General features: G+C 72.0%; 56 protein-coding genes and 1 tRNA gene (1 of these 57 running past the window's edge). 29 read left to right on the plus strand and 28 right to left on the minus strand.

Features of this window, described 5'->3' with window-relative positions:
- From Mco01_RS30825 to Mco01_RS30840, 4 genes are all read right to left on the minus strand, one after another.
- Positions 1-195 carry the 5' end (the start) of a protein kinase family protein gene (locus Mco01_RS30825; protein WP_239104032.1) on the minus strand. 1,287 nt of this gene lie to the left of the window's left edge, so the window shows 195 of its 1,482 coding nt (coding positions 1-195); it begins with the start codon at positions 193-195; the stop codon falls past the left edge of the window.
- 381 nt (positions 196-576) lie between these two features.
- The gene (gene murJ / locus Mco01_RS30830) at positions 577-2,175 is read right to left on the minus strand and encodes a murein biosynthesis integral membrane protein MurJ (protein ID WP_204060367.1); all 1,599 of its coding nucleotides are present in this window, start codon (positions 2,173-2,175) and stop codon (positions 577-579) included.
- Between the two features lie 74 nt (positions 2,176-2,249).
- Complete coding sequence (locus Mco01_RS30835; protein WP_204060368.1) at positions 2,250-4,493, minus strand: hypothetical protein; 2,244 nt, start codon at positions 4,491-4,493, stop codon at positions 2,250-2,252.
- Between the two features lie 46 nt (positions 4,494-4,539).
- The gene (locus tag Mco01_RS30840) at positions 4,540-5,076 is read right to left on the minus strand and encodes an aminoacyl-tRNA deacylase (protein ID WP_051458221.1); all 537 of its coding nucleotides are present in this window, start codon (positions 5,074-5,076) and stop codon (positions 4,540-4,542) included.
- A 132-nt stretch (positions 5,077-5,208) separates the two neighbouring features.
- On the opposite strand from Mco01_RS30840, the gene Mco01_RS30845 reads away from it, so the two are divergent.
- Complete coding sequence (locus Mco01_RS30845; protein ID WP_204060369.1) at positions 5,209-6,645, plus strand: CCA tRNA nucleotidyltransferase; 1,437 nt, start codon at positions 5,209-5,211, stop codon at positions 6,643-6,645.
- A 133-nt stretch (positions 6,646-6,778) separates the two neighbouring features.
- On the plus strand, positions 6,779-8,137 hold the full coding sequence (locus Mco01_RS30850) for an aspartate aminotransferase family protein (protein WP_239104021.1): 1,359 nt from the start codon (positions 6,779-6,781) through the stop codon (positions 8,135-8,137).
- Positions 8,138-8,228: 91 nt separating this feature from the next.
- On the opposite strand, the gene Mco01_RS30855 is transcribed toward Mco01_RS30850, so the two are convergent.
- The gene (locus Mco01_RS30855) at positions 8,229-9,527 is read right to left on the minus strand and encodes an MFS transporter (RefSeq protein WP_204060370.1); all 1,299 of its coding nucleotides are present in this window, start codon (positions 9,525-9,527) and stop codon (positions 8,229-8,231) included.
- A gap of 111 nt (positions 9,528-9,638) precedes the next feature.
- On the opposite strand from Mco01_RS30855, the gene idi reads away from it, so the two are divergent.
- On the plus strand, positions 9,639-10,241 hold the full coding sequence (gene idi / locus Mco01_RS30860; RefSeq protein WP_204060371.1) for an isopentenyl-diphosphate Delta-isomerase: 603 nt from the start codon (positions 9,639-9,641) through the stop codon (positions 10,239-10,241).
- Positions 10,242-10,376: 135 nt separating this feature from the next.
- On the opposite strand, the gene Mco01_RS30865 is transcribed toward idi, so the two are convergent.
- The gene (locus tag Mco01_RS30865) at positions 10,377-11,456 is read right to left on the minus strand and encodes an inositol-3-phosphate synthase (RefSeq protein ID WP_204060372.1); all 1,080 of its coding nucleotides are present in this window, start codon (positions 11,454-11,456) and stop codon (positions 10,377-10,379) included.
- Positions 11,457-11,469: 13 nt separating this feature from the next.
- Positions 11,470-12,132, minus strand: a complete 663-nt coding sequence (locus tag Mco01_RS30870; RefSeq protein ID WP_051458220.1) for a PadR family transcriptional regulator — start codon at positions 12,130-12,132, stop codon at positions 11,470-11,472.
- A 126-nt stretch (positions 12,133-12,258) separates the two neighbouring features.
- Between Mco01_RS30870 and Mco01_RS30875 the strand changes: the two genes are divergently transcribed.
- The 4 genes from Mco01_RS30875 to Mco01_RS30890 all read left to right on the plus strand — a co-directional run bounded on the left by Mco01_RS30875 (position 12,259) and on the right by Mco01_RS30890 (position 18,615).
- Entirely contained in the window at positions 12,259-12,642 is a 384-nt protein-coding gene (locus Mco01_RS30875) for a DUF5318 family protein (protein WP_204060373.1), read from the plus strand.
- Between the two features lie 337 nt (positions 12,643-12,979).
- Positions 12,980-15,733, plus strand: coding sequence for a transglycosylase domain-containing protein (locus Mco01_RS30880; protein ID WP_204060374.1), 2,754 nt, complete (start codon positions 12,980-12,982; stop codon positions 15,731-15,733).
- Between the two features lie 167 nt (positions 15,734-15,900).
- Positions 15,901-17,220 carry a glycosyltransferase family 87 protein gene (locus tag Mco01_RS30885; RefSeq protein ID WP_204060375.1) on the plus strand — a complete coding sequence of 440 codons (1,320 nt, stop codon included), beginning with the start codon at positions 15,901-15,903 and terminating at the stop codon, positions 17,218-17,220.
- A gap of 162 nt (positions 17,221-17,382) precedes the next feature.
- Positions 17,383-18,615: a glycosyltransferase family 87 protein gene (locus tag Mco01_RS30890; protein WP_204060376.1), complete on the plus strand. Its 1,233-nt coding sequence runs from the start codon at positions 17,383-17,385 to the stop codon at positions 18,613-18,615.
- 42 nt (positions 18,616-18,657) lie between these two features.
- Here the strand turns inward: Mco01_RS30890 and Mco01_RS30895 are convergent, their stop codons facing one another.
- Entirely contained in the window at positions 18,658-19,458 is an 801-nt protein-coding gene (locus Mco01_RS30895) for a deoxyribonuclease IV (protein WP_036324740.1), read from the minus strand.
- A 168-nt stretch (positions 19,459-19,626) separates the two neighbouring features.
- Here Mco01_RS30895 and Mco01_RS30900 point away from each other — a divergent pair, with 168 nt between their 5' ends.
- Complete coding sequence (locus tag Mco01_RS30900; RefSeq protein WP_204060377.1) at positions 19,627-19,803, plus strand: hypothetical protein; 177 nt, start codon at positions 19,627-19,629, stop codon at positions 19,801-19,803.
- 89 nt (positions 19,804-19,892) lie between these two features.
- On the opposite strand, the gene Mco01_RS30905 is transcribed toward Mco01_RS30900, so the two are convergent.
- The gene (locus Mco01_RS30905; RefSeq protein ID WP_051458217.1) at positions 19,893-20,210 is read right to left on the minus strand and encodes a hypothetical protein; all 318 of its coding nucleotides are present in this window, start codon (positions 20,208-20,210) and stop codon (positions 19,893-19,895) included.
- Positions 20,211-20,399: 189 nt separating this feature from the next.
- Here Mco01_RS30905 and rpsF point away from each other — a divergent pair, with 189 nt between their 5' ends.
- The 7 genes from rpsF (at position 20,400) to Mco01_RS30940 (ending at position 24,905) form a co-directional block, all read left to right on the plus strand.
- Entirely contained in the window at positions 20,400-20,690 is a 291-nt protein-coding gene (gene rpsF / locus Mco01_RS30910) for a 30S ribosomal protein S6 (protein ID WP_036324739.1), read from the plus strand.
- Positions 20,691-20,782: 92 nt separating this feature from the next.
- A complete protein-coding gene (locus Mco01_RS30915; protein WP_204060378.1) occupies positions 20,783-21,316 on the plus strand; it encodes a single-stranded DNA-binding protein in 534 nt (177 codons plus the stop codon).
- Positions 21,317-21,398: 82 nt separating this feature from the next.
- Positions 21,399-21,635 (plus strand): 30S ribosomal protein S18, encoded by a 237-nt coding sequence (rpsR, locus tag Mco01_RS30920; RefSeq protein WP_036324737.1) that lies wholly within the window; start codon positions 21,399-21,401, stop codon positions 21,633-21,635.
- Between the two features lie 17 nt (positions 21,636-21,652).
- Positions 21,653-22,099 carry a 50S ribosomal protein L9 gene (rplI, locus tag Mco01_RS30925; RefSeq protein ID WP_204060379.1) on the plus strand — a complete coding sequence of 149 codons (447 nt, stop codon included), beginning with the start codon at positions 21,653-21,655 and terminating at the stop codon, positions 22,097-22,099.
- A gap of 147 nt (positions 22,100-22,246) precedes the next feature.
- Complete coding sequence (locus Mco01_RS30930; protein ID WP_239104022.1) at positions 22,247-23,152, plus strand: ABC transporter substrate-binding protein; 906 nt, start codon at positions 22,247-22,249, stop codon at positions 23,150-23,152.
- Complete coding sequence (locus Mco01_RS30935; protein ID WP_239104023.1) at positions 23,149-24,165, plus strand: amino acid ABC transporter permease; 1,017 nt, start codon at positions 23,149-23,151, stop codon at positions 24,163-24,165. The genes Mco01_RS30930 and Mco01_RS30935 overlap by 4 nt, the downstream gene beginning before the upstream one ends.
- Positions 24,162-24,905, plus strand: a complete 744-nt coding sequence (locus tag Mco01_RS30940; protein ID WP_204060380.1) for an amino acid ABC transporter ATP-binding protein — start codon at positions 24,162-24,164, stop codon at positions 24,903-24,905. The genes Mco01_RS30935 and Mco01_RS30940 overlap by 4 nt, the downstream gene beginning before the upstream one ends.
- A gap of 90 nt (positions 24,906-24,995) precedes the next feature.
- On the opposite strand, the gene Mco01_RS30945 is transcribed toward Mco01_RS30940, so the two are convergent.
- On the minus strand, positions 24,996-26,321 hold the full coding sequence (locus Mco01_RS30945; RefSeq protein ID WP_204060381.1) for an MATE family efflux transporter: 1,326 nt from the start codon (positions 26,319-26,321) through the stop codon (positions 24,996-24,998).
- A 290-nt stretch (positions 26,322-26,611) separates the two neighbouring features.
- On the opposite strand from Mco01_RS30945, the gene dnaB reads away from it, so the two are divergent.
- Both dnaB and Mco01_RS30955 read left to right on the plus strand, forming a co-directional pair.
- Entirely contained in the window at positions 26,612-27,979 is a 1,368-nt protein-coding gene (gene dnaB / locus Mco01_RS30950; RefSeq protein WP_239104024.1) for a replicative DNA helicase, read from the plus strand.
- A 58-nt stretch (positions 27,980-28,037) separates the two neighbouring features.
- Positions 28,038-29,171 carry a hypothetical protein gene (locus Mco01_RS30955; RefSeq protein WP_204060382.1) on the plus strand — a complete coding sequence of 378 codons (1,134 nt, stop codon included), beginning with the start codon at positions 28,038-28,040 and terminating at the stop codon, positions 29,169-29,171.
- Between the two features lie 5 nt (positions 29,172-29,176).
- On the opposite strand, the gene Mco01_RS30960 is transcribed toward Mco01_RS30955, so the two are convergent.
- The 3 genes from Mco01_RS30960 to Mco01_RS30970 form a co-directional block, all read right to left on the minus strand.
- Entirely contained in the window at positions 29,177-29,500 is a 324-nt protein-coding gene (locus Mco01_RS30960) for a YciI family protein (RefSeq protein WP_204060383.1), read from the minus strand.
- Positions 29,501-29,566: 66 nt separating this feature from the next.
- The gene (locus tag Mco01_RS30965) at positions 29,567-33,118 is read right to left on the minus strand and encodes a WD40 repeat domain-containing serine/threonine protein kinase (protein WP_204060384.1); all 3,552 of its coding nucleotides are present in this window, start codon (positions 33,116-33,118) and stop codon (positions 29,567-29,569) included.
- Positions 33,119-33,227: 109 nt separating this feature from the next.
- Positions 33,228-33,857, minus strand: coding sequence for a PadR family transcriptional regulator (locus Mco01_RS30970; protein WP_204060385.1), 630 nt, complete (start codon positions 33,855-33,857; stop codon positions 33,228-33,230).
- 99 nt (positions 33,858-33,956) lie between these two features.
- Here Mco01_RS30970 and Mco01_RS30975 point away from each other — a divergent pair, with 99 nt between their 5' ends.
- Together Mco01_RS30975 and Mco01_RS30980 are read left to right on the plus strand one after the other, a co-directional pair.
- Positions 33,957-34,514, plus strand: coding sequence for a hypothetical protein (locus Mco01_RS30975; RefSeq protein ID WP_239104025.1), 558 nt, complete (start codon positions 33,957-33,959; stop codon positions 34,512-34,514).
- A 13-nt stretch (positions 34,515-34,527) separates the two neighbouring features.
- Complete coding sequence (locus Mco01_RS30980; protein ID WP_204060386.1) at positions 34,528-35,826, plus strand: carotenoid oxygenase family protein; 1,299 nt, start codon at positions 34,528-34,530, stop codon at positions 35,824-35,826.
- A 9-nt stretch (positions 35,827-35,835) separates the two neighbouring features.
- Here the strand turns inward: Mco01_RS30980 and Mco01_RS30985 are convergent, their stop codons facing one another.
- Positions 35,836-36,570, minus strand: a complete 735-nt coding sequence (locus Mco01_RS30985; protein WP_204060387.1) for a metallophosphoesterase — start codon at positions 36,568-36,570, stop codon at positions 35,836-35,838.
- 192 nt (positions 36,571-36,762) lie between these two features.
- On the opposite strand from Mco01_RS30985, the gene Mco01_RS30990 reads away from it, so the two are divergent.
- Positions 36,763-37,197 carry an ester cyclase gene (locus tag Mco01_RS30990; RefSeq protein WP_239104026.1) on the plus strand — a complete coding sequence of 145 codons (435 nt, stop codon included), beginning with the start codon at positions 36,763-36,765 and terminating at the stop codon, positions 37,195-37,197.
- Positions 37,198-37,213: 16 nt separating this feature from the next.
- Here the strand turns inward: Mco01_RS30990 and Mco01_RS30995 are convergent, their stop codons facing one another.
- The 4 genes from Mco01_RS30995 to Mco01_RS31010 all read right to left on the minus strand — a co-directional run bounded on the left by Mco01_RS30995 (position 37,214) and on the right by Mco01_RS31010 (position 40,297).
- Positions 37,214-37,672, minus strand: coding sequence for an SRPBCC family protein (locus tag Mco01_RS30995; RefSeq protein ID WP_204060388.1), 459 nt, complete (start codon positions 37,670-37,672; stop codon positions 37,214-37,216).
- A 79-nt stretch (positions 37,673-37,751) separates the two neighbouring features.
- Entirely contained in the window at positions 37,752-38,543 is a 792-nt protein-coding gene (locus Mco01_RS31000) for a helix-turn-helix domain-containing protein (RefSeq protein WP_204060389.1), read from the minus strand.
- 73 nt (positions 38,544-38,616) lie between these two features.
- A complete protein-coding gene (locus Mco01_RS31005) occupies positions 38,617-39,387 on the minus strand; it encodes an ABC transporter permease (RefSeq protein ID WP_204060390.1) in 771 nt (256 codons plus the stop codon).
- 43 nt (positions 39,388-39,430) lie between these two features.
- Positions 39,431-40,297, minus strand: coding sequence for an ABC transporter ATP-binding protein (locus Mco01_RS31010; protein ID WP_204060391.1), 867 nt, complete (start codon positions 40,295-40,297; stop codon positions 39,431-39,433).
- A gap of 133 nt (positions 40,298-40,430) precedes the next feature.
- Between Mco01_RS31010 and Mco01_RS31015 the strand changes: the two genes are divergently transcribed.
- From Mco01_RS31015 to dnaN, 3 genes are all read left to right on the plus strand, one after another.
- Entirely contained in the window at positions 40,431-41,921 is a 1,491-nt protein-coding gene (locus tag Mco01_RS31015; RefSeq protein ID WP_204060392.1) for a sensor histidine kinase, read from the plus strand.
- Positions 41,912-42,559 (plus strand): LuxR C-terminal-related transcriptional regulator, encoded by a 648-nt coding sequence (locus Mco01_RS31020; RefSeq protein WP_204060393.1) that lies wholly within the window; start codon positions 41,912-41,914, stop codon positions 42,557-42,559. Before Mco01_RS31015 ends, Mco01_RS31020 begins: the two co-directional genes overlap by 10 nt.
- A gap of 95 nt (positions 42,560-42,654) precedes the next feature.
- Positions 42,655-43,746 (plus strand): DNA polymerase III subunit beta, encoded by a 1,092-nt coding sequence (gene dnaN, locus Mco01_RS31025; RefSeq protein ID WP_204060394.1) that lies wholly within the window; start codon positions 42,655-42,657, stop codon positions 43,744-43,746.
- 80 nt (positions 43,747-43,826) lie between these two features.
- Here dnaN and Mco01_RS31030 read toward each other — a convergent pair whose 3' ends face one another.
- The 6 genes from Mco01_RS31030 to upp all read right to left on the minus strand — a co-directional run bounded on the left by Mco01_RS31030 (position 43,827) and on the right by upp (position 47,824).
- Positions 43,827-44,513, minus strand: coding sequence for a FadR/GntR family transcriptional regulator (locus Mco01_RS31030; protein ID WP_036324724.1), 687 nt, complete (start codon positions 44,511-44,513; stop codon positions 43,827-43,829).
- A gap of 99 nt (positions 44,514-44,612) precedes the next feature.
- Positions 44,613-45,941, minus strand: a complete 1,329-nt coding sequence (locus Mco01_RS31035) for a helix-turn-helix domain-containing protein (protein ID WP_204060395.1) — start codon at positions 45,939-45,941, stop codon at positions 44,613-44,615.
- Between the two features lie 132 nt (positions 45,942-46,073).
- Positions 46,074-46,604 (minus strand): PH domain-containing protein, encoded by a 531-nt coding sequence (locus Mco01_RS31040; RefSeq protein WP_204060396.1) that lies wholly within the window; start codon positions 46,602-46,604, stop codon positions 46,074-46,076.
- The gene (locus tag Mco01_RS31045; RefSeq protein WP_157099485.1) at positions 46,601-46,777 is read right to left on the minus strand and encodes a hypothetical protein; all 177 of its coding nucleotides are present in this window, start codon (positions 46,775-46,777) and stop codon (positions 46,601-46,603) included. Before Mco01_RS31045 ends, Mco01_RS31040 begins: the two co-directional genes overlap by 4 nt.
- Before the next feature lie 77 nt (positions 46,778-46,854).
- Positions 46,855-47,073, minus strand: coding sequence for a hypothetical protein (locus tag Mco01_RS31050; RefSeq protein WP_036324721.1), 219 nt, complete (start codon positions 47,071-47,073; stop codon positions 46,855-46,857).
- Positions 47,074-47,185: 112 nt separating this feature from the next.
- Positions 47,186-47,824, minus strand: a complete 639-nt coding sequence (upp, locus tag Mco01_RS31055; RefSeq protein WP_204060397.1) for a uracil phosphoribosyltransferase — start codon at positions 47,822-47,824, stop codon at positions 47,186-47,188.
- Between the two features lie 139 nt (positions 47,825-47,963).
- Here upp and Mco01_RS31060 point away from each other — a divergent pair, with 139 nt between their 5' ends.
- From Mco01_RS31060 to Mco01_RS31075, 4 genes are all read left to right on the plus strand, one after another.
- Complete coding sequence (locus Mco01_RS31060) at positions 47,964-48,452, plus strand: tRNA adenosine deaminase-associated protein (RefSeq protein ID WP_036326306.1); 489 nt, start codon at positions 47,964-47,966, stop codon at positions 48,450-48,452.
- 15 nt (positions 48,453-48,467) lie between these two features.
- Positions 48,468-48,950, plus strand: a complete 483-nt coding sequence (locus tag Mco01_RS31065; RefSeq protein ID WP_204060398.1) for a tRNA adenosine deaminase-associated protein — start codon at positions 48,468-48,470, stop codon at positions 48,948-48,950.
- A gap of 9 nt (positions 48,951-48,959) precedes the next feature.
- Positions 48,960-49,436, plus strand: a complete 477-nt coding sequence (tadA, locus tag Mco01_RS31070; RefSeq protein WP_204060399.1) for a tRNA adenosine(34) deaminase TadA — start codon at positions 48,960-48,962, stop codon at positions 49,434-49,436.
- Positions 49,437-49,529: 93 nt separating this feature from the next.
- Positions 49,530-49,614 (plus strand) — tRNA-Ser (locus tag Mco01_RS31075).
- Positions 49,615-49,843: 229 nt separating this feature from the next.
- Here the strand turns inward: Mco01_RS31075 and Mco01_RS31080 are convergent.
- The 3 genes from Mco01_RS31080 to ypfJ all read right to left on the minus strand — a co-directional run bounded on the left by Mco01_RS31080 (position 49,844) and on the right by ypfJ (position 51,521).
- Positions 49,844-50,062, minus strand: coding sequence for a hypothetical protein (locus tag Mco01_RS31080; RefSeq protein ID WP_084369718.1), 219 nt, complete (start codon positions 50,060-50,062; stop codon positions 49,844-49,846).
- Positions 50,063-50,299: 237 nt separating this feature from the next.
- A complete protein-coding gene (locus Mco01_RS31085; protein ID WP_036324717.1) occupies positions 50,300-50,596 on the minus strand; it encodes a type II toxin-antitoxin system VapB family antitoxin in 297 nt (98 codons plus the stop codon).
- 58 nt (positions 50,597-50,654) lie between these two features.
- A complete protein-coding gene (gene ypfJ, locus Mco01_RS31090) occupies positions 50,655-51,521 on the minus strand; it encodes a KPN_02809 family neutral zinc metallopeptidase (RefSeq protein ID WP_204060400.1) in 867 nt (288 codons plus the stop codon).
- A gap of 231 nt (positions 51,522-51,752) precedes the next feature.
- On the opposite strand from ypfJ, the gene Mco01_RS31095 reads away from it, so the two are divergent.
- Together Mco01_RS31095 and Mco01_RS31100 are read left to right on the plus strand one after the other, a co-directional pair.
- Complete coding sequence (locus Mco01_RS31095; protein ID WP_204060417.1) at positions 51,753-53,258, plus strand: dolichyl-phosphate-mannose--protein mannosyltransferase; 1,506 nt, start codon at positions 51,753-51,755, stop codon at positions 53,256-53,258.
- 145 nt (positions 53,259-53,403) lie between these two features.
- Positions 53,404-53,754, plus strand: a complete 351-nt coding sequence (locus Mco01_RS31100) for a hypothetical protein (protein WP_204060401.1) — start codon at positions 53,404-53,406, stop codon at positions 53,752-53,754.
- A 57-nt stretch (positions 53,755-53,811) separates the two neighbouring features.
- Here the strand turns inward: Mco01_RS31100 and Mco01_RS31105 are convergent, their stop codons facing one another.
- A complete protein-coding gene (locus Mco01_RS31105; protein ID WP_204060402.1) occupies positions 53,812-55,140 on the minus strand; it encodes a YcaO-like family protein in 1,329 nt (442 codons plus the stop codon).
- Positions 55,141-55,327: the final 187 nt, after the last annotated feature.

The raw sequence follows: 55,327 nt of genomic DNA on the forward strand, positions 1-55,327 counted from the left end.
CAGGCGGCTGGCGAGCCGCGCGGCCGTCACCACCTCCTTGACCCGGGAGAACTCCGGGTCGAAGGTGTGGACCGCGACCGGCCTGGCCAGAATCTCGTCGATGGCCTTCCACAGCGTGGCGCCGGCCGACTCGTTGACCCGGTCCTCCAGGCGGAACCGGTCCGCCAGCCGGGTGCCGGGCTCGACCGTGGACATGCTCACGAAGCCGCCTCGATCCGCGGCCTGTCGGCATGCCTCAGCCGATGCCGGGTGGTTCCGCCCACGCCTTCCCGCTTCCGCTCGCCGGTCCCAACTCCAGGTCGTGTCTCAGATCGTCCGCAGCGATCGCCGTCCGGCGTCCGCCGCGCCGCCCCGTCCGGGGCCCTCGCACGCGCCGTGCGCCGCCGTCATTCCTCCTTCGTCGCGCGTCGCGGTCCGCGACGCCGTCAAGTGGGCCGATGCTCGCCTCGGCAAGATCTGGACATTCCCTAGGCGCACCATGCTAGTGCCGTGCCGCTTGTGCCCGCCTTCCCGTTCGAAGACGTCCGAATCGGACTTTCGGGTTACCTTCGACTTGCCGGTCCCTCGTGAGGACTCTTACCGTCCTACCCGGCTTGCGACGAGTCCAATGATGGAGCTCACCTCGGGCACCCGCATCCGGTGGGCGGCCAGCATGTAGAGCAGCATCCCGGCACCGCCGCCCGCGGCCAGGACCACGGCGGAGCTCACCGCCGTGATGTCGGTGACCTCCCTGGCCAGCCAGAGGACGGCGAGCGCCGCGGCCGCCCCGGGGATGGCCGCCAGGTACATCCGCGTCACCCCCGACATGACCTCCCGTCCGCCCAGGCCGCCGATCTTCCGGCTCGCCAGCACCCAGGCCACCCCGCTGCCCACCACATACGTGATCATGAAGGCGAACGCCAGCCCGATGACGATGTACTGCGAGGGCAGCGCGAAGTACGCCACCAGGCTCAGCGTGGCGTTGATGACCACGTTCAGTCCCGCGACGGTGGCGGGGGTGCGGGTGTCGCCGAAGCTGTAGAAGACCCGCAGCAGGAGCTGGAAGATCGAGAACGGCACCAGGGCGAGGCCGAAGACCTGCAGCACGTTGCCGATGTAGAGGGCGCTGGCCGCGGTCATGTTGCCCCACGAGAAGATCAGCGTGGTGACCGCGGGCCCGAGGACCAGCAGCAGCAACCCAGCCGGCACGATCACCGAGGAGACGAGCCGCACCCCCGAGGCGAACTCGGACCGCGCCGCGTCGTACTCCCGGTCGGCGACGTAGCGGCTCATCCGCGGCAGCATCGCTGTGATCACCGACACCGCGATGATCCCGTACGGCAGCTGGAAGAGCTGGAACGCGTACGCGTAGGCGCTGTTGCCCGCTCCTGGGGCCCGCTCGCCCGCGCCGGTCGCGAGCTTGGTGGTGACCCAGAACCCGAGCTGGGTGACCCCGACGTAGACGAACGTCCAGACAGCCGTCCTGGCCGCCTCGCCGAGGCCTGTGCCGCGCAGCCCGAACCGCGGCCGGAACCGGAACCCGGCCCGGTGCAGCGCGATGACCAGCACGATCGACTGGACCACGATGCCGGCCGTGGTCCCGATGCCGAGCAGAGCGAGGTCGCCGTCGGTCACCTTGTCCACGTCGGACGCCCCCACGACCAGGTAGACGCCCGCGACCCCGATCACCACGAGGTTGTTCAGGACGGGCGCCCACATGGGGGCGGCGAACCGGTCCCGCGTGTTGAGGATGGCCCCCGCCATCGCCCCGACGCCGAAGAACGCGATCTGCGGCAGGATGAACCTGGCCAGCGTCGTCGCCACGTCGATCTTGTGGTCCGTCCAGTTGGACGCGGTGTACAGCTCCATGATCGGCCGGGCGAGCAGCACCCCGAGCGCCGCGATCGCGGCCAGCACGATGATCGCCAGCGTCATCAGCCGCTGCTCGAAGGCCTGCCCGCCGTCAGGGTCGCGCTTCTGCGCCTTGATCACCATCGGCACGATGACGCTGCTGAGGACGCCGCCGATCAGCAGGTCGAAGAGGATGTACGGGATCTGGTAGGCGGCGTTGTAGGCGTCGCCGAGCGCCAGCGTGCCGATCGCCGCGGCCACGGCCGCCGTGCGGACGAAGCCGGTGAGCCGCGAGACCATGGTTCCGGCCGCCATGATCGCGCTGGCCCGGAGCATCCTGCTCATCGTGTTCCTTCAGCTCGCGGCGACCGGGCTCGGGGCGAGCACCGCCGGACGCCTCCTCGGGGGTGGGACCCAACCTATGCCTGAGTCGACCCCTCCTGCTCGACCGGCGTGCGGCCGGCGTCCGGCGGGACAGGCGGGGAGAAGGGGAACGACTTCCTCGACCGGCGGCGCAGGATGCGCATCACCACGGCGGCCAGCATGATCGCCAGGGCCGCGCCCACGATGACCAGGGCGATCCCCGTGTACCCCGTCGCGCGCACCACCACATGCACCGGGTCGCCGTACGGCTTGTCGTCCGAGGTGAGCAGCTGGATGTCGATGCGCGCCTCGCCGCCCCGCGCGGGCACGACCACGGGCACGTTGACGAGCTGGCTGCGGGCCCTGAGCACGCGGATCGCGTCGCCGGTCTCGAAGACGCCGTCCGGCGCGTCGATCGACAGGCGCGACCGGTTCTCCGAGGTGACCCTGACCTTGATGAGGACGTCCTTGTCCAGGTTGTTGGCGATGCTCACCGGCACCTGGCCGTTGGCGCCCGCGATGGCCCGCGGCGAGTCGATCACCGAGACGCCGGCGATGCGGGCGTCGACGGCGGCCTCCACCCGCTTCGCGAAGGCCGTGGCCCGCTTGCCGTCCCCGCGCCAGGCGGACGAGCTCAGCCGCAGGATCGCCTCGTGGAACAGTTCGGTGCGCTCCGCGGTGACGGTCGACGCCGCCTCGGCCTCCTGGTCGAGCTTCCGTACCGCCGCGAGATAGGAGCGGCTCAGCTCGGCCTGGTGGTCGCGCTCGCTGTAGGCGAGGTCGCCCCGCGGGGTGGGGTGCCGGCTCGGCTTCACCGACCCGAGCGTGGTCATCCGCAGCCAGGGCGCGCCGGACACCGCCTCCAGCAGCGACGTCACGAAGTCGGGGTCGGGGTTCCACAGGTGGCCGGTCGGCGCCGCGATCACCGTCCTCGAGGGGACCGGAACGGACCCGTCGCCCGTCTGCCCGGTCTGCCCGGCAGGCTCGAAGGCGATCATCGCGGTCTCGGCCACGAACCGCTGCCGGGCCAGCATGGCGGCGCCGGGGACGGAGGTGTCGCCGCTCAGGATGCGGCCGAGCCCGGGGTCGGCGAGCAGCGCCGTGACCGGGGTGTCGGCGACCGTCTCAAGGCGCGCGGCGGCGTCGGGCGTGGCGGACGGCGTCGTCCCGCCGGGCACGACCTGGCCTCCCGCGCCCTGACTGCCGGCGCCCCCTGGGGCGCGCGGCGGGAGCGCGTCCTGCGACAGCAGCAGGGAGGTCACCCCGGCCATCGCCAGCTCGTCGGCCGCGTCCCTGTCGACGATCCCGCCGGTCGGCCACACGGTCGATCCCTGGACGTCCTCGCCCAGCAGGTCGGTGGCCAGGGACGAGCCGCGCTGGATGGCGGCCACGGCCGGCTCCTCCAGCCCGTTGTGTACGAGCGCCGTCAGATCGGGGTCGGCGTACGGCAGGGCCGCCACGGGCTTACCGGTCAGCGCCGTGCGCAGCCCGGCGAGCCACTGCCCGGCGGTCGCGTCGGCCGTCTTGCGGCTGTCGTCGTCGCCGGTCCTTACCGTGTACGGCCCGGAGGCCGTCTGCCGGACGTCCTGGAGCACCCCGGGGTCGACGAACCACGTCACGCTCTTGCCGGCCTCCTGTGCCACCTTGAGCAGCGCGGCGAGGCGGCCCGAGGAGACGGAGGCCCGCAGGTCGTCGTCCATGAACGTGGCGTCGTCGGCCCGGTGCGGCCGGTCGGCGATCGGCAGCGCGACCGCCAGCTTGACCTTGGGGACGTCCTGCCCGTCGGGCACGTACGGCAGGAAGGTGCGCTCGATGGAGATCCGCTGGCCGGTGGCCGCGTCGACGACCTCGACGGCGATCGGATAGACCCCGAGCCGGGACATGCCCAGGTCCCCCGGCGTGATCGTGAACTCGAACCGCAGTCTCCCGGACTGGTCGAGCTGGGTGGCCTGGACCTTGGTGCTGTACTGCGGGGTGAAGTAGCCCTGACCGCTGAGGAAGACGTCCATGTCCGAACGGAGGCGAAGCGGCTGGGCCGAGTAGTCGACGCGCACGCGGACCGCGGAGTTGGGGGTGCCGGTGACCGTGCCCCCGATCGTGACGGGGGCGGCGGGGTCGCGGACCACCTCGGGGGTGACCTGCTCGACGAGGAGGGGGTCGGCGGGGGCCGCCTGCCTGCCAGGAAGGGCACGCGGGGCGCTTTCGGCCCGGCCGGAGGAGCCCGCGACAGCCGTACCGGCCATGCCCGTGGGGACGAGCAGGACGGTGAGCAGGGTCAGCAGGGCGGCCTTACGGATCATGTGCCGGCCGGCGGTGAGGTACGGCGCACGCCCAGAATGCTATGGCCTACGCCGTCCGCATTGGACTCGCCAGACTCGCCAGACCCCTGCGATGCGGCGTCGTCAGGTCCACCGGCTTGGCCGTGAGCAGGTCGAACAGGTGCAGGGCACGCACCCGCAGGGCGGTCCTGCGCTCGCCCGTCGCCGTGTGGACGATGTCGTCGGGGCCGAGCCGCTCGGTCAGGCGCTGATCCAGGAGAACGGTGAGCGTGTCGGGCAGGAGCAGCGGGCAGACCAGGCCGTGCGCGTAGTCGGTGACGGAGTTGACCACGAAGGCCGAGGCCGGCCGCACGCGGTGGGCCCGCAGAAGCGCGCCGATCGCGCCCATCCTGGGCGGGGTGTCCACCGTGCTCACCACCGCCACCGGCTCCCGCCCTCCCCGCACGGACACCTCGAACAACGACACGCACACGCATGTCTCCGGCTCCACCCCGAGGACGTCCGGCATCTCGTCGGAGCACGTCAAGGGGCGCGGAAGACGTACGATCTCATGGTGGATCTGGTGGGCGAGGAGCCAGCGGTGAATGGCGAGAGCGTCTTTCATCTCGTGTGCTCCTTGCGTCGTCCAGCGCCCCCGAACCGACCGTGGCCTGGTGATCGCTAGGTGTCTTCTCCCCAGGTGACACCGGTGCCATCGGGGGAGAAACTGTTCCGTGACCGAAGGACCTACCCAGCCTTGTCCGTTTCAAATCTGAGCGACGCCCAGCAGCGGGCGGTCGACGAGCTGTTCCGCCGGATCGCCCCGGTGGCCGACGAGCTCGGCGACCTCTTCGCGTCCCGCGGCCACCAGCTCGCCCTCGTGGGCGGCTCGGTGCGCGACGTCTTCCTCGGCCGCGTCGGAAACGATCTCGACCTCACCACGGACGCCCGTCCCGAGCGCGTCCTGGAGATCGTCAAGGACTGGGCGGACGCCGTCTGGACCATCGGCATCGACTTCGGCACGGTCGGCGTGCGCAAGGGCGGCCGGCTGCTGGAGATCACGACCTACCGCAGCGAGTCGTACGATCCGGCCTCGCGCAAGCCGGAGGTGGTGTACGGCGACACGCTCGAGGGCGACCTGGCCCGCCGCGACTTCGCCGTCAACGCGATGGCCGTGCGCCTGCCCGACCACGAGTTCGTCGACCCGTACGGCGGGCTGGCCGACCTCGGCGCCAAGGTCCTGCGGACCCCGGAGAGCCCCGAGCGGTCGTTCGACGACGACCCGCTGCGCATGCTCCGGGCGGCCCGGTTCGCCTCGCAGCTCGGGTTCACGGTCGACCCCGGGGCGGTCGCGGCGATGACGGCCATGGCCGGCCGGATCGAGATCGTCTCGGCCGAGCGGATCCGCGACGAGCTCGACAAGCTCATCCTCGGCGCGCTTCCGCGCACCGGGCTGACGATGCTGGTCGACACCGGGCTGGCCGGCCACGTCCTGCCCGAGCTGCCCAAGCTCCGGCTGGAGATCGACGAGCACCACCGGCACAAGGACGTGTACGAGCACACGCTGATCGTGCTGGAGCAGGCGATCGACCTGGAGACGGCCGGTCCCGACCGCGTCCTGCGCTGGGCCGCGCTGCTCCACGACATCGGCAAGCCGAAGACCCGCCGCAACGAGCCCGGCGGCCGGGTGTCCTTCCACCACCACGAGGTGGTCGGGGCGCAGCTGGCCAAGAAGCGGCTGACGGAGCTGCGGTTCCCCAAGGACGTCGTGGCCGACGTGGCCCAGCTCGTCGAGCTGCACCTGCGCTTCCACGGCTACGGCTCGGGCGAGTGGACCGACAGCGCCGTCCGCCGGTACGTCCGCGACGCCGGCCACCTCCTGGAGCGGCTGCACAAGCTCACGCGGGCCGACTGCACCACGCGCAACCGGCGCAAGGCCGCGGCGCTCGGCCGGACCTACGACCAGCTGGAGGAGCGGATCTCCCGGCTGGCCGAGGAGGAGGAGCTGGCCAAGATGCGGCCCGAGCTCGACGGCAACGAGATCCAGGAGATCCTCGGCATCCCGCCGGGCCCCATGGTCGGCCGGGCCTACAAGCACATGCTCGACCTGCGCATGGACGAGGGCCTGATCGGCAAGGAGGCGGCCCGCGAGGCGCTCCTCGTCTGGGCCCGCGACAACGACGTCCTCACCTGACGCCGACGTTCGCTGGAGATCGTCCGGCCAGGACGCCGCTGGTTGTCCACAGGGACGTCGGGACGCCGGGCGTTGTCCACAGGGCGGCGAGGCCGGGCGGGCGGGCGGTGGGCGCTTCGGTAGGTTGGGCGCCGTGGACGCTGAGGAGATCCTGCGGCTTGACCGCGAGCACGTGTGGCATCCGTACACCGCCGTCCCGTCCGGCGTCCCGGTTCACGCGGTCGCCCGCGCCGAGGGCGTACGGCTGACGCTCGCCGACGGCCGGGTGCTGGTGGACGGCATGTCCTCCTGGTGGGCGGCGATCCACGGCTACAACCACCCCAGGCTCAACAAGGCCGTCCACGAGCAGGTGGACGCGATGGCCCATGTGATGTTCGGCGGCCTCACCCACGAGCCCGCCGTACGGCTCGCGGCCCGCCTGGCGGAGCTGACCGGGCTCCCGCGGGTGTTCCTCGCCGACTCGGGCTCGGTGGCCGTCGAGGTAGCGATCAAGATGGCGATCCAGCACGCGGCGGCGACCGGAGGGGAGGGCCGCTCGCGCCTGCTCACGGTCCGCGGCGGCTACCACGGCGACACGTTCGGGGCGATGTCCGTCTGCGACCCCGTGAGCGGCATGCACCACCTGTTCTCCGGGGTGCTGCCCGCGCACGTCTTCGCGCCCCTCCCGCCCGGCGGGTACGGCCACCGCCCGGGCGCCGCCGAGGGCGGCGCGGGGGGCGCTGCGAAGGGCGGCGCGGGGGGCGCCGGGGACGGCGGAGGGGAGGCCCTGGGGGCCGGCGGCCCCGACCCGGACTACCTCGACGAGCTGTCCCGCCTTGTGGCCGCCCACGCCCACGAGCTGGCCGCGATCATCGTGGAGCCGGTCGTCCAGGGCGCCGGGGGCATGCGCTTCCACCACCCCGCCTACCTCCGCAGGCTGCGCGAGCTCGCCGACGAGCACGGCGTCCTGCTGATCGCCGACGAGATCGCCACCGGCTTCGGCCGTACGGGGGAGCTGTTCGGCTGCGACCACGCCGGGATCCGGCCCGACATCATGTGCGTCGGCAAGGCGCTGACGGGCGGATACATGACGCTGGCCGCCACCCTGTGCACCGAGCGGGTGGCCGACGCCATCGGCGTGCTGATGCACGGGCCGACCTACATGGGCAACCCGCTCGCCACCGCCGTCGCGAACGCCTCGCTCGACCTGCTGGCCGAACGGCCCTGGCGTGAGGAGGTCAAGCGGATCGAGGCAGGGCTGCTCGACGGCCTGGCGCCGGCCGTGGGGCTGCCGGGGGTCCGCGACGTCCGTGTGCTCGGCGCCATCGGGGTGATCGAGACCGTCGATCCCGTCGACGTCGCCAGGGCGCAGGACGTGGTGATGGCCCACGGGGTCTGGCTGCGGCCCTTCGGGCGGCTCCTCTACACCATGCCGCCCTACGCGGCCGGCCCGGAGGACGTCGCCCTGATCACCCGGGCCATGACCGCGGCCGCGGCGTCGCTGCGGCCCTGACCTCCCGACGTTCGCCGCGGGCCATTCGCCGCCGTCGCCCACGGGCCGGCGTCGGCCGCCCGGTGCCACACGATCGGCGGTCGTACGGTGGCTATTCGGCGGCGACGGCGGGGGCGCGGGGGGCGGTGGTGGGGACCACGAGGCGGTAGGCGAGCGCGCCCAGCAGGTAGCCGGCCGCGATCACGGCGAGCGCCAGGTAGGACTTGCCGTTCGGCGGGAGCAGGGCCGCGGCCAGCACGGCGCCGAGGACGGTCATCCCGTTGAAGAGCATGTCGTAAAGGGAGAACACCCGCCCGAGGTAGGCGTCGTCCACGTCGCGCTGCACCACGGTGTCGGTGCAGATCTTCACGCTCTGCCCGGCCGCGCCCAGCACGAAGCCGGCGGCCATGAACCCCCACTCGTGGAAGGTCGCGCAGAGCAGGAACTCCAGGATCCCGCAGGTGGCGAGCATGGCCGGGATCCAGGTCTCGATCCGGAACCTCTCGGTCGCCCACGGCGTGATGAGCGCGGCGACGAAGTAGCCGGCGCCCGACGTCGCGAGCACCAGGGCGATGCCGCGCAGCGCGACCTCAGGGTCGCTGGTGAAGTAGTAGCGGTACAGCATGACCACGGCTGCCACGGACATGCCGTACAGCAGCCGGTGGACGGCCATCCCGCCGAGCGCGGCGGCCGCCCCGCGGCGGTGGACGACGTGCCGGCCGCCGTCGACGAGCCCGCTGATCACGTGCCGGACGGCCTCCCGGGCCTGCGGACGGCCGGGGTCGTAGGCAGGCCCCAGCAGCGCCCGCTCCATGGTCCGCGCGATGAGCGCGCTCAGCCCGAACATGACCCCCGAGAAGACCAGCAGCATCGCCGTGCCGCCGGAGCCCGAGCCGAAGGCCAGGCGGAGCAGGAAGCCCGCGCCCGCGCCGACGAACGTGGCCACCGTGCCGGAGGTCGGCGTCACCGCATTGGCCATCATGAGCCGGTCGGACGGCACGACGTGGGGGAGCGAGGCCCCCAGCGCGGACAGGAAGAACCGGTTGACCGCGAGCACGCCCAGCGCGGCGGCGTAGAACACGCCCGTGGGCGCGTCGGCCGCGACGAGGCCGGCCGCCAGCAGCAGCAGCACGCCCCTTACCATCGGGGCGATCACGAGGATCTGGCGCCGCGACCACCGGTCGATGAAGACCCCCACGAAGGGGCCCAGCACGCTGTACGGCAGGAGGAGCACGGCGAGGCCCGCCGCGATCTGGGTCGCGTTCGCCTGCCGTTCGGGGCTGAAGAACGCGTAACCGCCGACGGCGAACTGGAATATTCCGTCAGAGAACTGCGACAGGAGGCGGGTGCCGAACAGGCGCCGGAAGTTCCGGCCCTCGAGGACCACGCGCAGATCAGAGACGAAGGACACGGCGACAGCCTACGCGGGTAGATCAGGAGGCGGCATCCGGATCAACCCTGACGAATCCCCGAGCATGCGGCGAACGCGGTGCGGCGGCGACTCATCTCGTACTCTCGGAGAGTGAACTTCCAGGAACATGTCGTGCTGGTCGACGGCGAGGGAAACTCGATCGGCACCGCTCCCAAGTCCACGGTCCACGGCTCCGACACCCCTCTCCATTTGGCCTTCTCAAGCTACGTCTTCGACGAGCAGGGCCGGGTGCTGCTGTCGCAGCGAGCCGCCGCCAAGCTCACCTGGCCCGGCGAGTGGACGAACAGCTGCTGCGGGCACCCACTGCCCGGCGAGCCGCTCCCCACGGCCGTCGCCCGCCGCCTGTCCTACGAGCTGGGGCTTCGGGTCGACTCGGTCGACCTGATCCTGCCCCGCTTCTCCTACCGGGCCGTGATGGACACCGGAACGGTCGAGCACGAGCTGTGCCCGGTCTACCGTGCCGTCGTGCGCGGGGAGGCGGCGCCCAACGCCGCCGAGGTCGACGCGGTGCGCTGGATGCCCTGGGACCGCTTCGCCGAGCAGGTGATGAGCGGTGAGCTGGCCATCTCCCCCTGGGCCAGGGAGCAGGTGCCCCTGCTCGTCGCGCTCGGGCCCGATCCGCTGGCCTGGCCGGCGGCCGACCCCGCGGCCCTGCCGCCCGCGGCGCGCCTGGAGCCGGTCGACCGCCGCTGACCCCCGCCCGGACTCGCCGAGGCGCCCCGGCATGACGAACGCCCGGCCCAGCTGGGTTCCGTGAGAACGCGACGACGCCCCGGCGCCCCTCGGAAGGGGGGCCGGGGCGTCAGGCCGATACCGGCGGGAGCGGCGTCAGCGCTCGACCTCGCCGCGGATGAACTTCTCCACGGCCTCGCGGGCGGTGTCGTCGGAGTACTGCTCCGGTGGGCTCTTCATGAAGTACGACGACGGCGACAGCAGCGGCCCGCCGATGCCCCGGTCGAGGGCGATCTTGGCCGCGCGGACGGCGTCGATGATGATGCCGGCGGAGTTGGGCGAGTCCCAGACCTCCAGCTTGTACTCCAGGTTGAGCGGCGTGTCGCCGAAGGACCTGCCCTCCAGGCGGACGTACGCCCACTTGCGGTCGTCGAGCCACGGCACGTGGTCGGACGGGCCGATGTGCACGTCGGCCTTGGCCATCTCGTGCGGGATCTGCGACGTGACCGACTGGGTCTTGGAGATCTTCTTGGACTGGAGGCGGGTGCGCTCCAGCATGTTCATGAAGTCCATGTTGCCGCCGAAGTTGAGCTGGTACGTGCGCAGCAGCTCGACCCCGCGGTCCTCGAAGAGCTTGGCCAGCACCCGGTGCGTGATGGTCGCGCCGACCTGGGACTTGATGTCGTCACCGACGATCGGCACGCCGGCCTCGGTGAACTTGGCGGCCCACTCGGGGTCCGAGGCGATGAACACCGGCAGGGCGTTGACGAAGGCGACCTTGGCGTCGATCGCGCACTGCGCGTAGAAGCGGTCGGCCTCCTCCGAACCCACCGGCAGGTACGACACCAGCACGTCGACCTGGGCGTCCTTGAGCACCTGGACGACGTCCACCGGCTGCTCGTCGGACTCCTCGATGATCTCCCGGTAGTAGGCGCCGAGGCCGTCGAAGGTGGGGCCGCGCTGCACGGTGACGCCGAGCGGCGGCACGTCGCAGATCTTGATGGTGTTGTTCTCGGACGCCACGATGGCCTCCGACAGGTCGCGGCCGACCTTCTTGGCGTCCACGTCGAACGCCGCGACGAACTCGACGTCGCCGACGTGGTAGTCACCGAACCGCACGTGCATCAGGCCCGGCACCCGGCTGTCCGGGTCCGCGTCCTTGTAGTAGTGGACGCCCTGCACCAAAGACGCGGCGCAGTTGCCCACCCCGACGATGGCTACGCGCACCGAACCCATAGCACTCGCTCCTTTACTTATCCGCCTCGGGCGTCTGCGCCCTCTGAGGTTCTTCCTGAACGGCCCGCTCGGGTGTGTCCCGTCCGGTTTGCGCGGGATCGGCGGCCCGGACCGCCTCGGCGGGAGCCGCGCCGCTCCGCCTCTCCGAGTCGATCAGCTCGTTGAGCCAGCGGACCTCACGCTCGACGGACTCCAGGCCGTGGCGTTGGAGCTCGAGGGTGTAGCTGTCCAGCCGCTCCCTGGTGCGGGCGAGGGCCGTGCGGACGCGCTCGAGACGCTCCTCGAGGCGACTGCGGCGGCCCTCCAGGATGCGCAGGCGCACCTCCGCCTCCGTGTGGCGGAAGAAGGCGAAGCGGACGCCGAAGCTCTCGTCCTCCCAGGAGGAGGGACCGGCCTGGCTGAGCAGCTCCTGCAGCCGCTCCTTGCCCTCCGCGGTGAGCTTGTAGACGATCTTCGATCGTCGGCCGAGAACCGTCTCCTCCGGAGGCTCCTCCTCGACGATGAAGCCGTCGTTGAGCAGGCCCCGCAGGCACGGGTAGAGGGAGCCGTAGGAGAAGGCGCGGAACATGCCGAGCAGGGTGTTGAGCCGTTTGCGCAGCTCGTACCCGTGAAGCGGCGTCTCGTTCAGCGATCCCAGGACGGCGAGCTCCAGCACGCCTCCACGAGAGCCCGTCACTGGAACCACCCCCTGTGCCCGGCCGATGTATCGACTCGATACATCCGCAGGATACGTCGCGCCGCTACATCACGCAACGTGTCAATGGTTGGGCAAGATTTGGCAAAGGGTCGTAATCTGGCCCACATGTGGTCACAGCGGTCGGTCGTGGACTACGGCCTCGCGAGGCGGGCGGCTATCCAGTCGATCCGCGCCGGCCGCATGAGGGCACGGGACGTCTGCGACGCGCATCCCTACCTGCTGCGGGCGGCCCGGTTCCTCGGCGAGCCGACGACTCGCATGTGCCCCATCTGCGAGCACCGGAACGTGACCAACGTCACATACGTGTACGGGGACGAGCTGGGACGTGTGGCCGGGCAGGTCAAAGGCACCGCGGACCTCCTGAAGATGGCCCGTGAATACGGCGAATTCAGGGTCTACGTGGTAGAGGTCTGCCAAGGTTGTTCCTGGAACCACCTGGCGGTCTCGTTCGTCCTCGGAACAGCCGACCCCCCGGGCTCCTCACTGTAGGGCGGCTACCTCCAGGAGGCCCCACCCCGCCGGCCCGCCGGCCGGACGCCGACGATTTCCCCGAAACACCTGACGAGGACGCGTGACTTACAGCAGCTACGGACCGGAGCCGACCGGCCGTCCCGAGGATCCCTCGGGTTCCGGTGGATCAGCCCGCCCTGGGCGGCGTCGTCGCACGCCCCGGGAATCGGACGACGACCTGACCGGAGGGCAGCAGCCCCCGCCCGGATGGGGCCACGCCCCCGCCCAGCACCCCCGCCCGCCGCAGCAGGGACCGGTACGGCAGCCGGCGCCCGACCCGCGCCGCCGCGAGGCCGCATTCGAGGACACGGCGGCCATGAACGCGGTGCCCCCGCCCCCGCAGGGTCCCGAGCGCAGGCCCGAGCCGCCGCGCGGCCGTGAGCCCGGCGGTCGCGACCCGCGCTACGCGGGCGGTCCCGGCGTGCCCTCCGGCCCGCCCGGCCCCGGCGGCCCCGGTGGCCCTGGCGGTCCCGGCGGCAGAGGCACGGGCCGCGGTCCCGGCGGTGACGAGCGCACGCAGGCCATGAGTGCCCCCACGGGCGGCTTCCGGCGCGGCCAGGACGACCAGGGCACGGAGATGATGCCGAGCGGCGGCCGCCGCCGCGCCCCAGGACGGCGTGCCCGCGGCGGTCCAGGCGGGCCGGACGGGCCGGGTGGGCCGGACGGGCCGGGTGGGCCGGGTGGGCCGGGTGGGCCTGGCGGTCCCGGCGGCCGCGGGCCGCGCGACCCGCGCGACTTCGACGACGAGCCCGAGCCGGACGGCAGGGGCTGGAAGCGCTTCCTGCCCAACTGGAAGATCGTCCTCGCGAGCGCCGTCGTGCTGGCGGCCGGTCTCTTCGGCATGATCGCCGTGGCGTACATCAACACGCCGCTGCCCACCGAGAAGGAGGCGCAGGAGACGGCGATCGCGCAGGGCAGCACGTTCTACTACCACGACGGCCAGGTCATCGCCCGCCTCGGCACCAAGCGCGTCGCCGTCACCATCGACCAGGTGCCCCAGCACGTCCGCGACGCCGTGGTCGCGGCCGAGAACCGCAGCTTCTACCAGGACTCGGGCATCGACCTCAGCGGCCTCACCCGGTCGGTGTGGATGACGGCGACCGGCCAGCAGACGCAGGGCGGCTCCACCATCACCCAGCAGATGGCCCGCAACTACTTCCAGGGCCTCAGCACCGAGCAGACGATCAAGCGGAAGGTCAAGGAGATCTTCATCGCCGTCAAGCTCGACAAGGAGTGGAGCAAGGACAAGGTCCTCGAGTACTACCTGAACACGGTGCCGTTCGGGCGCAACACCTACGGCATCGAGGCCGCCGCCCGGGAGTTCTTCAACAAGCCGGCGAAGAAGCTGACCGTGGCCGAGGGCGCCTACCTCGCGGGCCGCATCCAGCAGCCCGGCAACTTCGACAAGGCCGAGCTCGCGGGCGACTACAAGCCCACCCAGGAGCGCTTCGCCTACGTCGTCTCCGGCATGTCGCAGATGGTCGACGAGAACGGCAAGCCCAAGTATCCGAACATCACCACCACCGCCAAGTTCCCCAAGCCGCGGGAGGCGCGGCCCTCCCAGGAGTTCGGCGGCCTGAAGGGGTACATGATCACTCAGGCGCTCTACGAGCTGCGGACGACGCGCAACCTCAGCCGGGAGGACGTCGAGTCGGGCGGCTACAAGATCGTCACAACCTTCGACAAGAAGCTCATGCAGGCCGCGCAGAGGGCGGTCAAGGCGACCACCACCTCGATGTCGAAGGAGTTCCACGCCGGCCTGGCCGCCGTGGACCCTGCCACCGGGCGCGTCCTCGCGTTCTACGGCGGCGACAACTACATCAACGACCCGTGGAACGAGCCCTTCGACTCACGCAAGCAGGCGGCCTCGGCGTTCAAGCCGTACGTCCTGGCGGCGTGGCTCGACGCGGGCTTCAGCCTCAACAGCTGGGTCCCGGGCAGCGAGACCGTCCCGAAGGAGCTCCCGGGCACCACCAAGATCACAAATGGTGAGCGCGTCCCCTCGTCGATCGACGTGACCTACGCGACCGCCCACTCGATCAACACGGCGTTCGCGTCCATGGCCTTCGCGCTGCCCGGCAAGCTGGACGACGTCCGGTCCATCGCCGAGGCCGCGGGCATCAGCAAGAAGGCCATCGACGAGGACGAAAACGGTGTGGGCGGCGCACACGGCCACGGCTACCAGCTCGCCATCGGCAGCGTCGGCGTGACCCCGGTCGAGCAGGCCGCCGGCTACTCCATCTTCGCCAACGAGGGCAAGCACGTGGACTACCACGTGATCCAGGAGGTCCGGCAGGGCAAGACCGTCGTCTTCCCGGAGAAGCGGGACGTCCGTCAGGTGATCTCGCCGGAGTCGGCCGCGGACGCCGTCACCGCGATGGAGCAGGTCCTCAAGGTCGGTACGGCGGCGGGCAAGGGCATCGGGCGTCCGGCCGCCGGTAAGACCGGTACCAACAACGACGAGAAGGAAGCCTGGTTCGTCGGCTTCACTCCGCAGCTGTCGGCCGCGGTGGGCATGTACCGGGAGCAGTGCCGCACGGACAGCGGCAAGATCGTGCAGCCGGAGTACTCGAACTGCCCGATCACGCCAGGCGGCAAGCCGAGCAAGAAGTACGGTCCCAACAACCCGTACACCCATCCGAAGGAGGTGTCCCTGGGCTTCCAGGGCGCCGACGCGCCGACCACGATCTGGCGGACCTTCATGATGGAGGCGCTGCAGGGCAAGCCGGTCAAGGACTTCCCGGCGAAGGCCGGCATCGGCAGCCCGGAGAACATCGTGCCGAGCCCGACGCCGACCCCCTCGCCCACGCCGACGGACATCTTCCCGACCGACTTCCCGACGGACTTCCCGCCCGGACCCGGCGGGAACGGGCCCGGCGGCGGCAACGGTCCCGGCGGCTGCGTCCCCGGCGACCTGTCCTGCAACAACGACGACGGCGGGCTGCAGCTCAACCCCGGCTCGAACCCCGCCGGACCCAACCAGGGCGGCGGCACGGGCGGGACCGGCGCGCCGGCCTCGACCCCGGTCACCTCGCCCTCGGGCGCCGGCAACCGGAGATCCGGCCAGTAGGACACACGGAGGTGCAGAGGGGGCCCGGACCACGTCCGGGCCCCCTCCGTCCGCGGCGTTGAGACGGCGGCGAGACGGCCGCCGGAGGGCTCGGCGCGGTTCCGGTATCGCGGGTTTCCGCATAGCGAAGTCGCCAACGAGCCGTCTCGAATGATGCAATACCCACCATGACGACCCGGACCTCGAACGCCTCCGGCCCGCTGCCAACGGTCGGCGGGCGGGCCGTGCCGTACCTACCGCTCGGGCTTCTCGCGGGGCTGGGCGCCGTCCTCGCGTACCTGTGGAAGTACCCCTGCAGGTTCGGGGGCGTCTGGAACGGCGGAGTCGGGCAGTTCACCCACTTCTGCTACACGGACATCTATCCCCTCTACTGGGCAGAGCACCTCAACGAGGGCAAGATCCCGTACGTCGACTACCCCGTCGAGTACCCGGTCGGGATCGGCGGAATCATGGAGTTCGCGCGGCGCCTCGCCGGGGGCGACGGGGTCGCGTTCTACGACATCACCGTGGCCCTCATGGGGATCTCCCTGGTCGTGGGCGTGCTGCTGACGGCCGCCCTGGCGGGCCGCACCCGCCCCTGGGACGCCCTCTGGTACGCGGTCGGCCCGGCCGTCATCCTGTGCGCGTACATCAACTGGGACCTCGCGGCGGGGGCGCTGGCCCTGGGCGGCCTGCTGGCGTGGTCGCGGGAGCGGCAGTATCTGGCGGGCGTGCTGCTGGCCCTGGCCGTGGCCACGAAGTTCTACCCGCTGATGTTCTTCGGGGCGTTGTTCCTGCTCACCGTGCGCACCGGGAAGTGGGTGCCGTTCCTCAAGACGGCCGCCGCGGCCGCGGTCGCCTGGCTCGCGGTCAACGTGCCGATCATGGCGGTGAACTACGAGGGCTGGAAGCGCTTCTACGCCTTCAGCAGCGAGCGCGGGGCCGACTGGGGAGGGCTCTGGTTCTTCTTCCAGCGCAGGCAGATGGGGTTCCTCGCGGACGCCGAGCACCTGAACACGATGGCCATGGCCGCACTCGCCGTGCTGCTGGCCGGGGTGGCCGTGCTCGCCCTCGCGGCGCCGCGCCGGCCCCGCCTGATGCAGCTGTGCTTCCTCGCCCTGGCCGCCTTCATGATCACCAACAAGGTGTGGTCGCCGCAGTACGTGCTGTGGCTCGTGCCGTTCGCGGTGCTGGCCCGGCCGCGCTGGGGGGCGCTGGCGGCCTGGCAGGCGGCCGAGTGCTGGTACTTCTTCTCCATCTGGCTCTACCTCGTCGGCCAGACCCCGGGCCAGGAGGCCCTCGGCATCGGTGACCTGGCCTACTTCCTGTCGGTGTGGACGCGGGCGATCACCATCGTGGTCCTGATGGCCCTCGTGGTCCGCGACGTGCTGCGGCCCGAGCATGACGTGGTCCGCCAGGCGGGGATCGACGACCAGTCGGGCGGGGTGTTCGACGGCGCGGAGGACAGGTTCGCCCTGCGGTCCCGGACCGCGGCGACCGCCGCATGATCCCCGCCTGAGGCCGGCCGCGGGCGCGCCGCGGGGCGCCCGGCACGTGAAACTTTCATCGGATCTTCCGCTCGTGTGGTGGCGGTGACCGCCGGGTCACACCGTAGCCTTGGGAGACAAGTGAGCCGGCGAACGCCGCGGGACACGGGGGTGGGGGCGCAGGTGCGACACAGGCCGCCATGGCTGGTGCTGCTGGTCTGGGCGCTCACCCGGGCCGCGCTGTTCCTCGCGGCGACGCAGGTCGTCCCCGTGGGGCACAACGGCTCGTTCGAGAACGACGTCGAGCTCTACCGGGAGTGGTCCGGCGTGCTGCTCCGCGGGGAGTTCCCCGCGGGCGACGACAAGTGGCAGTACCCGCCGTTCGCGGCGCTGCCCATGCTCGCGCCCCACCTGCTGCCCTTCGGCTACCGGAACGGCTTCTACCTGCTGGCCGTCGTCTGCGACCTGGCCATCCTCATGCTGCTGTGGCGCTTCTCCCTCCGGGAGGGGGCGGGCCGCACCGGCCTGTGGGCCTGGACCGTGGGCGCGGCGTTGCTCGGGCCGCTGCTGATCTCGCGCTACGACCTCATGGTCACGCTGGTCGCCGTCCTCGCGCTCACCGCGTCCGCCGACCCGGCCGTACGGGGGTCGCTGATCGGGATCGGGCTGATCGTCAAGGTCTGGCCGGTCGCGCTGCTGACCGGGCTGCGCCGCTGGCGCGAGCTGCTGACGGCCGGCGGTTCGGCGGCGGCGGTCGCGGCCGTGGGCTGCGTCGTGGCGGCCCTCGCGATGCCGCACGCCCTCGACTTCCTCACCGCCCAGCAGGACCGCGGCCTGCAGATCGAGTCGCTGGCCGCCACGCCGTTCGCGTTCGCCAGGGCCGTGGGGTGGTGGGACGGCTTCACCACCTACCAGCACGGCGCGATGGAGGCGGTGGGCGCGGGCGTCGGCACGGCGGAGACCGTGAGCCTCGTCGCGACCCCGGCCGCGCTGGCGTTGATGGCCGTCTGGTGGTTGCGCGCCGCCCCGAGCGCCCTGTCCTACTACGACGCGGCGCTCACCACCGTGCTCCTCCTCGTGCTGACCAGCCGGGTGCTGTCGCCGCAATACCTCATCTGGGTGCTCGGCGTCGCCGCCGTCGCCCTGTCCGTACGGCGGGACCGGCCGGGTCCGGGGCAGCGGCCGGCCGCGTGGCTCGTGCTGGTCTCCTGCCTCCTGACCGGGGTCATGTACCCGTGGATGGAGGAGGACTACAGCTGGAAGGGCGCCCTGCCGGGCACCCTCGTGCTGGTCGCCCGCAACCTGGTCCTGCTCGCCGCCACGGTCGTGTCGTTCGTGCGGCTGTGGCGCGACACCCGGCGAAGCGCGCATGCCCAGGACGAGGCGGCGGAGCAGGAGCCCCTACCCGTCCGGTGACCTCGCCAATCCAGAGATTCGTCCACAGCCTGTGGACAAGTGCTACAGGTGCTTGCGCAGGAACGCGATGTCGTCGGCCTGGCCCTCGGCCGGCGTCTCGACCACGATCGGCGCCCCGCCCGCGGCCCGGCAGACCTCGACGATGACCTCGGGGTCGATCTGCCCGCTGCCGATGTTGGCGTGCCGGTCGGCTCCCGAGTCGAACGCGTCGCGCGAGTCGTTGCAGTGGACCAGGTCGATCCGGCCGGTGATCGCCTTCACCCGCTCGACGACGCCGACAAGTTCCTCACCTCCTGCGTGGAAGTGGCAGGTGTCGAGGCAGAACCCGATCACGGACGGGTCGGGGGCGCCGGCGGTGACCGCGTCCCACAGGCGCGCGATGCGGTCGAGCTTGCGGGCCATGGCGTTGCCGCCGCCCGCCGTGTTCTCGATCAGGACGGGGATCGGGCACTCGGTGCGCTCGAAGACCTTCCGCCAGTTGTCGAAGCCGATCTGCGGGTCGTCGCCGGCGTTGACGTGGCCGCCGTGCACGATCAGGCCCTTGGCGCCGATGGACGCGGCCGCCTTGAGATGGCCGTCGAGGAGCTTGCGGCTCGGGATGCGGATCCGGTTGTTCGCGGTCGCCACGTTGATGACGTACGGCGCGTGGACGTAGACGTCGACGTCGGAGGCGCGCAGGGCGTCGGCGGACGCCGGGACGACCGGGTTCTTCCAACCCTGGGGGTCGCCCAGGAAGAACTGCACGACGTCGGCGTCGCGGGCCGCCGCGTGGGCCAGCGGGTCGTCCTGGTCGACGTGGGCTCCGATGCGCCGGGGGCGCTCCTCGCCGTGGTGCGTGTCCATCCCGGTTCCTCCATCACTCGCGTGTCGCGGCGTCACCGCAGGAAGGCCGCCGAACGCGGAAGGGCGAACTCTAGGCCCTGTCCAAGAGCGTTTCAAGAGGGCGCGCCAGGGCAGTCGCACGTCGAACGCGCCCTGCTCCCCGCGCGCCGATGATACAAGGAGACGAGCATGAGATATCGCGTCGGCAGCTTCCTCTTACTCATCTACATCCTCATTGGCCTCTACGTGGCCTGGGTCCACCACTACCTCACCCCCACCCTGCTCAAGCAGATCGCCCAGGCGCTGCTCGCCATCTTCCTGTGGTTCCTCGTCCTCCTCGGCGTCGATCTGCACATCGGAGGATGACCCCGGCCGCCGGCGCCCTCCCGCGCGGGACGGGGCTTCCTCGCGAAGCCGCGCGGGGCCGGTTCCACCGTCTGGGCTTGGTTCCACCGTCAGGGCTTGGGGACGAACCCTCCATGGGCGATCCCCAGCGCCACCCCCACGAACGACCCCACCACCCCCACGATGATCAGCGAACGCTGGGCGGTGGTCGACGAGACGTACTGGGCGTACAGGCCGCCCCAGAAGCCGATCGCCCCCGTCCACGCCGCGACCACGTGAGCCCTCACGACGAACCCGGTGACGAACGCCACGAGACCGAGCGCCAGCGTGGCGATCGTCATGGCGTTCTCCAGCGGATGCGGCCTTCCGTCCGTGTTCAGGGTGAGACGGAAGGACAGGCTCCGCCCCGTGCCGATGACGTGTCGCATAGACCGCGCACCCCCTCTCAGCTTCAGTTTCACTCTCCGGGCGGCGCACGGCCAAGGGGCTGATAGCCTTGTTCGGCTGCGTCTGATATGGGTCCCGGCGGTGGTGACCGCCTCCGGCGCCCGCGCAGTGTCCTCCTGTCACGGCAGAGCGTCGTGACCGCAAGAGTCCAGAGGAGGTTGGATACACCTATGCGTCGCTACGAGATGATGGTCATCCTCGACCCGTCCCTCGACGAGCGCACCGTGCAGCCCTCGCTCGACCAGTTCCTCACCGTCGTCCGCAACGACGGCGGCACCGTGGAGAAGGTCGACGTCTGGGGCCGCCGCCGGCTGTCGTACGACATCGCCAAGAAGTCCGAGGGCATCTACGCCGTGGTCGACCTGACCGCCGAGCCCGCCACGATCAAGGAGCTGGACCGTCAGCTCAACCTGAACGAGGGCGTGCTCCGCACCAAGGTCCTCCGCCCCGAGCTTCACTGAGCAGTACCGGAAGCCCGGCTTTTTGTCGGGCTCTGGCCGTACTCTGAGCCCTACACGGCTCAGCTGACGGGATAGGAAGGCGAAAGCGACCGATGGCAGCAGGCGACACCACGATCACCATCGTCGGCAACCTTGTCGACGACCCGGAGCTGCGCTTCACCCCGACGGGGCAGGCCGTGGCCCGGTTCCGCATCGCATCCACTCCGCGGTTCCTGGACAAGCAGACCAACGAGTGGAAGGACGGCGAGGGCCTGTTCCTCACCTGCAACGTGTGGCGTCAGGCGGCGGAGAACGTCGCCGAGAGCCTGCAGCGCGGGATGCGGGTCATCGTCCAGGGACGGCTGCGCCAACGGTCGTACGAGACCAAGGAAGGCGAGAAGCGCACGGTCTACGAGGTCGAGGTCGACGAGGTCGGGCCCTCGCTGCGCAACGCGACGGCGAAGGTCAACAAGACCGCCCGCCAGGGCGGCGGCTTCGGCGGCGCACCGGCCAACGACCCGTGGGCGACCGCGGCCCCCGCTCCCCAGGGCGGCGGCTTCGGCGGCGGCCAGCAGGGCGGCGGCTTCGGCGGCGGCCAGCAGGGCGGCGGCTTCGGCGGCGACTTCAGCGACGAGCCGCCCTTCTAAGGCGCCTCCTCCCCGTCTCATCACCACAGGAAAACCGAGCGACCATTCCCGCATCACGCGGGGCTCTGAAAGGAGCACCACGATGGCGAAGCCGGCAGTTCGCAAGCCCAAGAAGAAGGTTTGCCTCTTCTGCCACGACAAGATCTCCTACGTCGACTACAAGGACACGGCGCTGCTGCGGAAGTTCATCTCCGACCGCGGCAAGATCCGTGCCCGCCGGGTGACGGGCAACTGCACCCAGCACCAGCGCGACGTGGCGACCGCTATCAAGAACGCCCGTGAGATGGCCCTGCTGCCGTACACGAGCACGGCGCGCTGAGAAAGGAGACTCAGGACATGAAGCTCATCCTCACCACTGAGGTCTCCGGGCTCGGCGCCCCCGGCGACGTCGTCGAGGTCAAGGACGGCTACGGCCGCAACTACCTCATCCCGCGCGGCTTCGCCATCCGGTGGACCCGCGGCGCCGAGACGCAGATCGCCTCCATCAAGAAGGCGCGCGGCGCCCGGGAGATCCGCGACCTCGGCTCGGCCAAGGAGGTCGCCGGCAGGCTCGGCGCCCTCAAGGTCCGGCTCACGACCCGCGCGGGCGACTCCGGCCGGCTGTTCGGCTCGGTGACGACGGGCGACATCGCCGACGCCGTCAAGGCCGCCGGCGGCCCGCAGCTCGACCGCCGCCGCATCGTGATCGACAACGCGATCAAGAGCGTCGGCACCCACAAGGTCAGCGTCCGGCTCCACCCCGAGGTGGCGGCCACGATCGACGTCGAGGTCGTCGGCGCCTGACACCTGCTCACCGGAGGACCCTTCCCGTCCCGGGAGGGGTCCTTCGCGTTTCTCCACCGAAACGCAACAATGTCGTCCATCCCTCCAGGTAAACGGGGGTACTACGGAACGCTAGTATTTCCCCAGCCAAATGCGCGGAATCCGTAGATGACACCCTTGATGGAGGCCGAGATGCGCCGTCCCCACCTGCCGCTGGCCGTCGGCGCCCTCACGCTGGCGGCCGCCGCCTGCGCCCCGGCGTCCGACACCTCCACCACGACCGCGAGCCCGGCCGGTTCGGCCGCCGCCTCGGCCTCGGCCTCCTGCTCCCCCGCCTCGCTCCCGCTCGTGACCCCCGGCAAGCTCACGGTCGGCACCGACAAGCCGGCGTACGAGCCGTGGTTCAAGGACGACGACCCCTCCAACGGGCAGGGCTTCGAGAGCGCCGTCGCCTACGCCGTCGCCCAGAAGCTGGGGTTCGGCAAGGACCAGGTCAGCTGGACCGTCGTGCCGTTCGACTCGTCGTTCGCCCCCGGGCCCAAGCAGTTCGACTTCGACATCAACCAGGTCTCCATCACCCCCGAGCGCGCCAAGGCCGTCGACTTCAGCCAGGGCTACTACACGGTCAAGCAGGGCGTCGTCGCCCTGGAGGGCTCGAAGGCGGCCGGGGCGACCAGCCTCGCCGAGCTGAAGGACGTGAAGATCGGCGTCCAGGCCGCGACCACCGCGCTCGAGGCCGTCCAGCAGGTGATCAAGCCGACGAACGACCCGAGCGTGTTCAACCAGCAGGTCGACGCCGTCAACGCGCTGAAGAACAAGCAGATCGACGCCATCGTCGTCGACCTGCCCACCGCCTTCTACGTCACCGCCGCCCAGGTGAAGGGGTCGAAGATCGTCGGGCAGTTCTCGGCGGCCTCGGGCTCGCCTGAGGAGTTCGGCCTGCTGTTCCAGAAGGGCAGCAAGCTGGTGACCTGCGTGGACAAGGCGCTGGGCGAGCTCAAGTCGTCCGGTGAGCTCGCCGGGATCGAGAGCCAGTGGCTCACCGCCGCCGCCGGCGCGCCGGAGCTGAAGTGACGGACGACGAGGCCGGCTCACCGGCGGCCGCGCCGGTCCCGGCGCCCCACGCGGGCGGTGAGGCCGGCTCACCGGCGTCCTCCACGGACGGTCGCGCGGGCGCCTCAGCCCGGACGGACGGCGCGTCCCCCCTCCCCGGCCAGGGGGAGGCGGGAGCTTCGGCGGCGGAGTGGGTGAAGAGCGAGCGGCAGGTGCGCCGCGAGGCGGAGCTGCGCGCCCGGTCCCGGCGGTCGGCGACGGTCGCCACGGCCTCCACGGTGCTGGCGGCCGTCGTCCTGGTGGTCGCCGTGACCGCGTCGCCCGGGTGGCCTCGGGTCCAGGAGACGTTCCTGAACCCGGGCGCGTTCGCCGAGGCGCTGCCCGACGTGCTGCGCGGCTTCCTGCTCAACATCAAGATCTTCCTCATCGCCGAGGTGCTGATCCTGATCCTGGGGCTGCTCGTGGCGCTGGTGCGCGGCCTGCGCTCGCCGGTGTTCTTCCCGTTGCGCGCCCTCGCCGTGCTATACACGGACGTCTTCCGCGGCGTCCCGGTGATCCTGCTGGTGTACCTGGTGGGCTTCGGCGTCCCGGCGCTCCAGCTCCAGGGAGCCCCCAGCGACCCGGTCACGCTCGGCATCATCGCGCTCGTGCTGTCGTACGGGTCGTACGTCGCCGAGGTGTTCCGCTCGGGCATCGAGTCGGTCCATCCCAGCCAGCGGGCCGCGGCGCGCTCGCTGGCGCTGACCCACGGGCAGACCATGCGCCACGTCGTGCTGCCCCAGGCGGTCCGGAGGGTCGTCCCGCCGCTGCTCAACGACTTCGCCTCGCTCCAGAAGGACAGCGCGCTCGTGGCGGTGCTCGGCCCGCTCGAGTCCCTCCGGCAGGCCCAGATCCACGCCGCGTCGTCGTTCAACTACACGCCCTACCTGACGTCGGCCCTGCTGTTCATCGCCCTGACCGTGCCCATGGCGCGGTTCACCGACCACCTCGCCGCCCGTACGGCACGGCGGCGGACGGGAGGCGGGACCATATGAGCCTGCTGACGATCGACGGCGTCTGGAAGCAGTACCACGACCACAGCGTCCTGCGCGGCATCGACCTGGAGGTGGCGCCGCACGAGGTGGTCTGCCTGATCGGCGCCTCCGGCTCGGGCAAGTCGACGCTGCTGCGCTGCGTGAACCTGCTCGAGACGATCGACGACGGAGCGATCTTCCTGGACGACGCCGAGATCACGGATGTGCGGGCCGACCCGGACGAGGTGCGCAAGCGGATCGGGATGGTCTTCCAGTCCTACAACCTCTTCCCGCACATGACCGTGCTCGACAACATCACGCTGGCCCCCCGCAGGGTCCACGGCGTGCGGCCGCGGGAGGCCGAGGAGCAGGCCAGGGAGCTGCTCGACCGGTTCGGGCTGTCGGACAAGGCCGGGGAGTACCCCGACCGGCTGTCCGGCGGCCAGCAGCAGCGGGTCGCGGTGATCCGGGCCGTGGCGACCCAGCCGCGGCTGCTGCTGCTCGACGAGGTCACCTCCGCGCTCGACCCCGCGCTGGTCACCGAGGTGCTCGGCGTCATCCGGGAGCTGAAGGACGCCGGGATGACGATGATCCTCGCCACCCACGAGATGGGGTTCGCCCGCGACATCGCCGACACCGTGTGCTTCCTCGACGGCGGCGTGCTGCTGGAGCGCGGCTCGCCCGAGCAGATCTTCACGGCCCCCGAGCATCCCCGGACGAGGGAGTTCCTCCAGCGGATCCTCGAGGCCCGGCGGATGTGACGCCACCTCGGCGTGGCCAGCCTGCGCCGGGGGGGTCGCTGTGACGGCGCCTCCCGGCGGGCTCTGCTCGGGAGGGTCGGCCGGTCCGTCTCAGGCGCCGGTGACGAGCCACGCCGCGCCGTACGCCCGGACGGTCAGCGTGACCAGCCGCGCCAGCATCCAGACGCCGAGCGCCAGCCACAACGTGACGAGACCTCCCGCGAGGGCCGCGAACGGCAGGTAGGCCAGCGTCGTCGCCACCCCGGCCCAGGCCAGGTAGCGCTGGTCGCCCGCGCCGATCAGCACCCCGTCCAGCACGAACACCACGCCCGCGACCGGCTGGAGCAGCGCCACCGGCCAGAGCGCGGCCTCCAGCTGGGTGGCGACGGCCGGGCCGGCCCCGAACAGCCCGGGGACCGCCGGCCGCGCGAGCAGCACGACGGCGCCGAACAGCACGCCGCAGACCACGCCCCACAGCACCATCCGCCGCGTCGCCGCCCGCGTCGCCGCCGCGTCGCCCGCGCCCAGCGTCCGGCCGGTGATCGCCTGCCCCGCGATCGCGATCGCGTCGAGGGCGAACGCCAGGAACGTCCAGATCCGGGCCGCGATGGTGTGCGCCTCGATCTGCTCCTCGCCCATGCGGGTCGCCAGCGACGTGGCCACGAGCAGCACGATCTGCAGGCTCGCCGTACGGACGACCAGGGCGAAGCCGGCCGCGCCGGCCGCGCGCACCCCTGCCAGGTCGGGCAGCAGGGAGGCGCCGTGCCGCCGGGCCCGCCGCACGACCAGCACGACGTACACGGCCGCCGACAGGGTCTGGGCGACCACGGTCCCCCAGGCCGACCCCGCGATCCCCCAGCCGAGACCGAGCACGAACCACAGGTTGAGCAGGCCGTTCAGCGCGAACGACCCGACGGACACGGCCAGCGGCGTCCGCGTGTCCTGCAACCCCCGCAGCACGCCCGTGCCCGCGAGGACCAGCAGCATCGCGGGGACGCCGAGCAGGCTGACCCGCAGGTACGTGACGGACAGCGCGGCGAGCTGGTCCGCCGCTCCGAACAGGTGTACGATAAATGGTGCAAGAGGCCAGCACGCCGCGCAGACGGCCAGGCCGATGGCGGCCGCCAGCCAGAGGCCGTCCACGCCCTGACGCATCGCCTGCCCCACGTTCCCCGCACCCAGCCGCCGGGCCACGGCCGCGGTGGTCGCGTACGCGAGGAACACGCACAGGCCCACCAAGGCCGACAGGGCCGCGCTGGCCACGCCAAGAGCGCCGAGCGCGGGATCGGGGAGGCGGCCGACGATGACGGAGTCCGTGAGCAGGAAGAGCGGCTCGGCGACGAGGGCCCCGAACGCCGGGACCGCCAGCCTGAGGATCTCCCTGTCGTGGGCCCGGCTCTGCCGGACGTTCCGGCCGGCCCCGGTGGTAAGCGGCATAACCCTATTTTGCGGCTTACCGCCCCATGCCCGATCGGTATCGGCGTGTCTCCCCGACTTTCTTTCCTCCACAGCTGGTGGACATCGATTCCGCTGGTCAGGCCCGTTTCTCGGCGAGAGCGACCATCTTGTCCACAGGGCTGTCCCCAAGGTTTTCCCAGGGCTGACGGGGAGTCTGCACATGTTATCCACACCCTTGTCGACAGGCCGGGTTGCCCGATGAGGGCGTGGACCGGGAGACTGGCGGACCGACCTGAGGACGCTGGGGCGGCTGCGCAAGGGGGTGTGAGGTGAGCGTGCTCGACTTCCCGGGAGGTTCGGGAGGATCGGAATCGACGTTCGAGCGGACGCCGCCGAACAACATCGAGGCCGAGCAGTCCGTCCTGGGCGGCATGCTGCTGTCCAAGGACGCGATCGCCGACGTCATCGAGGTGCTGCGCGCCGAGGACTTCTACCGCCCCGCCCACCAGATCATCTTCGACGTCGTCATCGACCTGTACGGCCGGGGCGAGCCCGCCGACTCCGTCACCGTCTTCGACGAGCTGCAAAAGCGCGGCGAGGTCGCCCGCGTCGGCGGCGGCGCCTACCTCCACACGCTCACCGCCATCGTCCCGACAGCGGCCAACGCCGGCTACTACGCCAAGATCGTGCGGGAGCAGGCCGTCCTGCGCCGCCTCATCGAGGCCGGCACCCGCATCGTCTCCTACGGGTACGGCGGCCAGGGCGAGGAGGTCGACGAGCTCGTCGACCGGGCGCAGGCCGAGATCTACAAGGTCACCGAGCGCCGTACCTCCGAGGACTACCTCCCCCTCGCCGAGATCATGCCGGCCGCGCTCGACGAGATCGAGGCCATCGGCAGCCGCGGCGGCCAGATGGTCGGCGTCCCCACCGGCTTCCAGGACCTCGACGCCCTCACGAACGGCCTCCACCCCGGCCAGATGATCGTGGTGGCTGCAAGGCCCGCGATCGGCAAAAGCACCCTTGGTCTAGATTTCGCACGGTCTGCGGCGATTAAGCATGGAATGACCACGGTCATCTTCTCGCTGGAGATGTCGCGCAACGAGATCACCATGCGTCTGCTGTCGGCCGAGGCGAGGGTGGCCCTGCACACCATGCGCTCCGGCATGATGAACGACGACGACTGGACGCGGATGGCCCGCCGGATGGGCGAGGTGGCCGAGGCGCCGCTGTTCATCGACGACTCGCCCAACATGTCGATGATGGAGATCCGGGCCAAGTGCCGGCGCCTCAAGCAGCGCCACGACCTGCGGTTCGTGATCGTCGACTACCTCCAGCTGATGAGCTCGCCGAAGAAGACCGAGAGCCGTCAGCAGGAGGTCTCCGAGCTCTCCCGGGCGCTGAAGCTGCTCGCCAAGGAGCTCGAGGTGCCGGTCATCGCGATCTCCCAGCTCAACCGTGGTCCCGAGCAGCGCACCGACAAGCGCCCCCAGGTGTCGGACCTCCGTGAATCGGGCTCCATCGAGCAGGACGCCGACATGGTCATCCTGCTGCACCGGGAGGACGCGTACGAGCGGGAGTCGCCCCGCGCGGGTGAGGCCGACCTGATCGTGGCCAAGCACCGCAACGGCCCCACGGCCACGGTGACGGTGGCCTTCCAGGGGCACTACAGCCGATTCGTGGACATGGCCACTCACTGACCGCGGGAGTAAACGAAAGAGGCGAGTGAGGGCAAAGGGGCGGCAGTAGAGTCGGCCCATGCGATTCCCGCGCGGAGCCGTCACCGTCGTCACGCTGCTGTCCCTTGTCGCCGTCCAGGCCGCCGTGCCCCCGTCGTACGCCACGACCATCCGGACGGCCCGCACGGTGAGCACCGCGACCCGCACAACCGCCGTGACGGCCAAGCAGGCGAACGCGAACGCGAACGGGACCGTGCCGGTGCCGCCGGCGGGGCGGCCGGTCGACACCTCGCACCCCTCGCGGGTGATCGGGAACGGTACGCCGGGCAGTTGCACGTCGCGGGCCGTGGTCGCGGCGGTGGCCAAGGGCGGGATCATCCGCTTCTCCTGCGGCCCCAAGCCCGTCACGATCCGGATGACGGCGACGGCCAAGGTCCGCAACGCGAGCGCCCGCGTCGTGCTCGACGGCGGCGGGAAGGTGACGCTGAGCGGCGGCGGCGTCCGGCGGATCCTGTACATGAACACCTGTGACAAGGCCCAGGGGTGGACCACGTCGCACTGCGACGACCAGGAGCAGCCCCGGCTCACGGTGCAGAACCTGACCTTCGCCGACGGCAACGCCACCGGGCAGCGGACCGACGGCGGGGGCGGCGGGGCGATCTTCGTCAGGGGCGGCCGGTTCACCGTGGTGAACTCCCGGTTCTATCGCAACCGCTGCGACGCCACCGGTCCCGACGTCGGCGGCGCCGCGATCCGGGTGCTCGACCAGTCGCACGATCTGCCGGTCTACGTCGTGGGCAGCACGTTCGGCGGCGCCCCCGGCAAGGGCGGCGTCTGCTCGAACGGCGGCGCGCTCAGCAGCATCGGGGTCTCCTGGGTCGTGCTGAACAGCGTCCTGACCTACAACCGGGCCGTCGGCCGGGGCGCGAACCCGGCGCGCGGCGGCACCCCGGGCGGCGGCAGCGGCGGGGCGATCTACACCGACGGCAACCGGTACACCGTGCGGATCGCGGGCTCGCTGATCCAGGGCAACTCCGCCAGGGAGGGCGGCGGGGCGATCTTCTTCGTCAGCAACGACATGACCGGCACGCTGCGGATCGAGCGGTCGGCGCTGCGGAACAACCACAGCGCCGGGTTCGAGACGGCGGGCTACCCGGGCGTCTTCTACAAGGGCGCCGGGAAGCCTGCCGTCGTCGGCAGCACGCTCAAGTAGCGGCGTCAGGGCAGCCAGTACGGACGGATCTCGATCTGGCCGTACCGGGCGAACGGGTGGGCGGCCGCCACCTCCACGGCCTCGTCGAGGTCGGCCACCTCGATGATGTCGTAGCCGGCCATGAGGTCCTTGGTCTCGGCGAACGGCCCGTCGGCCACCAGGATCTCGTCGCCGCGGACGCGGACGGTGGTGGCGTCGCTCGGGGGCCGCAGGCGGTTGCCGTCCAGGCGTACGCCCCGCCGGCTCATCTCGTCCACCCAGTCCTCGGCGGGCACCTCGGGCACGTCGTCCACGGTGTGGTCGGTGCAGATCAGGAGCATGTACTTCATGCGGTGGTCTCCCTTCGACGTCAACCCGACGAACGGCCAGCCCGCGGATCGACATCGGGAGCGCGGTCAGGCGCAGACGTCCCGGTACGGCACGCCGGGGAAGTGCCGGCGCCACTCGGCGTCCGTCAGCGTACGCCCCGCGCGGGCGCAGACGGCGGCCGCCTGGAGTGAGGGGGCGACGGGCACCTCGCGCAGGACGCCGGTCGCGTCGAGCAGCCGCAGGACCGAGCCGTCCGGGGAGAACGCCAGCGCCGTGGTGGCGGCGCTGCGGCCGGGGACGGCCGCCCCCAGCGGGCCGGGCGACGTGGCGTCCCAGAGTTGCAGGCTGCCGTCGCCCAGGACGGACGCGGCGACGTCGCCTCTGGGGGAGTAGGCGAGGCCGGCGATCCCGCTCTGGACGGTCCCGGGCCGGAAGACGGGACCGCGGCGGCGGCCGGTGGCGAGATCCCAGAACGAGAGGCGGCCGGAGGAGTCGCCGGTCAGGATGGTGCGGCCGTCGGGGCTGATCATCGGTGCGGACACGGTCTCGTCGATGCCTCCCGGCCCGTACGGCGGCCCGGTCGGGCGGCCGGTGGCGAGGTCGATGAGACGGTTGGCCGAGCGGTCGCTGATCGCGATCATGTCGTGCCCCGGCCGGAAGACGGCGTCGACCGGGATGCGCGTGTCGATCGTGGTCGTCCAGACGCCCCGCCGCAGGTCCCGTACGAGCAGCCGGTCGTGCTCCTCCCCCTCGGCGCCCGAGGTGGAGGCGGCGGAGACGACCATGAGCGTGCCGTCGGCGTTCACGGCCAGGCCGTCGGCGTACCAGCCGGAGGGCAGTGCGATCGGCGTCGTCTGCGCGCGGGAGCCGGTGTCCCAGACGCGGACGACGTCGGCGCCCGGGCCGTCGACGGCGGCGAGGAGGCGGCCGTCGCCGCTGAGGGCCAGGTGCGGGCCTGTCACGTCCGACAGCCGCAGCGGCGTGCCGAGCCGGCGCCGGCCGGCCGGGTCCCAGAGCACCAGATCGCGGGAGCCGGGCTCGCGGGTGACCAGGAGTCGCCCGTCGCCGCTGAAGATCGCGTCCTCCGGGGCGGGCCCGGGGAGGCGGGACGGCCCGGCGAGGTCGCCGACGTCGAGGGTGACGACGGTGTCGTCGACCAGGTAGCGGAGGTTGGGGCCGTCGAAGCCGAAGGACTGCGCGCCGGCCCGGTAGGTCAGCAGCCGCTGGCCGTCGGCCACCCGGATGAGCTGGAAGGAGGTGTCCCTCCAGGCGACCAGGAACCGGCCGTCGGGGCTGAAGCGGATGCGGCCCTCGGCCCCCCACGCGCCCTCCGGCTGCCGGGGGAGGAGCCGTCCGGTCGCGAGGTCGGTCAGGCAGATGCCGGAGGGGCCGCCGAGTGCCAGGACGCGGGCGTCGGGGCTGATCGCCACGGTGTCGGCACGGCCGGGGCAGAAGGCCGGCGGGCGCCATCCCGCGACGGGACGGCCGCCGGGCAGCCGCCGGAGGTGGGGACGGCGGGAGAAGTCGGCGACGGCCAGCCGCCCGGCCGCCGGGCTGAACGCCGCGTCGAGGACCCCAGACTCGGAGGACAGCTCGGCGCCGGTGCGGGTGTCCCAGATCGTGGTGCCGTCGCCGATGCGGAGCTGGACGTAGCGGTCGTCGTCTCCCATCTCCACGCCGCCGAACAGCGCGGGCGCGTCCACGGGGAGGACCGCCCCGGTCGGCGTGCCGGTCGCCGTGTCCCAGACGCGGACGACGCGGGTGGAGGCGACGGCGAGCAGGCGTCCTGAGCCGCCGAGCGCGGCGCCCAGGAACGCGTCGCCGTCCAGGCGCAGGCCGTCCCAGCCGCCGGCCCTCCATCCCGTCCTCAGGTCGTAGATCCGGACGCCCGTGGGCGTCACCGAGAAGAGGCGGCGCCCGTCCGAGGTGATCAGGCGGACCGACTCGCCGGTCGGCACGGGGTCGGTGAACACCGCCCGCTCGCGCTGGACCCAGGAGCTCGTGAGGGCGGCCCGGGTCGCGGTCGTGGGGGAGAGCCTCCAGGCGGCGACGCCGAGGAGCATGGCGGCGGCCGGGTCGGTGGTGCGGGAGGCGCCGGCGTCGGCCGCGGCCTGCGCGGCCAGCGCCTGGTTCCGCTGGCCGGCGACGATCTCGCCCTGCCGTACGGCGACCTGTCCCTGCCGGACGGCGACGGCGCCGCCGGTGAGGGCGAGCACGAGCAGGACGCCGAGGGCGGCCGTGAGCAGCCGGCGGCGGCGCGCCCGCCGGCGGGTGGCCGCCTCGCAGGCGTCGAGGAAGGCGCTCTCCAGCGGGCTGAGCCGCAGGTGGCGGCGGCCGGTGGCGGCCCAGCGGACGGCGGTCTCCAGGCGGCCGCCCTGCAGGACGTCGCCCTCGCGCCTCCCGTGGCCGTCCCACTGCCGGGCCGCCTGCCGGATCATCGAGTGGACGGCGAGGCCGTCGCGTTCGTCGTCCACCCACGCCCGCAGCCGGGGCCAGGCGCGCAACAGAGCCGGCCGGGCCAGGGCGAGCTCGTCGCCCCGGGTGGAGACGAGGTAGGCGAAGACGTCGAGGATCCGCTGGAGGGCGGCCGTCTCGCCGGCCGTCCTTCCCGCGAACAGCTCGTCCCGGTGGAGCGTCCGGAGCGTGAGGTCGCCGCTCTCGGCCATGCCGACCATGCGGAGGAAGACGTCGGGAACGAGGTTGCGCTCCGCCGGTCCGAGGAAGCCGTACGCCTCCTCGGCGAGCGTGCCGAGGCCGGGGTCGGCGGGGGTGTCGGCGCCCAGGAGGCCGGCCTCGGCGCTGCCCGCCCTGAGGAGGTCGGCCGGGCCGCCGGGGTGGGCGATCAGGCCGAGGAGGAGCTCCCGGGCGGTGGGCCGCTCGTCCGGCTCCTTGCTGAGGGCGGCCGCCGCGAGCGCGCGCAGGGAGTCCGGCAGGACGCCGAGGTCGGGGTCGGTGGCCAGCACGCGGTGCATGACCGCTCCGAGGCTCTCCGCGCGGAACGGGTCGTCGCCGCTCGCCGCGTACAGGACGACGGCTCCCCAGGAGAAGACGTCGGCGGGCGCTCCCGCGCGGCGGCCCATGAAGACCTCGGGGGCCATGTACGTGGGGGTGCCGGTGACCAGCCCGCTCGCGGTGAGCGACATCTCCAGGGTCCTGGCCACGCCGAAGTCGATGACGCGCGGGCCGTCCGGGCCCAGGAGCACGTTGTCGGGCTTGAGGTCGCGGTGGATGACGCCGGCGTCGTGGATGGCGGCCAGGGCGGTCGCGACGGCCGTGGCCAGCCGGTGCAGGTCGTCGCCCTGGAACCGGCGGCCGTCCGCGACGGCCCGGTGCAGGCTCGGCCCCTCGACGTACTCGCTGACGATGTACGGCTTGGGCGCGTCGAGGTCGACGGCGAGCACCCGGGCGGTGCAGAACGAGGCGACCCGCCGGGCGGCCGTGGCCTCCTTGCCGAACCGGGCGCGCAGGTCGGGGTCGCCCGCCGCGTCGCCGTGGAGGACCTTGACGGCGACCCGGGCGCCCTCGGGGTCGTAGGCCTCGTAGACCACGCCCTGGCCGCCCGCGCCCAGGCGTCCGGCCAGCCAGAACTCCCCGAGCTGGGGCGGGTCTCCGGGGAGCAGCGCGGACGCCGGTGCCATGTGTTCACTCCCTCGCCTGCGTGGTCGGTCCGGCCATTAGATGCGGGCGGGGGCGCGGAAGTTGCGCCGGGCACGGGAGGTCGTCCCCGGACGGCGGCCTCGGCGGCCCTCAGGCGGGCCGGCCGGCAGGCGGCGCGTCCGCCTGTGGGTCCGCCGGTGGCGCTCCCGATGGGGGGCTTCCGCCGGGTGGGGCGGCGGCGGTGGGGTGCGCGGGCAGGCCGTTGAGGGACGCGACGCGCTCGGCGGCCCAGTCGGCCCACTCCCGCTGCATGGCCGTGAACCGCAACCCCCATTCCAGGGCGATGTTCCCGTACAGGGACAGCGGGTCGTCGCCCTGGCTGACGGACTCCCGGAGCTCCAGCAGCCCGGCGTGGTCCTCCTCGGCGGCCGTGGCCTGCCGTTCCAGGTAGGTCCGAGCCTGCTCCGGCTCCAGCTCGCTGAGGAAGAACACCCGGAGCAGGGCCTCGAAGCGGTGGGTCCGCTGCGGCTCGACCTCGGTCAGCCAGTGGCGCAGCTCCGCGATCCCTGTCTCGGTGATGGCGTACTCCTTGCGGCCTCGGGGCCCCTCGGCGGCGGCCTTGACCAGCCCCGCGCCCGCAAGGCGGTTGAGCTCCGCGTAGACCTGGCTCTGGGTGGCGGGCCAGACGTGGTTCAGCGAGATCTCGAAGACTTTCAGCAGGTCGTAGCCGCTCGCCGGGCCGGCGGTGAGCAGGCCGAGCATCGCGTGACGGAGACTCATGGCTCCGAATCTTACCTTCCTATGTTGACATGTCGCTACAGGAGGTTCTAGCTTCGACATGTCACTTATGGAACGTCGCTGTCTCGAAGGAACCCCCCCGTGATCCGCTACCTGCGCACCTTCCTTCCCTGGATCGCCTTCGCCGTCCTGAGCACGGACACGGAGGCGCGCTGGGGCGCACTGGCCGCGCTCGCGCTGTCGGCCGTGCTGCTCGCGGGTGACCGGCGGGCGGGGCGGGGCTGGGACGAGCTCGTTCTGGAGGTCGGCTCGGCGCTCTTCTTCGCCGCCCTGGTGATCGCCTCGTTCACGATCTCGCCGGCGCCTCTCGGGGCATACGGGCCGGCCGTCTCGGTGGGCTGGCTGGCGCTCATCTCCTGGGGGTCCCTCGCCGTCCGCCGGCCGTTCACGCTGGGCATCGCCCGGCAGTCGACGCCGGTGGAGGTGCAGGCCTCGCCGCTGTTCCACCGGGTCAACGCCGTCATCACCGCCGTGTGGGCGGCCGCCTTCACGCTCGACGCGCTCGCCCTGGCGGTCCTGTACGCGGTGGCCCCGCACGCCGCGGTCGCCATCGTCGCCGTCAAGGTCTGCGCGTTCGTGATCCCCGCGATCTTCACGCTCCGCTACCCCCGGATCGTCCGCGCCCGTTACGCCGTCTGACAGGAGTCCAGCCATGACGACCGCCGCCTACCTCACCGGCCTCCTGGCCCCCGTCCCGGACGAGATCGACGCGCTCGACCTGCCCGTCTCGGGGTCGCTGCCGCCCGAGCTGTCCGGCCGCTACTTCCGCAACGGCCCCAACCCGCTGCCGGGGCAGGATCCGGGTCACTGGTTCACCGGCCACGGCATGATCCACGGCATCCGGCTGCGCGACGGCCGGGCCGAGTGGTACCGCAACCGCTGGGTCCGCACCCCCCTCCTCACCGGGGACGGCCGCTTCATCACCGACACGGGGATCGACCGGACCGCCGTGCCGGCCAACACGCACGTCGTCCGCCACGCCGACCGCATCCTCGCGCTCGTCGAGAACGGCCTGCCGTACGAGATGACCCCGGAGCTGGAGACGGTCGGGCCGTGCGACTTCGGCGGCCGGCTCACCACCGCCATGACGGCCCACCCGAAGGAGGACCCGCTCACCGGCGACCTGCACTTCTTCGGGTACGGCTTCGCCGAGCCGTACCTCACCTACCACCGCCTCTCGGCGGCGGGCGAGCTGGCCGAGAGCCGGGAGATCCCGGTGCCGGGGCCGACCATGATGCACGACTTCGCCATCACCCGAAGCCATGTGATCTGGCTCGACCTGCCGGTGGTCTTCGACGTGGACTTCGTGGGCCGCGGCCTGCCGTACCGGTGGGACGACGGGTACGGCGCCCGGCTCGGCGTGATGCCGCGCGAGGGCGGCCCGGTGCGGTGGTTCGACGTCGACCCCTGCTACGTCTTCCACGTGGGCAACGCCCATGAGGACGAGCACGGGCGCATCGTCGTCGACGCGGTCCGCTACTCGCCCGGGGCGTTCGCGGCCCTGTGGCCGCGCATCGGCGGCAGCGCCAACCCGGCCGCGGAGACGGGCGGCGCCGCCCTGCACCGCTGGGTGCTCGACCCGGCCACCGGCGTCGCCAAGGACGAGCGGCTCGACGACCGCGCCGTGGAGTTCCCGACGATCAACGACGCCCGCACCGGACTGGCCGGCCGTTACGTCTACGCGGTCGCCGACGACGCCGTCGTGAAGTACGACACGGAGATCGGGGCGAGTCTCGCCCACGAGACCGGTGAGCGGTCGCCGGGCGAGGCGGTGTTCGTGCCGGCCGAGGGCGGCGGCGAGGACGAGGGCTGGCTGCTGTCGATCGTGGGCTCCGAGCACGAGGCGGAGCTGCGCGTGCTCGACGCGTCCGACCTGACGGCCGTGGCGTCCGTACGGCTGCCGCGCCGGGTGCCCGCCGGGTTCCACGGCTCGTGGATCCCCGACGAGTGAACCCCGCGGTTAGAGAACCGGCCGGTAGTGGGTCGTGATCCGGCCGTCGTCGAGCAGGTGGATCGCGATGGCCGGCGGCAGGTCGTCGTCGATCGGCGGCACCGCCGAGGTCTCCGACGGCAGCAGGCCCGTGTTGACCACGCCGGGGGCGACCAGCAGCGGCAGCCCGGCGAACGTGGTGGCGGCGGCCGTGTGGGCGTGGCCGACGAGGACGGCCACCACGTGCGGGTGCCCCTCCAGCACCGCGCGCAGCCCGTCGGGCTCCCGCAGGCCGATCTCGTCGACGTACGGGATGCCGAGGGCGACCGGAGGGTGGTGCATGCCGACGAAGGCGGGCACCCCGGGCGTTGCCGTGAGCACCGAGTCGAGCCAGGAGAGCGTGTCCTCGTCCAGCCGCCCCTCCGGACGTCCGGGGATGCTGGAGTCGCAGAGGGCGATCGTGGCGCTCGGCAGGTTGAGCGCCTGGTTGACGGGCTGGTCGCCGTCCAGGCCCAGCAGCGCCTTGCGGAGGTCGCCGCGGCTGTCGTGGTTGCCCGGGCACAGGACGAGCGGCGTGTCGTCGCCCGCCAGCAGCTCGCGCACGATCTCGTACTCCTGCGGCGCGCCGTGGTCCGCGATGTCCCCGGTGAGCACGAGGGCGTCGGGCCGCAGGCTCCGGGCGTACTCGAGGGCTCGCGCGGCACGCGCCGTGTTCCGCTCGCTCCCGTCGATGTGGATGTCGCTCACGTGGGCCAGCACGAGCATGAGGCACCTCTCCGGACTTTTGGGGCTCCAGCTTCTCATGGCGGCCGGGCCGCGGCGACGCCTGATTGATCTTGCCTGGGCGCGCGGGATAGGCCGGTAAGCCGTTCTATGGGCGATATGCGACATCCATGTGGTTTGTGGCTTGCGTATCAGTGGGTAGCGTCGAGACAGCGGCCCGCGAAGGGGATCGTGATGTCCACCGGATGGGATGTCAAGCACAGGCTGTGCCAGGCGATCAACGTGCACGACCTGCACGGCGTCCTGGAGTGCTACAGCCCGGACGCGGTCCTGGTCTGCCCCGCGGGCGTGGCGGAGGGGCGCGAGCAGATCGCCTGGATCTACGAGCAGCTGTTCAAGGGCTTCCCCGACTACCGCCAGACCCCGTGGCTGGAGGTCGACTGCGACGACCCCGCCGTCTCCGAATGGACGATCACCGGCACCCACACCGGGCCCTTCCTGCTGCCCGACGGGCGCGAGCTGGAGCCCACCGGCCGCCACGTGACCCTCCGCGCGTCCTGCCTGTCGTACGTCGAGGGCGGCCGGATCGTCACGCACCGGGAGTACTTCGACCAGCTGGAGCTGTACAGCCAGCTCGGGTTCGGCCTCGTCGAGCTCGGCGAGGACTGATCCCCTGATAGGCGGGTCAGCCGTGGGTCGCGGCGGAGCCGGCCGCCAGGCGCTCCGCCAGGATCCGCGCCCGGGCCAGCTGGACCTTGCGCGCCTGGCCCGCGGCGTATCCCACCAGGAACCAGGGGGCCGACAGCTCCAGCCGGTCGTCGACGCGGGTGCCCGAGCCGTCCGGGGACAGCTCGAAGCGGTAGGCCATCCGGACACCGCCGGGGCTGCGCACCTCCCCATGGACGGCGAGCCCGTCGGTGTGCAGGGCCACCCGGATCGGGTTGTCGTGCGTGACGACCCCGAGGAACCGGAAGCGCTCGACCGCCGTGTAGCGGATCACCCCGGGTTCGGAGCGGTCTACGTCCCTGACCGCGACCACGAGGGGCGACAGGCCGATGTAGTTCTCCGGCGTCGTCAGGTGGTCGAACACCTTGTCCGGGACCGCGTCCACGTGGAACGCGTGGGTGAGCACCCTGGTCGGCACTCCTGGCCTCCTGCGCTTGATCGTCATCTTCCTGGCGAATTGTGACAAGTCAGGACGATCAGGTGGAAGCGCGGCAGGGTCACGAAGCGGTGTCGCGGAGGTACGCGGCCGTGTCCGGGTCCGCCGGGTAGAACGACTCGATCATCAGCTCCGACACCGTGACGTCGAGCGGGGTGCCGAACGTGGCGACGATGCTGAAGAACGACAGCTCCCGGCCCGCCCGGCGCACCCGGAGCGGCACCAGGATGTCGCCCGGCCCCGGCAGCTCGACCTCGGGCTCCGGCTGGTCGCAGGGATAGTCGCACAGCTCCTTGTACAGCTCCCCGAGCCGGGGGTCCGCCGTGACCGCGATCTGCCGCCTCAACCGGCCGAGCAGGTGGGCGCGCCACTCGCCCAGGTTCACGATGTGCGGCGCGAGCCCTTCGGGGTGGAGGCTCGCCCGCAGCACGTTGGCGAGCAGGTCGGGGTCGACGCCCTCGCTGAGCAGGCCGATCCCGGCGTTGGCGTCGACCAGGTCCCAGTTGCGGTCCACGACCACGGCCGGGTAGGGGTCGTGGGCCGTCAGCAGCCGCCGGATCGCCTCGCACACGGCGGCCATCCGCGGGGAGTCGAGGGCGGACTCGGCGTAGACCGGGGCGTACCCGCCGGCCAGCAGCAGGTGGTTGCGCTCCCGGAGCGGGAGGTCGAGGTGCTCGGCGAGGTGGAGGACCATGTCGCGGCTCGGGTTGGCCCGGCCGGTCTCCAGGAAGCTGAGGTGCCGCGTGGAGATCTCGGCCTGGACCGACAGCTCCAGCTGGCTGAGCCGCCGATGCTCGCGCCACTGCCGGAGCAGCTCGCCGAAGGGCCTCTGGTAGATGTGCGCCGCTGTCACGTCCCCGACGCTATCCGGCGCCGTGAGGCGGGGCGATTACCCGCCGGGTAATCGCCCGCCGTCCCCGGGCCGTTCATTCCCAGCGGAACAGGCGGGCCGCGCCGAGCCCGGCCGCCGCCGCCCAGCCGGCCAGCACGGCCAGGTGGAGCGGCTGGAGGCCGTGGCCGTCGAGGGCGTCGAGCAGGCCCTGGCCGAAGGCGCCGGTCGGGGTGACGTCGCTGATCCGCCGCAGGACCTCGGGCATGAGCGGACGGGGCAGCCACATGCCGGCGAGGAACAGCAGCGGGAACATCACGGCCGCCCCCGCCCCCTGGACGACCCGGGAGTTCGGCGACACGGCGGCCAGGCACAGCCCGATCGCGAACATCGCCAGGCAGCCCAGCGTGAAGACGGCGGCGAACCCGAGCGGCGCCCGCGGGAACGGCGTGCCCAGCAGCACGTGACCGAGGGCGAGCGTCAGCGCCGTCGCCGCCGCCGCGACGACGGCGTTGACCACGAGTTGCGCGCCGAGCAGCGCGGACGGCCGCACGGGCGTCGTGGACATCCGGCGCAGCACGCCGCGCTCCCGGTAGACGACCAGGGCGGTCGGCAGCGTGCTGAGCGCGAGCGTCACCACCGACAGCAGGACCATCATCCCGGGCAGCTGCACGTCGACCACCCGCTGCCCGCCGAGGGCGGGGTCCGGGTCGCGGAAGCCGGGGATCGAGAAGCCGAGGACGAGCAGCAGGGCCGCGGGCAGCAGCACGGCGAAGAACACCGCGACCGGCTCCCGGAGGAACAGGCGGGCCTCGACGCCTGCCAGCCGGGCCAGACGGGCGGGGACGAAGGCGGCGTGGGCGGTCATCGGAGTCTCCAGGGTCGTGGGGGGAGTGGCCGCGGAAGCGGCCTCAGACGGCGGCATGGGCGCCGGTCAGGGTGAGGAACGCGTCGTCGAGCGTGGTCCGCTGGACGGCGAGGTCGGACAACCGGGAGGCGGGCAGCACCGCGAGCACCGCACCGAGCAGGTCGCCGGTGCCGGTCACCACGACCGTGTCGCCCTCCGTGGTCACGGAGGCGACCTCGGGCAGCGCCCGGAGGGCCTCCACCGGGCCGTCGGTGCGGAAGGTCAGCCGCCGCCCGCCGCCGGCCCGGTCGATCAGGCCGGCGGGCGTGTCCACGGCGAGCACCCGGCCCTCGGCGATGACCGCTACCCGGTCGCAGAGCCGCTCGACCTCGTCCATGAAGTGGGTGACCAGCACGACCGTGACCCCGCGGTCGCGGATGCGGGCCACGAGGTCCCAGGTCTCGCGCCGGGCCTGCGGGTCGAGGCCGGTGGTGAGCTCGTCGAGGATCGCGATCCGCGGGTCGCCGACCAGTGCGAGCGCGACCGACAGCCGCTGCCGCTGGCCGCCCGACAGCTTGGCGAACGGCGTCCGCGGGTCGAGGCCGGCCTCGCCGAGCAGGTCACGCCAGTCGGCGGGCCGGGAGTAGAACGAGGCGTAGAGCGACAGCGCCTCGCCGACCCTGATCTTGTCGGGCAGCGAGCAGTCCTGGAGCTGGACGCCGACCTGCTCCTTGAGGTCGGCGTCCACCTCGATCCGCCCGGAGGTGGGGGTGCGCAGGCCGGCGACGCACTCGACCGTCGTCGTCTTGCCTGCGCCGTTGCGGCCGACGATCCCGAAGATCTCGCCCTCCTCGACGGAGAACGAGACGTCCTCGACCGCCACCCGTGCGCCGTACGTCCTGCGGAGGTGGTCCACTGTGATGATTGCCATGCTCCACGACGGTAGGAACCGCGCGGCCCGGCCGGAATGCGGCTGGAGACCCGGCATGGGTGTACCTACCTCCACCGCTTCGGGTGCCTCTCCCCACTGTGCGGGCCGTCCGCGGTGGCGGAGACTGGGGCGCATGGTTCGGAGAACGCTGAGCGCGCTGGGCAGAGGCGTCGCCCTCCTGGGTGCGGCGCTGCTCGGGGAGGCGGCGGCGCTGGTCATGCTCGCCGGCGTGCTGCTCAGCCTGATGCTCGGCCTGGTGTTCCTGTTCCCCCCGGCCGTACGGCTCGCGCGGGCGGCGGCGGGGCTGCACCGGCGGCTCGCCGGCCGGTGGTCGGCCGGCCCGGTCGACGACCCGTACCTGCCCGCGCCGGGGCCGCCGGTGCGGCAGCCCGACGGGTGGTACCGGGACGGCCGGACGCTGTACAAGACCCCCGTCGTCCCCGCGTTCAACCTGCGGCTGAACTGGCTGCTGAAGGACCCGGCCACCTGGCGCGACCTGGCGTTCCTGCTCACCGCCCCGCTGCTGGGCACGGCCGTGGCCGCCCCGGCCGTCCTCGCGGCGGGGGGCGTGCTCCTCACGGCGTCCGGCGTCCCCGCCGGGCTCGCCGCGGTCGCGGTCGCGGCCGCCGTGGCTCCCTGGTACGCGCCCCGGGCCGTCGCGTCGTACGGCGGGGTCGCGGCCCTGCTGCTCGGGCCGACCGAGCGGGCCAGGCTCGCCCGCCAGGTGAACCGCCTGGCCGCCGCCCGCGACGAGGCCGTGGACGCGCAGGCCGCCGAGCTGCGCAGGATCGAGCGCGACCTGCACGACGGGGCGCAGGCCCGGCTGGTGGCGATCGGCATGACGATCGGCGCGGCCGAGGAACTGCTGGCGTCCGACCCGCAGGCGGCGCGGGCGCTGCTCGTCAAGGCGAGGGAGGCCTCCGCGACCGCCCTGCAGGAGCTGCGCCGGCTCGTGCGGGGCATCCACCCGCCGGTGCTGGCCGAGCGCGGGCTCGCCGACGCCGTCCGGGCGCTCGCCCTCGACACCCCGCTCCAGACCCACGTCACCGTCGACGCGCCGGAGGGCCTGGAGGCCCCGCTGGAGTCCGCCGCCTACTTCGCCGTGAGCGAGCTGCTCGCCAACGCCGTACGGCACGGCGGCGCGAGCGAGGCGTGGGTGGACGTCAGCACGCACGGCTCGGCCCTGCGGATCACGGTAACCGACGACGGCCGGGGCGGTGCGGACCCCTCGCGCGGCACGGGCCTCACGGGGATCGAGCGCAGGCTCGGCGCCTTCGACGGCGTGCTCGCGCTGAACAGCCCGCTGGGCGGCCCGACCACCGCCGTGATCGACCTGCCCAGGGCCGTGCGCGGCCGTACGCGGCCCGTCCCGACCGGGCGGGCGGTCACGCTGGCCGTGTGCTGGACACTGTGCTGGATCCCGCTCTTCCCCCAGGGGCTGGTGGCCGCCGGCTTCAAGATCGCTGGATCGACGGAGAAGGCGTGGTTCCTCGGGCTCCACGTCGCGGAGCCCTACCAATGGCCGGTGATCATCGGCATGATCCTCCTCGGAGGGACCATGCTCGCCGGTGCCGCCCTCCAGACCGCGAAGCACCGGGAATCGAGGGCGGGGGAGTGCGCGTAGTCCTGGCGGAAGACCTCCACCTGCTGCGGGAGGGTCTGGTCCACCTGCTCCGCGCGCACGGCTTCGACGTGGTCGCCGCCGTCGAGTCGGGCCCCGGCCTGCTGGAGGCGCTGGTCGCCGAGTGTCCCGACGTCGCGGTCGTCGACGTGCGGCTCCCTCCGACGTTCACCGACGAGGGACTGCAGGCGTCGCTCGCGGCCCGGCGGCGCGTCCCCGGGCTGCCGATCCTCGTGCTGTCCCAGCACGTGGAGCAGCTGTACGCCCGCGAGCTGCTGGCCGACGGCAGCGGCGGCATCGGCTACCTGCTGAAGGACCGGGTGTTCAACGGCGAGCAGTTCATCGACGCCGTACGGCGGGTCGCCGCCGGGGGGACGGCGATGGACCCCGAGGTCATCGCCAAGCTGCTGGTGAGCAACGCCCGCAAGGAGCCGATCGGCCGTCTCACCCCCCGCGAGCGCGAGGTGCTGGAGCTCATGGCGGAGGGCCGGTCGAACGCCGCCATCGGCCAGCGGCTCCACCTCAGCGAGAGCGCGGTCGGCAAGCACACGGCCGGCATCTTCGCCAAGCTCGACCTCGCCCCCTCCGACGACGACAACCGCCGCGTGCTGGCCGTCCTCGCCTACCTCAACTCGCGGTGACGCCGGCGAAACCCGATGCCAGACTGGTCTCGCCGGGTTTGTCGGTGCAGGCGGCTACGGTGGCCAGCGAGTGGCGGCGCACACGGGAGGTCGGGATGAAGTTCCAGGTGAACCGGGATGTCCTCGCCGAGGCGGTGGCGTGGACGGCCCGGGTGCTGCCGGCCCGGCCCGCCGTCCCCGTGCTGGCCGGCCTGCTGCTGGAGGCGGGCGACGACCTGCGGGTGTCCGCCTTCGACTACGACGTGTCGGCCCGAGCCGAGATCGAGGCCGACGTCGCGGAGCCGGGGCGCGTGCTGATCCCCGGCCGGGTGCTCGCGGAGATCACCCGCAGCCTGCCCGCGCGGCCCGTGGAGATCGTCAGGAGCGGCTCGGAGGCCGTGCTGACCTGCGGCAGCGCCGAGTTCGGGCTGCTCACCATGCCCGACGAAGACTTCCCGACCATGCCGGTCATGCCGCCGAAGGTGGGCGCCGTCGGCGGGGGCGTGTTCGCCGCCGCGGTCGGCCAGGTGGCCCCGGCGGCCAGCCGCGACGACACCCTGCCGATGCTGACGGGCGTCCGGATCGACATCGACGGCGTGCAGGTCGCGATGGCGGCGACCGACCGCTACCGCATCGCCGCCCGCGAGTTCCTGTGGCACCCCGAGCGGGACGGCGAGCGCCACGGTGTCGTGGTCCCGGCCCGGGTCCTGGTCGAGGTGGCCCGCTCGCTGCGCGGCGGCGAGGTGTCGATCGGCCTGGGCGACAACGTCGCCGGGTTCGAGAGCCAGGGCCGGGTGACCACGGTCCGGCTGCTCGACGACCAGTTCATCGACTACCGGGCGCGCCTGTCGGAGGAGTGGCCGGTCCACGCCGACGTCGTGGTGGGGCCGTTCGTGGAGGCGATCAAGCGGGTCTGCCTGGTGGCCGAGCGGAACACGGCGGTCCGGCTGTCGTTCTCGCAGGGGCAGGTGCTGATCCAGGCCGGCGGAGGGGACATCGGCCGGGGGGCCGAGGTGATCGAGGCCGACCTCGACGGGCCGGACATCCAGATCGCCTTCCAGCCCCACTTCCTGCTCGACGGCCTCGCCGGCGTCGAGACCGAGCGCGTCCGCGTCCACATGGACTCGTCCACCCGCCCGGCCCTCGTCACCGACGACGGCGACGACCCGGGTTTCCGCTACCTCGTGATGTCCCTCCGCCTCGCCTGACCCTCAGGGGGCCGGCGCGCGTCGCGGAGGGCGGCCACCGGTGGGGAAGACCAGGTCAGGCCGTCAATGGTGGACGGGGGTCAGGAGGTCAGGCCGGAGTCGGTGAGGGCGATGAGGATGTGCTCCATGCACGCGTGGCCGGCGCGCTCCGCGGCGGCGGCGTCACCGGCCGAGATGGCGCGGACGATCGCGTCGTGGGGGATGTAGTTCTGCTCCAGCGAGCCGCCCGCCGCGGCGATGCTCGCCCGCAGCGCGGCGGAGAAGTCGACGTACAGGTCGATCAGGACCTGGTTGTGCGTCGCCTCGACGACCGCGACGTGGAAGGCCAGGTCGGCCTCGACGAAGGCGTCCGGCTCGCCGTCCGCCCACGCCTTCTCCCGCTCGGCCAGCGCGGCCTCGACCGCCGCGATGTCCCCGTCAGTCCGCCGGGTGGCCGCGAGGCGGGCGGCCTCGACCTCCAGCGCGCGGCGGACCTCCAGGATCTCCAGCTGCTCGGCCGCCCGCAGCCGCCGGGCCATCGCGCCCGACAGCTCGCTCGTCGCCCGGACGTAGGTCCCGTCTCCCTGACGGCACTCGAGCAGCCCCGCGTGGGTCAGGGCCCGTACGGCCTCCCGCACGGTGTTCCGCCCGACGCCGAGGTGCTCGGCCAGCACCGTCTCAGTGGGGATCTTGGCATGCATCTGCCAGGAACCAGAGGTGATCTGCTCCTTGAGCTGGTCGATCACCTGGTCCACGAGAGACGCCCGCTGCGCCGTCCGCAGGCTCACGTCAGCCTCCTCTGGGTTACCAATCATCCGATGATTGAATGAGTGGTCGACCCTAATTATTCCAGAGCCCCTAGAACAAATCCGGAGCTCCAGGAGGCTTTATCGGGCGAGCACCGCCGAGGTAGTGGAGCCCGGTATGTTCACTCGGATTCCCACGGCTTCCAGGGCTCTACGATATGCCCCCGCCTGCTGATCAAGGGCACCGGCCTGTCCCCAGAGGTCGCCGAGCGCACGCCAGGTGCGCGCGGTCTCCCGGTCGAGGGAGGCCGGCCCCGCTTCGAGCAGGTCCTGCGCCCGGCGCAGCGCCGGCGTCGCGTCGTCGGACCGTGCCAAAGCGACCTCGGCGAGGACGGTGTACGCCGTGGCGGCGGTGGTCCCCGGAACGCCGACCAACAGATCCAGTGCCTGTTCGGCCAGATCCGCTGCGGATTCCGTGTCTCCGGAACGGAGCCGGACGTAGCTCAGCACCACGAGGCTCTTCGCGTGTTCGGCCCGCTCGTTCGCGAATCCGGCGAAGACCCTGCTCGCGGACGTCGCCAGCTCGTTGGCTCGATCCAAATCGGCGTCTTCGGGATCCGAGGCCGTGAGCCTCGCCCAGTTCATGGCGATCCGCGCGCAGCGGATGGCGATCCGGGCGGGCCGGCCGGCGGCCAGCGCGTCCTCCGCCAGCTGGACGGCGAGCGCGGAGTCCTCCCCCTCGGCGGCCGTGACGCTGGCCTGCCAGAGCGCGAGCACCTCGGAGCTGCTGTCACCGGCCTCCGGGGAGCCCGTCGCGGTGAGCACCCGCTCGACGTACGGCAGCCCGGTCTCGGCCTCGACCAGCGCGAGGGCCAGCTCGACGGCGAGCTCCCCCTCGACGAAGCCGAGCCGGTCGACCTGGGTCAGCGCGTGGGCGCCGAGGTCCTTGGCCCGCAGCCGGTCGCCGGCCCGCTGGTAGCAGCGGCACAGCGCGATCGTCAGCGGCAGGTCGGCCAGCCGCTCGGGGTGGGCCGCGGCCTCGCGGCGGAGCCGCTCGTAGGCCTCGACCGCCCGGCCGGTGCGTCCCTGCGCCTCCAGCGCGCGCGCCACGCCCATCCGGGCGTGCGCGGCGAGCATCGCGTTGTCCTCGCCCGCCGCCTTGACGATCTCGCCGAAGCGGTCGGCCGCGACGACGGGGTCGCCGTGATACAGCTCGAGCTCGGCATGACGCAGGCCGAGCTCGGTGTCGATGCGCTGCCGCGGTTCTATGCCGTGAAGCAGGAACTCGGTGGTGCACCCGAGCCGTTCGGCGAGCAGTCGCGCGACGACGGGAGTAGGCGTCCGCTTACCGGACTCGATGAGGGAGACGTAGCTGTCCGACAGGTCGGGTCCGGCCAGCTGGGCTTGGGACATGCGCCTGCTCAACCGCAATCCGCGGACGCGGTCGCCGATGGTTCCCTGACTCGGCATCTGATCTCTCAGGGCGGGGGAATGGTCAATGGTGTCGCCATAATGGCACGAAGCGACCGAATCGTGTAACCCTCCGTCAAGAATCACGACGGTGAAGGTTCGATCACGGGGACGCTGCGGGGGAGGTGGGGGTCAGTCGTCGTCCCCGTCCTTGCTGGGGAAGATCATCTGACAGACCTCGAGGTAGAGGGTCTCGGGGTAGGGGATGTGGGGAACGGTGCGCAGGGCCTGGTCCTGGCCGGCCGACTCCATGACGAACTCGCCGTAGCCGAGCATGCGGCCGAGGAGCGAGCGCTGGAAGCTCATGTCGGTGACCTTGGTCAGGGGCATCATCGCGACCTTGCGCGTGATGAGGCCGGTGGTGAGGAGCATGCGCTGGGACGTCACGACGAAGTAGTCGACCGACCACTCCGCCACCTTCCACACGAAGCGGATGAGGAGGAGCAGCCAGGCCCACCAGACGAGGACGAGGATCTGGCCCGCTCCGCTGTCGCTGAGCCACTTGCTGAGCAGTCCGGCGAGGATGAGCCCGCCGAATATCTCTGCCACCGGCCGGAGGAGCACGGCGGGGTGGCGTCTGACCATGATGACTTGGTGCTCGTGGGGGAGGAGGTAACGGTTGACCGACGACGGGGCGGAGTCCCCGTGGGTCACAAGTCTCATGTCAGGGTGGCGAAGAACTGCGCCATCGAGTTGGCCGCGCCGACCAGGCCGTCGAAAGCGCCGTGCACCGTGTGCGCGGCGTCGGTGGGCCGGGTCAGAACGTAGAAGGTGACCACTCCGACGCTTGTCCACTTGAGGATCTTCTTGACCTGCACTGCCGTCACCACTCCCATGACCTATACATTACCCAGGCGGCTCCCTCGGTAAAGATGCAAACCTCCGAAGATCCGCCACGCCGATGTGGCCGGCGTCATCCGCGCTCGGCGGCGGCGGTGGCCAGCACCCGCAGGTGCTTGCGCGCGATGCGCTCGACCAGGGCCGGAGGGGCGGAGCCGGTGACCTCCACCGCGCCGTGATGCGCGGCCTGGACACATCGGGTGACGGTCGCGGCGGGGTGCACCCCCGCGAACTCGTCCCTGAGCAGGGCCTCGAGCTGCTCGTAGCGCTCGTCGGCCGGAAGCTCGCTCATCGCACTCCCTGGTGGCGCGCCGCTCGCGCGAACGCGGCGAGACGTCGACATCACTATGCGTACCCGTATGGGCGCGCACTGTAACTATGGCGTGGGAGGGGCGGGAACGGGATCAGACCACGCCGTACAGGCGGTCACCGGCGTCGCCGAGACCGGGCACGATGTAGCCGTTCTCGTTCAGCCGCTCGTCGAGAGCGGCGGTGACCACGCGGATCGGCTTCCCGATTCCCTGGAAGGCCTCGTCGAGGTGGGCGAGCCCCTCGGGCGCGGCGAGCAGGCAGATCGCGGTGACGTCCTCGGCGCCGCGGTCGAACAGGAAGTGGACGGCGGCCGCGAGCGTCCCGCCGGTGGCCAGCATCGGGTCCAGCACGTAGCACTGGCGGCCGGACAGGTCCTCGGGCAGGCGGGTCGCGTACGTCTGCGCCTTGAGCGTCGACTCGTCGCGGATCATGCCGAGGAAGCCCACCTCCGCCGTGGGGAGGAGACGGGTCATGCCGTCGAGCATGCCGAGGCCGGCCCGCAGGATCGGCACCACCAGCGGCGCCGGCCGGGCCAGCCGCACGCCGTGGGCCGGGGCGAGCGGCGTGTCGACCGTGACGTCGGTGACGCGGACGTCCCGGGTGGCCTCGTAGGCGAGCAGCGTGACGAGCTCGTCGGCGAGACGGCGGAACGTCGGCGAATCGGTCCGCACGTCGCGCAGGGTGGTGAGCTTGTGGGCGACGAGCGGGTGGTCGACGACGAGGGTCTGCATGGCTCCAAAAGTTACCGTGTCCTGAAAGGTCACTCGACGTCACCTGGCTTTTGATCACAATTTGGCTGGAGCGCCGTACGGTATGACTTCGAGTCTGGGACGATTGCCTGACGTGAGGGCCTTGCCGGTGGGGAAGACGATGACAGACGTGGACACGCTTGACTTCGCCATCGTGGTCTACCGCGAGGACGACCGCTGGGAGGCCGAGATGCTCCCCGTGGCGCTCACCTCCGATCTGCGCGGGCTCATACACGCCCTGCGGCAGACGCCGAGCATGGGGACCACGATTGGCATGGTCGCCGTGGGGGATGACTTCTTCGTGGCTTTACGGGTCTTCGGCGAGCGCGTGAGCGTTTTCCTCTCGGACATCACCGCGTCGTGGGACTGGCCGCTGGCGCAGCAGGTCCTCGAGTATCTCGATGTGCCCGTCCCCGAGGAGGAGGAGCTCGACAGCGTCCTCCCGGCGGGCGACCTGTCCATCTTCGCCGACCTCGGGCTCGACGAGATGGAGCTCGGGGCCCTCTCGGGCGACCTCGACCTGCTGCCCGACGAGGTGCTGTCGAGCATCGCCGCCCGGCTGGGCTTCTCCCAGCCCTTCGAACGCGCCGTCGACGCCGCCATCGGCTGATTTCGGGAGACGGCAATGCCCTCGAGATCCAACCTCTTCTCCGCCGCCTTCGCCAGGACCGCGGGCGGCTGGACCGGCGCCGAGGTCGACCTCGGCGAGGCCGAGATCGTCGACGACCTCGGCGACGCCGCGCAGGAGGCCCTCAACCTCGACGGCGACGAGCTCACGCTGCTGTGCGTCGAGGTCGAGGACGAGTGGTTCGCGATCGTCCGCTATGAGGACGACCTCGACCCGCGGGTGTTCATCTCCGACGCCCACGCGGTGCAGGGCGACCCTCTCGGCGAGATCTTCGCCGACCTCGCCGGCGTCGTGGTCGACAAGGACGCGCCCGATCTCGGCATCCGCCCGGTGGGCGACCTGGAGCTGCTGGCCGACTTCTCGGTGAGCGCGGAGGAACTGCTGGAGCTCAGCATGGAGGAGGGCGTGCTGCCCGCCGACATCCTGTCCCTCATCGCCGAACGGCTCGGCTTCGCCGACGAGCTCGACCGCCTGCGATGACCGCCGCCGATGGCCGCCGCACCCGCGTCCCCTGACGCGTACGAGGCCGCCATGCGGCTCGCGCTGGCCGAGGCCGTACGGGCGGGGAGGCGCGGCGAGGTGCCGGTCGGGGCGGTCGTCCTCGATTCCTCCGGCGCCGCGGTGGCGGCCGCGGGCAACGACCGCGAGGCGAGCGGCGACCCCACGGCCCACGCCGAGGTGCTGGCCCTGCGGGCCGCGGCACGCGCGGCCGGGGAGTGGCGTCTCGCCGGCCGGACGCTGGTCGTGACGCTGGAGCCCTGCACGATGTGCGCGGGCGCGGCCGTCCTGTCCCGGGTCGACCGGATCGTGTACGGCGCGGTGGACGAGAAGGCGGGGGCCGTCGGCTCGCTCTGGGACGTCGTCCGGGACCGGCGGCTCAACCACCGGCCCGAGGTGGTGATGGGCGTGCTCGCGGACGAGTGCGGCGCTCTGCTCAGCGAGTTCTTCGCCGGCCGCCGCCGCTGACGGGCCGTCGCCGCCTCAAGGAGCCGCCGAGCGCCGGTGGCCGCGGGGAAACGGATGCGCGGGCACTGGCATTCGTCCGGTAAGCTGCTGCGCGGTGGAGTCGCCTAGTGGCCGAGGGCGCACGCCTCGAAAGCGTGTGTAGGGCAACCTACCGTGGGTTCAAATCCCACCTCCACCGCTCATGTGATGTCGCACGACATCGGAAACCCCTGAACCCACGGGTTCGGGGGTTTCGTGTTTCTGGGGTTGGCGGTGATCGGCTCCCGGAGCAGTGGTCCGGTGGCGGCGGCACGTCCTCTCCGGAGCCGCACCCGGCTCCGGAGAGGGTTTATGGGTGCATCACTGCGAGGTGGCCGGGTGTCCGCGAGTCCGGCCAGGGTGTCCCAGTCGCGGCCGGGGAGGAACTCCTACGGGACGCTGTAGAGGAACCACAGGTTGTACTGGTAGTCGCAGTGGTACCAGCTCCACATGTGGTTCTGGACGCCGTAGTCCCCATACCGATAGCAGTCGGACGAGTAGTAGTAGACGTTGCGCAGCGTGTCCGCGTGCGCGGGGCTGGCGGTGGCGACGATCGCCAGCCCGCTGACCAAGGCACCGGCGACGGCCAAAGCTCTGATCTTCCGCACCTACCCTCCTTCGAGGTGGATCTCGTGCCGGACTTCCACTGCGGAGCATCGCAGCGCGGACGATCTCGGTACAGATCACGTTTCGTCGCCGCCGTCGCCGGGCGAGGTGACCTGCGGCGGCACCGGGCAAGCGCGCCGCGGGTCTGAAACTTTCCCGCGGACCCTTCTCCACCGCTCACGCGAGAGCCGCCGGCCTGCGGCAGGTCGGCGGCTCTCGTCGTCATCGGGGGCCGGTCGTCAGTCGTCGAGCTCCAGCACGCGGGCGTGCAGCACCGAGCGCTGGTGGAGGGCGGCCCGCAGGGCCCGGTGCAGCCCGTCCTCCAGGTAGAGGTCGCCCTGCCACTGCACGACGTGCGGGAACAGGTCGCCGTAGAACGTCGAGTCTTTCGCGAGCAGCGAGTGCAGGTCGAGCACCGCCTTCGTCGTGATCAGCGTGTCGAGCCTGACCTGCCGGGGCGGGATGCGCGCCCACTCGCGATGCGACAGGCCGTGCTCGGGATAGGGTCGTCCGTCGCCGATCAACTTAAAGATCACGGTACGTAGTTTAGGAGACAATGGCGTTGTTTGGCGTCGATAGCCGCCCAGCGCCCGGTCAGATGCCTCCCGAGAAGGTGTCGCACGCGCCGGGATCGCCCGAGCTGTAGCCGTTGGAGAACCACTTCTCCCGCTGCGCCGAGGTGCCGTGCGTGTAGGTGTCCGGGTTGGCCCGGCCCTGCGCCTGCTCCTGGATGTGGTCGTCGCCGACCGCGGCGGCGGCGTCGAGCGCCTCCTTGATGTCGGCGTCCGTGAACGGCTTTGCGTAGAAGCCGGTGTCCACGGCGTTCTTGGCCCAGACGCCCGCGTAGCAGTCGGCCTGCAGCTCCAGCCGCACCGACCCGCTCTCGGCGCCCTGCTCCTGCCCGACCCTGTTCATCGTGCCGAGCAGGTCCTGGGCGTGGTGGCCGTACTCGTGGGCGATCACGTACGCCTGGGCGAACGGGCCGCCCTTGGCCCCGAACCGCGAGGTCAGCTCGTCGAAGAACGTCAGATCCAGGTAGACGTGCTTGTCGGAGGGGCAGTAGAACGGCCCGACCGAGGTGTCGGCCGCGCCGCACCCGGTCTGGATGCCGCCGGAGAACAGCGTGGTCTTGGCCGATGTGTAGCCGTCGATCTGGCCTTCCCAGTACTTCTGGACGCTGTTGACCACGCCGACGACCCGGCATTTCTCGGACTGGTCGGCGTCGGCGCCGGTCTTGCACTGCTTGCTCAGGTCGGTGCTGGGCTGGAGGCCCGCGGGCTGGTCGCCGCCGCCGCCCGTGACGTCTCCGGGGTTGATCCCGAATATCAGGGCCACGATGAGGGCGATGATGCCGGCGGCTCCGCCGCCGATGGCGAGGCCACCACCGCGAAAGCCGCCGCCGCCTCCGCCGACGTCTTCCACCTGGGAGGTGTCGAGTCGTGCTCGGTCATCGAAATCCATCTGCGACGCTCCCGGTGAGAGGGGCGCTGGGTGCGCTGTCGATGCTGTCGCCGGGGCCTTCTGCCCAGAATGCCGATGATCATTCATGGCAGCCGATGCCGGCGCGTTCTTCGTGGGAGTTTGTACCGAATGTGGCGCTAGGATTCCCGCGTGGCCCCACCCGTGTCCCGGACGATCGCGGAGACGGCTGGGGCGCCTCCCGTCTCGGTACGCGACCGTCTCGTGCCGCCCATGCCGGGCAGCCCGCTGTGGGGCTGGCTCGGCCCGCTGATCGTGACGGTCTTCGCGGGGTTCCTCCGCTTCGACCGGCTCGGCGTCCCGCGGGCCGTGGTCTTCGACGAGACCTACTACGCCAAGGACGCCTACGCCCTGCTCAGGTTCGGCGTCGAGCGCAAGTTCGCCGCCGACGCCGACAAGCTCATGCTGGCGGGCCGCACGGACATCTTCACTTCCTGCGGCCAGGACCCGTACTGCGGGTACGTGACGCACCCGCCGCTGGGCAAGTGGATGATCGCGGTGGGCGAGTGGCTGTACGGCCTCACGCCGTTCGGCTGGCGGTTCGCCGCCGCGCTCGTCGGGACGCTCAGCGTGCTGGTGCTGGCCAGGGTCGCCCGGCGTCTCACCCGTTCGACGCTCCTCGGCTGCCTCGCGGGCCTCCTGCTGGCGCTGGACGGCCTGCACCTGGTGTTCTCCCGCTCGGCCCTGCTCGACGTGTTCCTCACGTTCTGGGTGCTGGCCGGGTTCGCCTGCCTCGTCGTGGACCGGGACCGGGCCCGCGCCCGGCTCGCGGACTGGTACGGGACGTCCTCGCTGGCGGGCGAGGGGCCGCGGCTGGGCCTGCGCCCGTGGCGCCTGGCGGCCGGCCTCTGCGTGGGGGCGGCCCTGGCCACCAAGTGGTCCGGTCTGTTCTTCGTCGTCGCCTTCGCGCTCCTCGGACTGCTCTGGGACGCGGGCGCGCGGCACGCCATCGGCCTGCGCCGTCCCTTCCGGGAGTCGCTGCGGCTCGACTGGCCTCTCGGCCTCGCGTGGACGGTCGTGCTGCCCCTGGTGGTGTACGTCGCCTCGTTCGCGGGGTGGTTCGCCTCCGCCGCCGGATGGGGCCGCAACTGGGCCCAGGCGACCTCGAACGGCTGGGTGTTCTTCGTCGTCGACTCGGTGCGGTCGCTCGTCCACTACCAGAGCCAGGTGCTCGGGTTCCACGAGGGGCTGGACGCGTCGCACCCCTACCAGTCGCAGCCGTGGACCTGGCCCCTGCTGCTGCGTCCCGTGGCCTTCTTCTACGAGGCGCCCAAGGGCGCCTGCGGGGCGGCCACCTGCTCGCAGGCCGTGCTCGGCACCGGCACCCCCGTCATCTGGTACGCCGGACTGCTCGCCCTGGTAGCCGCGCTGACCTGGTATGCCGCGACCCGGGACTGGCGGGCGGGGAGCGTGCTCCTGCTCTACGCGGCGGGCTGGCTGCCGTGGTTCTACTACGCCCTGGCCGACCACCGCACGATGTACCTGTTCTACGCGCTCCCGATGGTCCCGTTCATGATCCTGGCCATCGTGCTGGCGTGCGGACTGATCCTCGGCTGGGTGGACGCCTCCCCCGCCAGGCGCGCGCTGGGCGCCTCCGTCATCGGGGCGTTCGCGCTGCTGGCGCTGGTGAACTTCTGGTGGCTGTGGCCCGTCCTCACCGCCGTCCCCGTGCCGTACGACGACTGGCACAGCCGCATGTTGTTCCCCAGCTGGATCTGATCCTGGCAGGCCGCCGGGCGTGTCGATCTCCCGCGGCTTGACCCCGACTTTGCCCGGCCCCCATCCGCCCAGAACGGTCGTCTCACCGTCACACGTACAGGCTGTCCTGCGTCGGTTACAACAAGCGACCAGGAACGGAAGGCCGATGAAACTCACACTCACGATCGCCGGTCTGGCGGTGGCGGGGCTCGCCGTCGGCGGAGCGGCGACGGGAACCGCGTTCGCCTCGAATCACGCGTCCAAGCAGGCGTCCTCGGCTCACGGGTCGGCGTCGACGTCGGCGTCCTCTGCTCAGGGGTCGACGCCGGCGTCCTCGGCGGGGCGGGAGACCCGCGTGCAGGGCGGGCACCTGGACCCGCAGCTCGGCCGCCGGCTGGGCCGCCACCACCGGCACCACCACCACCGTCGTCATCACCACCACCACGGCCAGGTGCCGCTGGGACAGGTGGCGCAGGGCGGGAGCACGCTCAACGGGGTGAAGACCCCCGGCCGGTGAGGCCGGAGGGGGCGGGCCGTCCGATCGGCCCGTCCCCTCCCCGCCGGCGCCGTCCGGTCAGGGGAGGGCCGCGGTGGTGAGGGCGGCCTGGGCGCGGGGACCGGGCAGGATGAGGGCGCCCTGCAGGATGAGCATGAAGCGCTCCAGGCCCGGCACCAGCGTGTGCACGGCGGTGATGCCGCCGGGAAGCTCGGCCACGATCCGGTGGTAGGGAGGGTGGCCGGCGCGGGTGAGGACGTCCACCAGCGCGCGCAGGTGCTCGGCGGGATTCGCCGGGACGGCGATGGGCGGGACGTACGGCACGGTGCGGGCACTCGCCAGGTGGGCCGTGAGGTCGAAGCGGCCACAGGCGTGCAACTCGGGGTAGCGGGCCAGCGCGGACAGGTCGGACGGGTGGGCGCCGGAGTGGTCGCCGCTGAGGACACCCTGGATGAACTCGGTCAGCGCCCGCCAGGCGGCGTAGTGGCCGCTCAGCGAGGTCCCGGCGCCGCGCCGGTGCGGAACGCCCGCGGTCGGGGCGGCGTAGGCCAGGAAGGTGGGCACGCCCAGGTCGGTGGTCATGTCCAGCAGATGCACCCGCTGCCCGGCCAGCCGCTGGGCCAGGGCGTGCGCGGCCGCCAGATCACGCGGGAGGGTGGTGACGTCCACGCGGCGCAGCCGGTGCCCGCCGCCCAGGAAGGCGTGTGCCAGCAGCAGCGAGTACGCGTCGCGCTCGACGGCCTCGTTGAGGGCGTGCACCAGCGCCTCCGCGGCGGTCACGCCGATGGCCGAGCCGCTGTTGCTGCTGTAGCGCGCCACCCACCGGTAGTCGCAGCGATCGCCAGCGGCCGCGCGGGCCTCCTCCCCGCCGTCTTCGAGGTACCACGGGGCCCCCAGGAACACCGGGGCCGCCACCTGCTGGTGGTCGCCTACGGCCCCGGCCTCGTGCAGGGGGATGTAGTCGTGGCAGGCCAGCGGCTGGTCGCCCAGTTCGGCCAGCAGCGGGGCGATCACGTCCCGGCCGAGGACGCCGCCGGCCAGCGCGCGGGCGGGACGCAGGCGAGTCCGGGCCGGGTCGAACCACTCCGGGCCGGTCGCGTAGTGCTCCAGCGCCTCGAACAGCGCCCCCACCCGGGCCTCCTGACGCAGGCCCTTGCCCATGCCGACGCCTTCCGGCGCCACCTGGCCGCTGGCGGTGCGTAACACGCACCGGTAGGCCGTCGGCTCGCCGCCGGCTTGAAGCTCTTCGAGCCCGGCCTCCAGGGCCAGCTCCCGCAGGGCGGCCAGGACCAGGCGTTCCGCCTCTGGCAGCGGCACCGCCCGCTCCACCTCCGACGGCGGCGGGCCGCCCGCCGGGCGCGCGACCGGGCTGCCGTTGCCGGCGCTTCGCTGATCGAGGTGGTCCATGCCCGCGTCCTTCCGGTGTGCCGGTGTGACGACGGTGGGAACCGCTTGGATGTGCTGGTCGGGAAGCGGTGGGCACGGAAGGTGCCGTGCCCACCCGGGTCACCACCGCCGTCGGCGGCGGTGACGTGTCACTCGGTCTCGCGGAACGCGGCCAGCAGCTCCTGGAGCCGGCTCTCCTCCGCCTTCG

The organism is Microbispora corallina, assembly GCF_016863035.1.
In the GTDB taxonomy this organism is placed as follows: Bacteria; Actinomycetota; Actinomycetes; order Streptosporangiales; family Streptosporangiaceae; genus Microbispora; species Microbispora corallina.

Excerpts from the sequence above, each read along its gene's own strand:
- Mco01_RS30905 (WP_051458217.1), bottom strand. The coding sequence starts at position 20,210 with ATGCGACACGTCATCGGCACGGGGCGGAGCCTGTCCTTCCGTCTCACC.
- Mco01_RS31060 (WP_036326306.1), top strand. The coding sequence starts at position 47,964 with ATGACAGACGTGGACACGCTTGACTTCGCCATCGTGGTCTACCGCGAG.
- Mco01_RS30985 (WP_204060387.1), bottom strand. The coding sequence starts at position 36,570 with ATGCTCGTGCTGGCCCACGTGAGCGACATCCACATCGACGGGAGCGAG.
- Mco01_RS30965 (WP_204060384.1), bottom strand. The coding sequence starts at position 33,118 with ATGGCACCGGCGTCCGCGCTGCTCCCCGGAGACCCGCCCCAGCTCGGG.
- Mco01_RS31095 (WP_204060417.1), top strand. The coding sequence starts at position 51,753 with ATGCCGGGCAGCCCGCTGTGGGGCTGGCTCGGCCCGCTGATCGTGACG.
- Mco01_RS31010 (WP_204060391.1), bottom strand. The coding sequence starts at position 40,297 with ATGGCAATCATCACAGTGGACCACCTCCGCAGGACGTACGGCGCACGG.
- Mco01_RS30980 (WP_204060386.1), top strand. The coding sequence starts at position 34,528 with ATGACGACCGCCGCCTACCTCACCGGCCTCCTGGCCCCCGTCCCGGAC.
- Mco01_RS30895 (WP_036324740.1), bottom strand. The coding sequence starts at position 19,458 with ATGGACACGCACCACGGCGAGGAGCGCCCCCGGCGCATCGGAGCCCAC.
- Mco01_RS30945 (WP_204060381.1), bottom strand. The coding sequence starts at position 26,321 with ATGCCGCTTACCACCGGGGCCGGCCGGAACGTCCGGCAGAGCCGGGCC.
- Mco01_RS30865 (WP_204060372.1), bottom strand. The coding sequence starts at position 11,456 with ATGGGTTCGGTGCGCGTAGCCATCGTCGGGGTGGGCAACTGCGCCGCG.
- Mco01_RS30880 (WP_204060374.1), top strand. The coding sequence starts at position 12,980 with ATGAACGCGGTGCCCCCGCCCCCGCAGGGTCCCGAGCGCAGGCCCGAG.
- rplI (WP_204060379.1), top strand. The coding sequence starts at position 21,653 with ATGAAGCTCATCCTCACCACTGAGGTCTCCGGGCTCGGCGCCCCCGGC.
- Mco01_RS30915 (WP_204060378.1), top strand. The coding sequence starts at position 20,783 with ATGGCAGCAGGCGACACCACGATCACCATCGTCGGCAACCTTGTCGAC.
- Mco01_RS31050 (WP_036324721.1), bottom strand. The coding sequence starts at position 47,073 with ATGAGCGAGCTTCCGGCCGACGAGCGCTACGAGCAGCTCGAGGCCCTG.
- Mco01_RS30960 (WP_204060383.1), bottom strand. The coding sequence starts at position 29,500 with ATGAAGTACATGCTCCTGATCTGCACCGACCACACCGTGGACGACGTG.
- Mco01_RS31035 (WP_204060395.1), bottom strand. The coding sequence starts at position 45,941 with ATGCCGAGTCAGGGAACCATCGGCGACCGCGTCCGCGGATTGCGGTTG.
- murJ (WP_204060367.1), bottom strand. The coding sequence starts at position 2,175 with ATGAGCAGGATGCTCCGGGCCAGCGCGATCATGGCGGCCGGAACCATG.
- Mco01_RS30930 (WP_239104022.1), top strand. The coding sequence starts at position 22,247 with ATGACACCCTTGATGGAGGCCGAGATGCGCCGTCCCCACCTGCCGCTG.
- Mco01_RS30840 (WP_051458221.1), bottom strand. The coding sequence starts at position 5,076 with ATGAAAGACGCTCTCGCCATTCACCGCTGGCTCCTCGCCCACCAGATC.
- Mco01_RS30970 (WP_204060385.1), bottom strand. The coding sequence starts at position 33,857 with ATGAGTCTCCGTCACGCGATGCTCGGCCTGCTCACCGCCGGCCCGGCG.
- Mco01_RS31005 (WP_204060390.1), bottom strand. The coding sequence starts at position 39,387 with ATGACCGCCCACGCCGCCTTCGTCCCCGCCCGTCTGGCCCGGCTGGCA.
- Mco01_RS30835 (WP_204060368.1), bottom strand. The coding sequence starts at position 4,493 with ATGATCCGTAAGGCCGCCCTGCTGACCCTGCTCACCGTCCTGCTCGTC.
- Mco01_RS31105 (WP_204060402.1), bottom strand. The coding sequence starts at position 55,140 with ATGGACCACCTCGATCAGCGAAGCGCCGGCAACGGCAGCCCGGTCGCG.
- Mco01_RS30955 (WP_204060382.1), top strand. The coding sequence starts at position 28,038 with ATGCGATTCCCGCGCGGAGCCGTCACCGTCGTCACGCTGCTGTCCCTT.
- upp (WP_204060397.1), bottom strand. The coding sequence starts at position 47,824 with ATGCAGACCCTCGTCGTCGACCACCCGCTCGTCGCCCACAAGCTCACC.
- Mco01_RS31065 (WP_204060398.1), top strand. The coding sequence starts at position 48,468 with ATGCCCTCGAGATCCAACCTCTTCTCCGCCGCCTTCGCCAGGACCGCG.
- rpsF (WP_036324739.1), top strand. The coding sequence starts at position 20,400 with ATGCGTCGCTACGAGATGATGGTCATCCTCGACCCGTCCCTCGACGAG.
- Mco01_RS31045 (WP_157099485.1), bottom strand. The coding sequence starts at position 46,777 with ATGGGAGTGGTGACGGCAGTGCAGGTCAAGAAGATCCTCAAGTGGACA.
- Mco01_RS30900 (WP_204060377.1), top strand. The coding sequence starts at position 19,627 with ATGAGATATCGCGTCGGCAGCTTCCTCTTACTCATCTACATCCTCATT.
- Mco01_RS30875 (WP_204060373.1), top strand. The coding sequence starts at position 12,259 with ATGTGGTCACAGCGGTCGGTCGTGGACTACGGCCTCGCGAGGCGGGCG.
- ypfJ (WP_204060400.1), bottom strand. The coding sequence starts at position 51,521 with ATGGATTTCGATGACCGAGCACGACTCGACACCTCCCAGGTGGAAGAC.
- Mco01_RS31100 (WP_204060401.1), top strand. The coding sequence starts at position 53,404 with ATGAAACTCACACTCACGATCGCCGGTCTGGCGGTGGCGGGGCTCGCC.
- Mco01_RS30885 (WP_204060375.1), top strand. The coding sequence starts at position 15,901 with ATGACGACCCGGACCTCGAACGCCTCCGGCCCGCTGCCAACGGTCGGC.
- Mco01_RS30990 (WP_239104026.1), top strand. The coding sequence starts at position 36,763 with ATGTCCACCGGATGGGATGTCAAGCACAGGCTGTGCCAGGCGATCAAC.
- Mco01_RS31040 (WP_204060396.1), bottom strand. The coding sequence starts at position 46,604 with ATGAGACTTGTGACCCACGGGGACTCCGCCCCGTCGTCGGTCAACCGT.
- tadA (WP_204060399.1), top strand. The coding sequence starts at position 48,960 with ATGGCCGCCGCACCCGCGTCCCCTGACGCGTACGAGGCCGCCATGCGG.
- rpsR (WP_036324737.1), top strand. The coding sequence starts at position 21,399 with ATGGCGAAGCCGGCAGTTCGCAAGCCCAAGAAGAAGGTTTGCCTCTTC.
- Mco01_RS31015 (WP_204060392.1), top strand. The coding sequence starts at position 40,431 with ATGGTTCGGAGAACGCTGAGCGCGCTGGGCAGAGGCGTCGCCCTCCTG.
- Mco01_RS30940 (WP_204060380.1), top strand. The coding sequence starts at position 24,162 with ATGAGCCTGCTGACGATCGACGGCGTCTGGAAGCAGTACCACGACCAC.
- dnaN (WP_204060394.1), top strand. The coding sequence starts at position 42,655 with ATGAAGTTCCAGGTGAACCGGGATGTCCTCGCCGAGGCGGTGGCGTGG.